The sequence below is a fragment of the Streptomyces caeruleatus genome (genome assembly GCF_001514235.1).
GTDB lineage: Bacteria > Actinomycetota > Actinomycetes > Streptomycetales > Streptomycetaceae > Streptomyces > Streptomyces caeruleatus.
Map to the genome: position 1 here is coordinate 56,889 of NZ_KQ948935.1, position 54,418 is coordinate 111,306.

The window sequence follows — 54,418 nt, forward strand, 5'->3', positions numbered from 1 at the left end:
GATCGCCATCCAGGAGGCACGCCACACCAGCAGCCGCGCGGCGTCGATCTGGGTCCGCATCTCGGCCAGCTGGAAGGCCACGCCCTGGTTGTCGATGATGGGCCGCCCGAACTGCTCACGGGTCATCGCGTAGTCGAGGGCGACCTCGTACGCGGCACGGGCCGTACCGACGGCCATCGCGCCGACCGCCGGCCGTGAGGCCTCGAACGTGGCCATCGCCGCGTTCTTCACCCGCTCGCCGCCCGCCGCCTTGGCCCGCTCACGCGCCCGCGCGAGGCGCTCGTCCAGCTTCGCCTTGCCACCCAGCAGGCAGGAGCCGGGCACCCGCACGTTGTCCAGGATGACCTCGGCGGTGTGCGAGGCGCGGATGCCGTGCTTCTTGAACTTCTGCCCCTGGGCGAGGCCCGGCGTGTTCGGCGGGATGATGAAGGAGGCGTGCCCCTTGGAGCCGAGGTCGGGGTCGACGACCGCGACGACCACGTGGACGTTGGCGATACCGCCGTTGGTCGCCCAGGTCTTCGTACCGTTGATCACCCACTCGTCCTTGGCCTCGTCGTACACGGCACGCGTCCGCATCGAGGCCACGTCGGACCCGGCGTCGGGCTCGGAGGAGCAGAACGCGGCGAGCTTGACATCGTTGGCGTCGCCGTACATCTGGGGGACCCAGGTGCCGATCTGCTCCTCGGTGCCGTTGGCGAGGACGCCGACGGCGGCGAGGCCGGTGCCGACGATCGACAGGGCGATGCCGGCGTCGCCCCAGAACAGTTCCTCCATGGCCATCGGTATGCCGAGACCGGTCTGGTCGAAGTACTGCTGGGCGTAGAAGTCGAGCGAGTAGATGCCGACCTTCGCGGCCTCCTGGATGACCGGCCAGGGAGTCTCCTCACGCTCGTCCCATTCGGCGGCCGCGGGGCGGATCACATCGGCCGCGAAGCCGTGCAGCCAGTCCCGGACCTCCTTCTGTTCGTCGTTGAGCTCCATGGTGAACTCGGCCATGTCCCCTCCAGCGGCGGTACGTGCGTGTTACTAGCGGTAACCCTAGTTTGTTACCGGCTAGTAGGTAAAGTCAACTCCCGATGACCCATCGACAGCCCATTCGATGGATGGAGCATGTTGAGTGTTAGTTTGCGCAGGCGTCATCGATTGAGCACGGGTGGGGAGAAGGAATGGACACCACGCAGCGGACCGATCAGCAACGATCCGCCGACCGCCGTCGGCGTGAGCTGCTGGAGGCCGCCGACCGGGTGGTGCTGCGCGACGGCCCACAGGCCTCGATGAACGCCATCGCCGCGGAGGCTGGTATCACGAAGCCGATTCTGTACCGGCACTTCGGGGACAAGAGCGGGCTTTACGCGGCGTTGGCCAAGCGGCACACGGATGCGCTGCTGGATTCACTGCGGGCCGCGCTGGACGCTCCCGCGGACCGGCGTGAGCGGGTCGAGGCCACGTTGGACACCTACCTCGCGGCGATCGAGGCCCGGCCTCAGGTGTACCGGTTTCTGATGCATCCGACCGAGGGCGGTCACACGGCGGATCAGGGGTTCGACATCGGCAAGCACTCGATGCCGTTGCTCCGCACGATGGGTGAGGAACTGGCCACCGTGATCGAGGAGCGGTTGGATCTCGGGCCGGGGAGTCAGCAGCTTGCCCGGGTGTGGGGGCACGGGATAGTCGGGATGATGCATGCGGCCGGGGACTGGTGGCTCGGGGAACGGCCTTGTTCGCGGGCGGAGTTGGTGCGGAGTCTGGCCGACCTGTTGTGGGGTCGGTTGGCTGCCGCGGGCGACAAAATGGGAGGGCCGGGGTTCTGATGGTTGTTCGCCGAGTGCGGGTGGGTGGGGGCTGGTCGCGCAGTTCCCCGCGCCCCTAGGTTGGCAGGACCGACCTGCGCCAGGAGGCTCGGGTCACCTGTCGCATGAGACGGCGATGACGCCAGCCACTCACCCGGTCCGCGTACACCCTTCCCTCCAAGTGGTCGCACTCGTGCTGGAGGCAGCGTGCGAAGAAGCCGGTGCCGTGGATGGTCACCGGCTCGCCCGTCACCGTGAAACCCTCCACCACCGCGTGGTCGTACCGCTCCGTCCCCGCCTCCAGGCCCGGCAGGGACAGGCACCCCTCCGGCCCCCGGATCACCACCCCGTCCGTCTCCACCAGCCGGGGGTTCACCACATGGCCGAGGTGTCGTACGTCCTCGTCGTCGGGGCAGTCGTAGACGAACACGCGCAGCGACTCCCCCACCTGGTTCGCGGCGAGGCCCACGCCCTGGGCCGCGTACATCGTCGCGAACAAGTCCTCCACCAGCGTCGCCAGTTCGGGGCCGAAGTCGGTGACCTGCTGGCAGGGTGCGTGCAGCACCGGGTCGCCGAGCAGGGTGAGGGGACGGACGCGCCCGTGCGCGCCCGGAATGGAGGCGTTCCGCATGGCCGCAAGGGTACGGCGATTCGGGAGTGCGAATGGATCTCGATAGGCTGACCACCACCACGTTGCCGTAGGGCTTCAGGCGCGGCGCGTACGCAAGGAGGATCGAGAACTGATGGCAGGCAACTCGGACCCGCTCACGCCGCGGGCCAAGCTCGCCGTGACCGCGGGCAAGGCGGTCGCGGCGGCATCTCGCGCCGCGGGGCGCGGCAGCGGTTCGGTGATCGGCGGCCGGGTGGCGCTCAAGCTCGACCCCGACCTCCTCGCCAGGCTCGCGCAGAACCTGGACGTGGTCCTCGTCTCCGCGACCAACGGCAAGACCACCACGACCCGGCTCATCGCGGAGGCCCTGCGGGCCGCCGGACCGGTCGTGTCCAACGCGCTCGGCGCCAACATGCCGGCCGGCATCACCTCGGCGCTCGCCGGCAGGTCGGAGGCGCGCTACGGCGTCATCGAGGTCGACGAGAAGTACCTCGCCGGCGTCGCGCGGGACACCGACCCCAAGTGCATCGCGCTGCTCAACCTCTCCCGCGACCAGCTGGACCGCGCCGCCGAGACGCGGATGCTGGCCGAGAACTGGCGCGAGGGCCTCGCGGGGTCGAAGGCCGTGGTCGTGGCCAACGCCGACGACCCGCTGGTCGTGTGGGCGGCGTCCTCGTCGCCGAACGTGATCTGGGTCGCCGCCGGGCAGATGTGGAAGGACGACGCCTGGTCCTGCCCGTCCTGCGGCGGTGTGATGCAGCGTCCGGGCGACGACTGGTTCTGCGGTGAGTGCGGCTTCCGCCGGCCCACGCCGAGCTGGGCGCTCTCCGGCGACCACGTGCTCGACCCGCACGGGTCCGCCTGGCCGATCCATCTCCAGCTGCCCGGGCGCGCCAACAAGGCCAACGCCGCGTCGTCGGCCGCCGTCGCCGCCGTGTTCGGGGTGCCGCCGCAGGTCGCGCTGGAGCGGATGTACCAGGTGCAGGCCGTCGCGGGACGCTATGACGTCGTGCAGTTCGAGGGGCGGGATCTGCGGCTGCTGCTCGCCAAGAACCCGGCCGGCTGGCTGGAGACGTTCTCCCTGATCGACCCGCCGCCGACCCCGGTGATCCTCTCCGTGAACGCGCGCGGCGCCGACGGCACCGACACCTCCTGGCTGTGGGACGTCGACTACACGCGGCTGACCGGGCACCCGATCTGTGTCATCGGCGACCGCAAGCTCGACCTCGCGGTGCGTCTGGAGGTCGCGAACCAGCAGTTCCAGGTGTGCGAGAACCTCGACCAGGCGGTGCAGCTGTGCCCGCCGGGCCGGATCGAGGTCATCGCCAACTACACCGCGTTCCAGGACCTGCGCCGCCGCGTCGGCAACTGAGCCAAGAGACTTCAGGGGACTTAAGTGAGCGACAACCAACTGCGGGTCGTCTGGATCTACCCGGACCTGCTCAGCACCTACGGCGACCAGGGCAACGTCCTCGTCGTGGAGCGCCGCGCGCGGCAGCGCGGCCTCGACGTGGCCCGACTCGACGTGCGCAGCGACCAGCCGATCCCGACCTCCGGCGACATCTATCTGATCGGCGGCGGCGAGGACCGTCCGCAGCGGCTCGCGGCCGAGCGGCTGCGCCGGGACGGCGGTCTGCACCGGGCCGTCGAGAACGGCGCGATCGTGTTCTCGGTGTGCGCGGGCTACCAGATCCTCGGCCACGAGTTCATCAACGACCTCGGTCAGCGCGAGCCCGGCCTCGGGCTGATCGACGTGGTGTCCGTCCGTGGTGAGGGCGAGCGGTGCGTCGGTGACGTCCTCGGGGACATCGACCCGCGGCTCGGCCTGCCTCCGCTGACCGGCTTCGAGAACCACCAGGGCGTCACCCACCTCGGCCCGACCGCCCGCCCCTTCGCCCAGGTCCGCTTCGGCAACGGCAACGGAACCGGGGACGGCACGGAGGGCGCGTACAACGACACCGTCTTCGGTACGTACATGCACGGCCCGGTGCTGGCCCGCAACCCGCTGATCGCGGACCACCTGCTGAAGCTGGCGCTCGACGTGAACGCGCTGCCGCCGACCGACGACCGCTGGTACGAGGCGCTGCGGGGCGAGCGGATCGCGGCCGCGCAGCAGCCCGCTTGAGCGCTGTCGCGCAGCCCGTCTGACGGCCCGTCCGCACAGGTGAGCGGGGTCGTCCAGCAGGCGGACGCACGCTTCGGCCCCGCCCCCTGATGCCGCTAGGGTGGCGGGGATTCGAGCCGGACAACGTGGTCCGGTCCCGGCCCACGTTGAGAAGGTATTGCGGGCTATGCGCATTGGTGTCCTCACGTCCGGCGGCGACTGCCCCGGCCTGAACGCCGTCATCCGGTCCGTCGTGCACCGCGCCGTCGTCGACCACGGCGACGAGGTCATCGGCTTCCGGGACGGTTGGAAGGGCCTCCTGGAGTGCGACTACCTCAAGCTCGACCTCGACGCGGTGGGTGGCATCCTCGCCCGCGGCGGCACGATCCTCGGTTCCTCCCGGGTCCAGCCCTCCCATCTGCGGGACGGGGTGGAACGGGCCAAGGGCCATGTCGCGGAGCTCGGCCTCGACGCGATCATCCCGATCGGCGGCGAGGGCACGCTCAAGGCGGCCCGGCTCATGTCCGACAGCGGCCTGCCCGTCGTGGGTGTGCCGAAGACCATCGACAACGACATCGCGGTCACCGACGTCACCTTCGGCTTCGACACGGCCGTGGGTGTGGCCACCGAGGCCCTGGACCGGCTCAAGACCACCGCCGAGTCCCACCAGCGGGTCCTCGTCGTCGAGGTCATGGGCCGCCACACCGGCTGGATCGCACTGCACTCCGGCATGGCGGCCGGCGCGCACGCCATCGTCGTACCGGAACGCCCCTTCGACATCGAGGAGTTGGCCCGTCGGGTCGGCGAGCGGTTCGACGCCGGGAAGCGCTTCGCGATCGTCGTGGCGGCCGAGGGCGCCAAGCCGATGCCGGGCTCCATGGAGTTCGACGAGGGCGGCAAGGACATCTACGGCCACGAGCGCTTCGCCGGGATCGCCCGCCAGCTGTCGATCGAGCTGGAGCAGCGGCTCGGCAAGGAGGCGCGGCCGGTCATCCTGGGCCATGTGCAGCGGGGCGGTACGCCGACCGCGTACGACCGGGTGCTGGCGACGCGTTTCGGCTGGCATGCGGTGGAGGCCGTGCACCGGGGCGAGTTCGGTCATATGACGGCGCTGCGGGGGACGGACATCGTGATGGTGCCGCTCGCGGAGGCCGTGGAGACGTTGAAGACGGTCCCGGCGGACCGGTACGAAGAGGCTGAGTGCGTGCTCTGAGACTCGCCGCAGGGCCGCAGGTTGTCAGCAGTCTGCGGGTGGTTCGTGGCTTGTCGCGCCCACTCGGCGGAGCCGCACATCGATACAGCCCCGCGCCCCTGGGCGATGCAGCTGCCCCCGGTCGAGAGCTCGGCCGGGGGCAGTTCTAGTCTGTGTGCGGACAGACTTGCACAACCCCCACGAATCAGGAGCCGCCGGAATGGATCACAGCGGGCACGGCATGACCATGGATCTGCCGCCGTTCACGCTGGGGCGGGGTCTTCAGTGGTCGGCCGACCCGTTCTTCCTCGTCGCCTGCCTGGTGGCGCTCGCGCTGTACGGCTGGGGGGTCGTGCGGCTGCGGCGGCGTGGGGACGCGTGGTCCGTGGGGCGGACGGCCTCGTATGTCGTCGGGGTGCTGACCGTGATGCTCGTCATGTGCACCGGGCTGAACGACTACGGCATGGTCATGTTCAGCGTGCACATGGTGCAGCACATGGTGATCAGCATGCTGTCGCCGATCCTGATCCTGCTCGGAGCCCCGGTCACCCTGGCACTGCGGGCGCTGCCGCCGGCGGGACGCGGGCGCAAGGGGCCGCGGGAGCTGCTGCTGGCCCTGCTGCACAGCCGGTACATGCGGATCATCACGCATCCGGCGTTCACGATCCCGCTGTTCATCGCCAGCCTGTACGCGCTGTACTTCACGCCGCTCTTCGACTTCCTGATGGGCTCCAAGACGGGGCACATCGCGATGATGGTGCACTTCCTCGCGGTGGGTGTGGTGTTCTTCTGGCCGATCATCGGCGTGGACCCGGGCCCGCACCGGCCGGGATATCTGATGCGGATGCTGGAGCTGTTCGCGGGGATGCCGTTCCACGCGTTCTTCGGGATCGCGTTGATGATGGCGTCGGAGCCGATGGTCGAGACGTTCAAGAACCCGCCCGGCTCGCTCGGCATCGAGGCGCTCTCCGACCAGAACGCGGCCGGCGGTATCGCCTGGGCGTTCAGTGAGATTCCGTCCGTGCTGGTGCTGATCGCCCTGCTGTTCCAGTGGTACGGCTCGGAGCAGCGGCAGGCCCGTCGCAAGGACCGGGCCGCCGACCGGGACGGCGACAAGGAACTTGAGGCGTACAACGCCTATTTGGCCTCATTGAACGCACGCGGAAACTGAGGAAACCGAAAGGCTTCGCCTTTCAGTAGCATGAAGCGCGTCGGGGGAACCGCACCGGGGGGAGCGGTAATGGCGCTTCGTGTTTTGGTACGCAAGTTTTCCGTCCTGTGGGTCTGCGTACTCGTGTTGAGCGGGTGTGACCGGGACGCGCCTTTGTTCGTCGTGAAGGCGGTGGCCGCGGGAGTTCCGTCGCTCGCGCCCTTCTTCGACGAGAGCCAGGGGCTGGGGCACGACGCGCAGGTCCGGGTGCGGGCGGCGCACGGCGGACTTCAGCAGGGCGACACTCCGGGGCTGTACGGGGGTTCGAAGCAGCCGACGATCTGTGATGTGCGGCGGCTGGAGGAGTTCCTCACGGATCCCGTCCATGACCGGAAGGCGCGGGCGTGGGCGGCCGCGCTCTCCATCACCACCGCCGAGATTCCGGATTTCCTCCGTCGGCTCACACCCGTTCTCCTGCGTCACGACACTGTCGTCAAGAACCACGACTACAAAAAGGGAAAGGCTGTCCCCTTCGACGCACTGCTGCAGACGGGAATCGCGATTCTCGTCGACGAGCAGGGCCTGCCCGCCGTGAAATGCTCCTGCGGAAATCCACTGCGGCCCTTCGAAGGTGACACGACCCGGATCAAGGTCGATTTCGACGACCGCAACGAGGAGTGGAAAGGCTACGAGAAGACCTCCGTGGTGGCCGTGCGGCCGGCGTCACGCGAGGTGGAGCAGCTGGCCCTCGTCGACGTCGACGAACCCGACCGGGGCATCAACCGGCCCGTCGGCACGACCGGCGCGGACGACACCGCCTTCGACACGCGCGAGCGGCGCGCGGTGCCGAGCCTGGCCGGGGAGACGTTCGGGCAGGCGAGCCGTCGGCTGGCCGAGGAGGGGCTGGCGGTCGGCTTCGCCGGCGGGGGGCTGCCGCCGGACGACGCCCGGGTCACGGCGTCGGACCCGTCGGCGGGGACCGAGCTGCGGTTCGGGGCGTACGTGACGTTGAGCGTGGCCGGGGGGACCTCCGGCGGCTCGTCCGAGAAGCCGACGTCGACGACGGCGTCCACTCCCCCGGGAGCGGGGCCAGGGCCGGGGTCGTCGGGGTCGACGCGGGGTCCATCGGCCTCGACCCCGCCGCCGTCCACTCCGCCGCCGTCCACTCCGTCGCCGTCCACTCCGTCGGCATCTGCCCCATCGGCATCTGCTCCATCGGCATCTGCTCCATCGGCATCTGCTCCATCGGCATCCTCGCCGTCGACGAACTCTCCGCCCGCCTCGTCGGCCCCGCCGTCGCCGTCGCCCTCCGGACCCACCAGTTCCGGGTCCGCCCGGCCCGGCCCCACGAGCGGACCGCCGTCCTCGCGCCCACCGTCGTCGGCCTCGCCCTCCTCCGCCCCGCCGACGAAGAACCCCACGTCCGGTTCCGCGCCCCCGAGCAGCGACCCGGTGACCAGCGCCCCGGTGACCAGCGCGCCCGCCACGAGTGCCCCCGTCACCGGCGCCCCCTCCACCGTCGAACCCCCGCGAGCACGACCGCCTAGCAACCACGGAGCACCACGCAGCGCACCCGCAGACCCGGGGAGTCACCGGATGCCTTCAGGATCACCGACGTCGGGAGTGGGCCGGGTCGTCGCCGGCCGCTATCTGCTGCTGAACCGGCTCGGCAGCGGGGGGATGGGCCATGTCTGGCTGGCCCACGACCAGAGACTCGCCTGCGAGGTCGCGCTGAAGGAGATCGTGTTCCGGGACCCGGCCGAGGCCGACGAGCGTGAGGCCAGGGTGGCCCGGGCCCGCGCGGAAGCCCGGCACGCGGCGGGGCTGCGCGGGCACCCGCACGTGGTGACCGTGCATGACGTGCTGGAGCACGAGGGGCTGCCGTGGATCGTCATGGAGTACGTGGCCGGCGCCGTCGACCTGCGGGACCTCATCGACCGGCACGGTCCGCCCGCGCCCGCGGAGTGCGCCCGCATCGGACTCGCCGTACTCGACGCGCTGACCGCCGGGCACGAGCGGGGCGTCATGCACCGGGACGTGAAACCGGCGAACATCCTGCTCGCGCCGGACCGCTCCGGGGCGCCGCACGGGCGTGTGCTGCTCGCCGACTACGGCATCTCGGTGCAGCCGGACGCCGGGGAGACGCGGTACACGCTGGCGTCGGCGCTCGTGGGTACGGCGGGCTATCTGGCGCCGGAACGGGTCACGGGCGGGGCGCCCACGCCGGCCACGGACCTGTTCTCGCTGGGCTGCACGCTGTATCACGCGGTCGAGGGGCGGGGTCCCTTCGACCGCGAGTCGCATCTCGCCCAGGTGACCGCGGTGGTCATGGAGGAGCCCCGGCCGGCCGCGCGGGCCGGAGCGCTGGGACCCGTCGTACGCGCCCTGCTGGAGAAGGATCCGGCACGGCGGATGTCCGCGGCGGAGGCGGAGGCGGCGCTGTCGCGGATCGTCATGCCCGAGGCCGACGCGTACGCGCGCACCCGGACGGACCTCGGTTCGCAACCGCACTGGGGCGGGGCGCCGCCCGGGACGCCCATCACCCCGATGACCCCCATCACGCCCATGACGCCCATGACGCCCGAGTCACCACCGCCCTCCGAGCCCGTCTCCGGGCAGCGCCGGACCCGTCCCCGCATCCTCCACGCGGTGCTCGCCGGCCTCCTCGGGCTGGCCCTGGCGGGGGCCGGTGCCTGGTACGCCGTGGACCGGGAGTCGGACCCGGGCGGGTCGGGGCGGCCGTACGGCGACGCCGTCGGGCTCGGGGATCCGCTGAAGGCCGGTGACTGTGTGCTGGCCGACTGGCCCGGCACGAGCGCCTTCCGGGGCACGCCCCGGCTCCGTCTGGATCCCAGTTGCCGGGAGCAGGCACCCGACGGGCAGGTGATGGCGTTCGTCGCCGCCGCGTCAGCCGCCGAGGCACGCCGGGAAGGGCCTGCGGCGTGCGAGGAGCGGACGGAGGCGATCCGCGAGCGGCTCGCGGATGTGCGCGGATACGCCGTCGTACCGTCCGAGGCGGGGTTCGAGGCGGCCGGGGGGCGTACCGCCTGTCTGGTGCTGGGCGCGCACGGGCCGGTGTTCGGGCCGCTGGGCGAGCACCGGAAGGCGGGGTCGGCGTTCGCCGACACGGCGACCATGCAGCGGCGGGACTGTCTGGACGTGCGCTCGCGCCGGGACGCCCGCCTGGTGTCCTGCGCGGATCCGCACGACGAGCAGGTGCTGGGATTCACCCGACTGGGCGCCGACGCCACGCTGACCGAGGCGCGCACCGAATCGGACACGGCGTGTGCCCGTGAGGTGCCGCCGCGCGACTACGGGTTCGACCCTTCCGTGTACACGGCGGGCTCCTGGACGAGCGAGGGGTCCTGGAAGAACGGGACTCATTTCGTCGTGTGCACCGTCAGGAAGCAGAACGGGGGCACCATGGAGGGGGACGAACCATGAGGAGGGTGTCGCGATGCCCGGTTCTAGCGGTTCTGGCGGTTCTGGCGGTTCTACCGAGAGTTCTACCAAGGCGATGGGGGTGGTCACCGTCGGAGGTCTCGTCGTGGTGACGGCCTACACGGTGGCGCTCGGGAGCAATGGCTGGCTGTGGTTCGGGTGGGTGGTGCTGGGGCTGATCACGCTGGGGCTGGTCGTCAGCCGCAGCACCTGAGCCGCGGACCCCGGCGCCGGGGCCGTCTCTCACTCCCTGTTGAGCCGCCCCGCGGAGTGCACGCCCGGCTGGTACTTCGGCAGCCGGGCGGTGATCTTCATGCCCGCTCCCGGGGCGGTCTCGATGACGAGGCCGTAGGCGTCGCCGTACACCTGCCGGAGCCGGTCGTCGACGTTGGACAGTCCGATGCCGCCCGACGGGCTGACCTCGCCCGCCAGGATGCGGCGCAGCAGGGCGGGGTCCATGCCGGCGCCGTCGTCCTCGATGACGACCAGGGCCTCGGCGCCCGCGTCCTGGGCGGTGATGCTGATGTGGCTCTTTCCTGCCAGGGCCGTCTTGCCCTCCAGGCCGTGTTTGACGGCGTTCTCGACGAGCGGCTGGAGGCAGAGGAAGGGCAGGGCGACCGGCAGTACCTCCGGGGCGATCTGCAGGGTGACGGAGAGGCGGTCGCCGAAGCGTGCCCGCACGAGCGCCAAGTAGTGGTCGATGGCGTGGAGTTCGTCGGCGAGGGTGGTGAAGTCGCCGTGCCTGCGGAAGGAGTAGCGGGTGAAGTCGGCGAACTCCAGGAGCAGTTCGCGGGCGCGCTCGGGGTCGGTGCGGACGAAGCTCGCGATCACCGCGAGCGAGTTGAAGATGAAGTGCGGGGAGATCTGGGCGCGCAGTGCCTTGATCTCGGCCTCGATGAGACGGGTGCGGGACTGGTCGAGGTCGGCCAGTTCCAACTGGACGGAGACCCAGCGGGCGACCTCGCCGGCCGCCCGCACCAGCACGGCGGACTCGCGGGGCGCGCAGGCGACGAGGGTGCCGTGGACGCGGTCGTCGACGGTGAGCGGGGCGACCACGGCCCAGCGCACGGGGCAGTCGGGGGTGTCGCAGGTCAGCGGGAAGGCCTCGCCGCGGCCCGACTCCAGGGGGCCGGCGAGGAGTTCCATGATCTCCGTACGGTGATGTCCGCCGACCCCGTCCCAGACCAGCACGTGCTGCTGGTCGGTGAGGCACAGCGCGTCCGTGCCGAGCAGTGAGCGGAGTCGGCGGGCCGACTTGCGGGCGGTTTCCTCGGTGAGGCCGGCTCGCAGCGGGGGCGCCGCGAGGGAGGCGGTGTGGAGGGTCTCGAAGGTGGCGTGCTCGACGGGGGTGCCGAGGCCGCCGGAGTTCTCGGGACGGGCGGTGCGCCGGCCGAGCCAGAAGCCGGCGGCGAGCAGCGGGAGGATCGCCACGCACAGGCCCGCGATGAATCCGCTCATGCCTTGACCTCCGCGCGCAGTTCCTCCGGCAGATGGAACCGCGCCAGAATCGCCGCCGTCCCCGCCGGGACCCGGCCCGGGGTGGCCAGCGACACCAGGATCATGGTGAGGAAGCCCAGCGGCACCGACCAGAGCGCGGGCCAGGCGAGCAGCGCGTGCAGCGCTCCGGAGCCCGGGAAGCCGGCCATCGTCGCCGCGACGGCGAGCAGCGCCGAGCCGCCGCCCACCAGCATCCCGGCGGCCGCGCCGGGCGGGGTCAGGCGCCGCCACCAGATGCCGAGGACGAGCAGCGGGCAGAAGGACGACGCCGACACGGCGAAGGCGAGGCCCACCGCGTCGGCGACGGGGAGTCCGCCGACCAGGGCGCTCGCGGCGAGCGGGACGGCCATGGCGAGGACCGTGCCGAGCCGGAAGTGCCGTACGCCCCGGGAGGGCAGGACGTCCTGGGTGAGGACGCCCGCGACGGCCATGGTCAGGCCCGAGGCCGTGGACAGGAACGCGGCGAAGGCGCCGCCCGCGACCAGCGCGCCGAGCAGGTCGCCGCCGAGGCCGCCGATCATCCGCTCGGGCAGCAGCAGCACGGCGGCGTCCGCGTCTCCGGCGAGGCTGAGTTCGGGGGCGTAGAGACGGCCGAGGGCGCCGTAGACCGGGGGCAGCAGGTAGAAGGCGCCGATCAGGCCGAGGACGGCGACGGTGGTGCGGCGGGCGGCGACGCCGTGCGGGCTGGTGTAGAAGCGGACGACGACGTGCGGCAGGCCCATGGTGCCGAAGAAGGTGGCGAGGATCAGTCCGTACGTGGCGTACAGCGGGCGTTCGCCGCGGTTCTCGGCCTGTGAGGGCGAGAGGCTGCCGCTGCTGCCGCGGTCGGGTTCGGGGACGGGGGCGCCCTGGTCGAAGGTGAGGCGGGTGCCGGCCTCGATGTGGTGGGTGCCGACCGGCAGCCGGACCTTCTGCTGCTCGTGGGTGCGGCCGTCGACCGTGCCGGTGACGGTGACCGTCAGGGGGCGGTCGAGTTTCAGGTCGAGGGTGTCGTCGACGCGGACGGCGCTCCGTTCGCGGAACGTCGCCGGTTCGTCGAAGGCGTGGCGGGGGGCGCCGTCGCCCTGCCAGGCGAGGATCAGGAAGAGGGCGGGGACGAGCAGTGCGGTGAGTTTGAGCCAGTACTGGAAGGCCTGGACGAAGGTGATGCTGCGCATGCCGCCGGCGGCGACGATGGCGACCACGACGACCGCGACGATCACTCCGCCGAGCCAGTCGGGTGCGTTCGTCAGCACGGTCAACGTCAGCCCGGCGCCCTGGAGTTGGGGCAGCAGGTACAGCCAGCCGGTGCCGACGACGAAGGCGCCCGCGAGTCGCCGTACCGCCTGGGAGGAGAGGCGGGCCTCGGCGAAGTCGGGGAGGGTGTAGGCGCCGGAGCGGCGCAGCGGGGCGGCGACGAACAGGAGCAGGACCAGGTATCCGGCGGTGTAGCCGACCGGGTACCAGAGCATGTCCGGGCCCTGGACGAGGACCAGGCCCGCGATGCCGAGGAAGGAGGCGGCGGAGAGGTACTCACCGCTGATCGCGGCGGCGTTGAGGCGGGGGCCGACGGTGCGGGAGGCGACGTAGAAGTCGGAGGTGGTGCGGGAGATACGCAGGCCGAAGGCGCCGACGAGGACGGTCGCGAGGACGACGAGGGCGACGGCGGGGACGGCGTAGCTGGAGTTCACGTCCGCATCGGTTCTTTCGGGCTCGGTCGGTCTCTTGGGCTCAGCGGTCTTCGACGAGCCGTACGAAGTCCCGTTCGTTGCGCTCGGCCCGGCGCACGAACCAGCGGGCCAGCAAAACCAGCGGGGCGTAGAGGCCGAAGCCGAGGATCGCCCAGACCAGGGGCCGGGCGTCCGGCATCGCCGCGAAGAGCAGGGGCAGCGGGCCGACGAGGAGGCCGAGGACGGCGAACACGGCGAGGGCGGTGCGCAGTTGGGTGCGCATGAGGGAGCGGACGTAGGTGTGGCCGAGGGTGGTCTGTTCGTCGATCTCGGTGCGGGGGCGGTAGTAGCCAAAGACGCGGCGGGTCTGCCGGGGCGGGCCGGTGACGACGACGCGGCGGTCGGCGGGGTTCTGGGGCATCGTCACGACCTCCGCATGAGCAGGTCCCGCAGCTCGCGGGCGTGGCGCCGGCTGACCTGGAGTTCCTCGGGGCCGACCATGACGCTGACGGAGCCCGCGTCCAGGCGGAGTTCGCCGATGTGGCGCAGGGCGACGAGGTGGCGGCGGTGGATGCGGACGAAGCCGCGGGAGCGCCAGCGCTCCTCCAGGGTCGACAGGGGGATGCGGACGAGGTGGCTGCCCTTGTCGGTGTGCAGGCGGGCGTAGTCGCCTTGGGCCTCGACGTGGGTGATGTCGTCGACGGCGACGAAGCGGGTCACGCCGCCGAGTTCCACGGGTATGTGGTCGGGGTCGGGTTCGCTCACGGGTATGCGGGGCGTGGCGTCGCGCCGGGCGGCGTCGCGCAGTTCGACGGCGCGCCGGACCGCCTCGGCGAGCCGTTCCTTGCGGACGGGTTTGAGGACGTAGTCAACGGCCTTGAGGTCGAAGGCCTGGACGGCGAAGTCCTCGTGGGCGGTGACGAACACGACCAGCGGCGGTGTGGCGAACCCGGTCAGCAGCCGGGCCAGGTCCAGTCCGTCGAGGCCGGGCATGTTGATGTCGAGGAAGACGACGTCGATCGCCTCCGGCCCGCCCGGCCCCGACTCCAGGGCGCGGTTGATGCGGCGCAGCGCCTCGGTAGCGTCGCCGGCGCCCTCCGCGCTGCCGATGCGGGGGTCGGCGTTCAGGAGGTAGAGGAGTTCCTCCAGCGAGGGGCGTTCGTCGTCGACAGCCAGGGCGCGCAGCATGAACCCGGAGTGTAGGAGTAATTCGCACGCTTGGACATGTGCTCAGGGTGTGGGTTCGCGCAGGGTATCGGGCCGCTTACAGTGCCCTCATGAACAGCGGCGCGGCGTCCTTCGACGAACTCGACCGGAAGATCATCACCGCCCTGATGGCGAACGCCAGGTCGAGCTTCGCCGAGATCGGCATGAGCGTGGGACTGTCCGCGACGGCGGTGAAGCGGCGCGTGGACCGGCTGCGCGACACGGGCGTGATCACCGGGTTCACGGCCACGGTCAAGCCGTCGGCGCTGGGCTGGCGTACGGAGGCGTACGTCGAGGTGTACTGCGAGGGCGCGGCGCCGCCGCGGCGGCTGGCGGAGGTGGTCCGCAACCATCCGGAGATCACCGCGGCGATGACGGTGACCGGGGGCGCGGACGCGCTGCTGCATGTGCGGGCGCGGGACGTGGAGCACTTCGAGGAGGTGCTGGAGCGCATCCGGGTCGAGCCGTTCATCAGGAAGACGATCAGCGTGATGGTGCTGTCCCATCTGATCCCGGAGAGTCCGGAGGCGGGCGCCAGTCAGCCGGTCCCGACGGCCGCCGAGAGTGACGCAGCAGACATGCGCTGAACCGGCCGAAGACGCAGCATTCCTGCGTGGACACGCAATTCTTGTTTCTTGTCGCTCGTCAGTCCGCTTTCTTACCTTGGTGTCAATCCTCATCAACACCGTAGGAAGCGGAGGAACCCCTCTGTGCCCGAAACCCGTGTGCCGCGCCGGCGGCGCTTCCTGGTCTGCGAACCCAGACACTTCGCCGTGCAGTACGCGATCAACCCCTGGATGCGGCCCGACGTCCGGGTGGACGTCGATCTGGCCCAGCAGCAGTGGCAGTCGCTGATCAGCGCCTACCGCACCCACGGCCATACGGTCGACACCCTGGAGCCGGTCACCGGTCTCCCCGACATGGTCTTCGCCGCGAACTCGGCGGTCGTCGTCGGCGGCCGCGTCTTCGGCTCCCTCTTCCACGCACCGGAGCGGCGTCCCGAGTCCACGCACTACGAGACGTGGTTCAAGACGGCGGGCTTCGACGTGTACCGGCCCGAGTCCGTCTGTGAGGGCGAGGGCGACCTGGTGTGGACGGGCCGGTACGTCCTCGCCGGCACCGGGTTCCGCACCACCCGGGAGGCGCACCGCGAGGTGCAGGAGTTCTTCGGCCACCCGGTGATCAGCCTGACGCTGGTGGATCCGTTCTTCTACCACCTGGACACGGCGCTGTTCGTGCTGGACGACGACAACATCGTCTACTACCCGGAGGCGTTCTCGCCGGGCAGCCGCGAGGTGCTCGCACGGCTGTACCCGGACGCGGTGCTCGCCACCCGCGACGACGCGACCGCCTTCGGTCTGAACTCCGTGTCCGACGGCCGCCATGTCTTCATCGCGCCGCAGGCCGAGGCGCTCGCCGCGCGCCTCGACGAGCGCGGCTATGTCCCCGTCCCCGTCGACCTGTCGGAGTTCCGCAAGGCCGGCGGTGGCATCAAGTGCTGCACCCAGGAGATCCGCTCATGACCGCGCCCGCGCAGACCCGTACGACCCGTTCGTCCGCCGATCTGATCCGCGCCGAGGAGCCGGTCCTGGCGCACAACTACCATCCACTGCCCGTGGTCGTCGCCCGCGCCGAGGGCACCTGGGTGGAGGACGTGGAGGGCCGCCGCTACCTCGACATGCTGGCCGGCTACTCGGCGCTGAACTTCGGCCATCGCCACCCCGCGCTGATCGAGGCGGCGCACGCGCAACTGGACCGCCTGACCCTCACCTCCCGGGCGTTCCACAACGACCGGCTCGCCGAGTTCGCCGAGCGGCTGGCGGCGCTGACCGGCCTGGACATGGTGCTGCCGATGAACACGGGCGCCGAGGCGGTCGAGAGCGGCATCAAGGTGGCCCGCAAATGGGCGTACGACGTGAAGGGCGTCCCGGCCGACCGGGCGACGATCGTGGTCGCGGCGGAGAACTTCCACGGCCGTACGACCACGATCGTGTCGTTCTCCACGGACGAGACGGCACGGCAGGGCTTCGGCCCCTTCACGCCGGGCTTCCGGATCGTGCCGTACAACGACCTGGCGGCGCTGGAGGCGGCGGTCGACGAGACGACGGCGGCGGTGCTGCTGGAGCCGATCCAGGGCGAGGCCGGGGTCCTGATCCCCGACGAGGGCTATCTGGCCGGCGTCCGTGAGCTGACCCGCCGCAAGGGCTGCCTGTTCATCGCGGACGAGATCCAGTCGGGCCTCGGCCGCACGGGCCGCACGCTCGCCGTCGAGCACGAGTCGGTCGTGCCGGACATGCTCCTGCTCGGCAAGGCGCTGGGCGGCGGCATCGTGCCGGTGTCGGCGGTGGTCGGCGGCCGTGACGTGCTCGGGGTGCTGCGGCCGGGCGAGCACGGTTCGACGTTCGGCGGCAACCCGCTCGCCGCCGCGGTCGGCACGGCCGTGGTCGAGCTCCTGGAGACGGGCGAGTTCCAGCGCCGCGCCGCCGAACTGGGCGTGGTCCTGCGCGGCGGCCTGTCGGCCCTGCTCGGCCGGGGCGTGGTCGGCTTTCGCGCGCGGGGCCTGTGGGCGGGCGTCGACATCGACCCGGCGGTCGGCACGGGCCGCGAGATCGGCGAGCGCCTGATGCGCGAGGGCGTCCTGGTCAAGGACACCCACGGCTCCACCATCCGCCTGGCACCGCCCCTGACGATCACGGCGGAGGAGCTGACGGGGGCTCTGGGAGCGCTGGAGAAGGTGTTGGCGTAGCGGTCTGCGTCGGCAGCCCGGCTCCGGAAGGACGGGGCCGGGCTGCCGACGTCCCTGCGACCCGGTCGGCGCCCACGTCCTTGCCCGGCGTGACCGCCCTCCCCCACTCCCGGCCCCCGCTAAGAGGCAGCGGCGACCGGAAGGGTGAAGATGGGGACAAGAGGTGGTAGACCGCTCTCAGCGACAGAGAGGTCGGCCGTGGGCACACACGAGGAGCGGGGCGTTGCCGGGCAGGGGTTCGACGTGGCGGACGCCGCGCCTGTGCTGCTCGACGCGCGGGGTCTGGTGACGGCGTGGACCAGGAACGCACAGCGGCTGCTGGCGTACGCGGCACCCGAGGCGGTCGGGAAGAGCGTCGGCGAGCTGCTGAGCGCCGAGGACGCGGGGCGGGTGCCGGAGCTGATCGAGCGGTGCCGCAGGGACGGCGGCTGGGCGGGTCTGCTGACGGCCGTGCACCGGGACGGCCCCCCGGTCCGGCTCATGGTGCGGATCACCTCGGCCCTCGACACCCAGGGCCCGGCACGCTGGCTCGTGCTGCTGTCGGAGCTCGCGGACGCGCCCGGCTGGGACATGAGCCGCGCCACCCTGGAGCAGATGGTCACCCGCTCCCCCGTCGGCATAGCGATCGTCGACACGGACCTGCGCTACGTGTGGTCGAACGCGGCCCTCGCCCAGTACGGCGGCGGCCCCCCGACCAACCGGCTCGGACTGCGGCTGGCTGACGTCCAGCCCGGTCTGGACGCCGAGTCCATCGAGGCGCAGATGCGCCAGGTGCTGACGACGGGCGAACCGATCGTCGGCTACGAGCACGTGGGCCACGCGCGCTCCGCCCCGCTGCGCGAGACCGCCCACATGATGTCGTTCACCCGGATCGACGACGGTGACGGCCACCCCACCGGCGTGTACTACACGGTGGAGGACATCACCGACCGCCATCGCGCCCGGCAGCGGCTGGCCCTGCTCGACCGGGCCGGCGAGCGCATCGGCCGTACGCTCGACATCACGCGCACCGCCCAGGAGCTGGCCGACGTGGCCGTACCGGGACTCGCCGACCTGGTCACCGTGGATCTGCTGGAGTCGGTGCTGCGGGGTGGCGAGCCGGCGGCCGGGCCGCTGGGCGACACGGCTTCGGTGCCGCTGCGCCGCGCGGGGCAGCGTTCGGTCACCCGGAGCGCGCCGGAGGCCGTCGTCCCCATCGGCGAGGTGGTCACGTATCCGGCGGGGTCACCGCCGATCCGCTGCCTCAGGACGGCGCAGTCCTGGCGCAAGGAGCGGCTGGACCCGCTGGGCGAGGCCTGGGCCGAGCACGCGCGCGGCGGGCGGACCGCCATCTTCCTCGAACTGGGCCTGCACAGCGTGATGATCGTGCCGATCCGCGCGCGGGGCGTCACCCTCGGTCTCACCACGTTCTTCCGGCGCCACCGCCAGGAGCCGTTCGAGGAGGACGACCTGAACCTCGCCGAGGACCTCGTCTCACGGGCCGCGGTCTGTGTCGACAACGCCCGGCGCTACACCCGCGAACGCGACGCCGCCCTAGTCCTCCAGCGCAGCCTGCTGCCGCATCGGCTGCCCGAGCAGGAGGCACTGGAGGTGTCCGCCTGCTACCGGCCCGCCGACGAGCTGACCGGCCTCGGCGGGGACTGGTACGACGTGATCCCGCTGTCCGGCGCCCGGGTCGCCCTGGTGGTGGGCGAGGTGCCCGGGCACGGGATCGACGCCGCCGCGGCGATGGGGCGGCTGCGGACGGCCGTACGGACCCTCGCGCTGCTTGACCTGCCGCCCGAGGAGGTGCTGGCCCATCTGGACGACCTGGTGGCGCGCTCGGCCCGGGAGGAGGGCGTGCAGCCGGACGCGGAGGCGGCCGCCGTCGCCCAGTCCGTGGGGTCGGGGTGCGTGTACGTGGTCTACGACCCGGTCGACGGGCAGTGCACCATGGCGGCCGCGGGCCATCCCGCGCCGGCCGTCGTGCTGCCCGACGGTGACGTCACCTTCGTCGATCTGCCGCAGGGCGCGTCGCTCGGCGTGGGCGGCCCCCCGTACGAGTCGGTCGAGCTGGCCCTGGCGGCGGGCAGCACGCTCGCCCTGCACACCGACGGTCTGCTGGCGCACGGCGACGACTGGGCGGTGGACGCCGACCGGGACCGGCTGCGGCGGGCGCTGGAGCGGCACGCGGTCTCGCTCGACCTGCACTGCCGGACCGTCGTCGACGCCCTCACCCCGGCCCGCCCGCACGACGACGTGGCCCTGCTGATGGCACGCACCCGGCTCCTGGGCACCGAGCAGGTCGCCGACTGGGACCTGCCGTCCGACCCGGCCTCGGTCGCCGACGCCCGCAAGACGGCCGCCCGGATGCTGAGCGAGTGGGGTCTCGAGGAGCTGGCCTTCACGACGGAACTGGTCGTCAGCGAGCTGGTCACCAACGCGATCCGGTACGCCACCGGCCCCATCCGGCTGCGGCTGATCAGGGAGCGGGCGCTGGTCTGCGAGGTCTTCGACGGCGGCGCCACCGCCCCGCATCTTCGGCATCCGCGCACCACCGACGAGGGCGGGCGCGGACTGCTGCTGGTCTCCCAGGTCACCCAGCGGTGGGGCACGCGTTTCGTCCCCGAGGGGAAGATCATCTGGGCCGAGCAGTCACTGACGGATCCGTCGCCCTGACCTGCCGGATCGGAGCAGATGTAGTAGATCGGTACATACGTCGTACAGCGCGGGAAACTGGTCGGATCCCGGTGGTGAGGCGGGAGCGGGAGCCATGGACGAGAAGGCGATCGACTTCGAGGCGGTGTTCCAGAGCCTGCCCGGGATGGTGGCGCTGCTGACCCCGGAGCTGGTCTACGTCGACGCGAACGAGGACTTCCAGCGCCTGTCCGGCCGCAGCCGCGCCGAGCTGGTGGGCCGGTACATCTTCGACGTCTTTCCCGACAACCCCAACGACCCCGCCGCCACCGGAATGCGCGACGTCCGGGCGTCGATGCTGCGCGTGGTGGCCACCGGCGAGCGCGACACGATGGCGCTCCAGCGCTACGACGTGGAGGATCCCGAGCGCCCGGGCCACTGGGAGGAGCGCTACTGGAGCCCGATCAACGCGCCGGTCCTCGGCCCCGACGGACGGGTGGCGTTCGTCCTGCACCGGGTCGAGGAGGTCACCGAGCTCATCCGCCTGCGGGGCGGTGCGGGCGGTGACAGCCGGGCGCGGGTGCTGGAGGCCGAGCTGTACACCCGTGCCCGCGAGCTCCAGGTGCTCAACGACCGGCTGCGGCAGGCGCACGCCCGGGAGCGCGAGGTCGCCCTCGCCCTCCAGGAGGCGATGCTGCCCGCCCGCAGGCAGGTGCACAACCACCGGGCCGCCGTGCGCTATCGGCCCGCGGTCGGCGCGCTGAACGTGTGCGGCGACTGGTACGACCTGATCGACCTGGTGGGCGGCAACCGCATCGGCGTCTCCGTGGGCGACGTGGTCGGGCACGGCCTGGAAGCGGCCGGCGTGATGGGCCAGCTGCGCAGCGCGCTCAGCGCCACCTCCCGCGTCGCCGACGGCCCGGCGCACGCGCTGGACGTGCTGGGGCGGTACGCCCATGTGGTCGACGGCGCCGAGTCGGCCACCGTGGTCACGACGTTCATCGACTTCGACACCCGCACGATCGCCTACAGCAGCGCGGGCCACCCACCTCCCGTCCTCGTCCGTTCCGACGGCGGCGTGGAGTTCCTCGACAAGGCCACCGACACCCCGCTGGACGCGCGTCCCGACCCGATCCCGAGACCGCAGGCCGTCACCACGTACACCCACGGCTCCACGCTCGCCCTCTACACCGACGGCCTGATCGAACGCCGCCGTGAGGACATCGACACGGGACTGAGCCGTCTCGCCGACTCCCTGGTCCGCCATCGCGCGTCCGATCCCGAGACCCTCGCCGACGCCGTCCTGCTGGAGCTGCTGCCTCCGGGAGGGGCGACGGACGACACGGCCCTGATCATCGTGCGGCTGTGACGGGCTGTGACGAGCTGTGGCGAACGAGCAGACGCGAGGACTCACCGCAAGGGCGACCGCCCTGCCACCGGGCAATCACGATCACGCCAAACCGCACCACCGGGTTGCCGCGCACCGACCCCGGACACCAGGCTGGTCCGGCGGCCCCTCCCCGCCCGCAAACCGCCCCGCCCACCGACCTCCTGACATCCAGTCAGGAATCGCCACGGGCGGCACGAGTCCGACCCGACCCGGTTCCGGCCTGTCCTGCCTGCGCCTACACTGGCAGCCCCACGGCACGCTGGTTGACCTGCCAGAACGCGGCGGCTGGAGCTGAACCCGCCGGAGTGAGGAGCGACCCCCTTGTTCTACTACGTACTGAAATACGTGTTGTTGGGACCTCTGCTGAGACTGTTCTTCCGGCCCCGAATAGAAGGCCTTGAGCACGTACCGGCGACGGGCGCCGCCATCGTCGCCGGCAACCACCTGTCGTTCTCCGACCACTTCCTGATGCCGGCGATGCTCAAGCGGCGCATCACCTTCCTCGCGAAGAAGGAGTACTTCACCGGCCCCGGCATCAAGGGCCGCCTGACCGCGGCCTTCTTCCGCAGCGCCGGCCAGATCCCCGTCGACCGCACGGGCAAGGAGGCGGGCCAGGCCGCGATCCGTGAGGGCCTCGGCGTGCTGAGCAAGGACGAGCTCCTCGGCATCTACCCGGAGGGCACCCGCTCGCACGACGGCCGCCTCTACAAGGGCAAGGTCGGCGTCGCGGTGATGGCCCTCAAGGCCCAGGTCCCGGTCATCCCCTGCGCCATGATCGGCACCTTCGAGGCCCAGCCGCCGGGCAAGGTCATCCCCAACATCCACCCGGTCACCATCCGCTTCGGCAAGCCCCTCGACTTCTCCCGCTACGCCGGCATGGAGAACGAGAAGGCGATCCTGCGCGCCGTCACCGACGAGATCATGTACGCCATCCTGTCCCTGTCCGAGCAGGAGTACGTCGACCAGTACGCGGCCGTCGCCAAGGCCGAGGAGGCGGCGGCCAAAGTGGAGAAGGAACGCAAGTTCCCGCGGTTGCCGATCAGTTGACGGAGTCGAGCAGCTCCAGCGCCTCGTCGAGCAGTCGGCGCAGCCGCAGTGCGTCCGGTGCGACCGCGCTCACCAGTGCGGCGGGCCCGGCGAGGGGCATCACCGCGGCGTGCTCGCCCAGCACCCGGGCCGTCACCGGAGTCTCGTCGAACTCGGGCCGCACGACGAGGAGTTGCCCCACGGCGCGATGCCCACCGAGCCCCGCGGGCCCGTCCCAGCCGCCCGGCGCGCCGGGACCGCAGGCGAGCTCCTGATCGAGCACGACACGATCGGCCACCCGAACGCTGAGGCGGCTGGTGAGCCGCCCCGGCTCCTCGCCCACCCGCCCGAGCACCTGCTCCTCGCGCAGCACGAGCCGCCCGCCCGCACCGACGTCCACGCGTGTCGTGACGTACAGGTCACTGCCCCGGGCGGAGATCAACTGCTCGGGCAGCCAGTGCAGTTCGGCCCCGTCGGCCACCGACAGCCGTACGTCGTACCTCGCCTCTCCCTTGCTCTGGCCCGGCAGGGCGATCGTGGCCGCCGCCGACCCGACGCGCAGTCGGGCGCCGGGCTCCACGTCGGCCTCCACGGTGAAGTGGTCGCCGCCGAGGGGCCCGCTCATCGCGCCGACGACCACGACCCGGGCCTCGGCGCCGCTCGCCCTGGTCCGTCTGAGCGCGAGCGGTCCGTCGCTGTCGAGCACGGGCAGCGCGGTGCCGCCCCGCCCGTCGTCCCGGGCGACGATCCGCGCGACGGCCCGTACCCCGGCGGTCACGGTCATGCCCTCCATGCCGTGAGCTGCGCCCGCACCCAGTCGGCGACATCCCGCACGCCGGGCTCGCTCCGGAGCGACTGGAAGACGACCGGCAGTTCGGCCCGCTGCGCCTTGGCGTCGGCCGCCATCCGGGCCAGGTCGGAACCGACGTACGGCGCGAGGTCCGTCTTGTTCACGACGAGAAGATCCGCGGTCGTCACCCCCGGCCCGCCCTTGCGGGGAATGTCGTCCCCACCGGCCACGTCGATCACGAAGATCTGCGCGTCCACCAGCCCCTTGGAAAAGGTGGCGGTGAGATTGTCCCCGCCCGACTCGACCAGGATGAGATCGAGAGGACCGACCTCGTCCTCCAGGTCCTCGACGGCCTCGAGGTTCGCGGAGATGTCGTCCCTGATCGCGGTGTGCGGACAGGCCCCCGTCTCCACAGCCGTGATCCTCTCGGGCGGCAACACGGCCTCCCGCAGCAGGAACTCGGCGTCCTCCCGCGTGTAGATGTCATTCGTCACGACAGCCAGGGACAACTCCTCCCGCAGCGCCCGGCACAACGCGGCGACGGTAGCCGTCTTACCGGACCCGACGGGCCCACCCAGGCCGATGCGCAGCGCCCGGCGGCTCCCGTCGGGCCGATGCGCGTCGGCGCTGACGGCGGAGGGGCCGTTGTGGGTGTGAGCGTGGTCAAGATGCATAGAAGCGCCTCCAGTTGCTTCTTTCAGCCCGTCCGGCGTTTGAGGACGAGGCCGAAGGCCGATGGGGGTCCAGGGGGCGAAGCCCCTTGGCGGGGTCGAAGGGGCGGAGCCCCTTCAGGGATGGGACGGGTAGGGGCGGCGGGGGCGAAACACCCCTAGGACGCGAACAGCCGTACCGCCCAAGCCGCATGCACCTCCGCCCCGATCTCCAACAGCGGAGCGGCCCCCGCAGGCAACTCCTCCACCCCACCCCCGACAACCCGCCGCCCCGCCTCAACCGCCCGATCCACCACAAGGTCCACCGTCGGCGCCAACCGCGCCAACACCCCCGTGGCATCGAACGGATCAAGACTCAGCAACCGCACCGTCGCACTCGCCGGCCCACTCACACTCTCGTAAGCCGCGCAGTAGGCAGCCTCGACAGCCCCCAACCCCGCCGCCCGGGCAGCGACCCCCAACACCACCGGCTGATGGGCCCCCTTCGGAAACCGCCGCGCCAGCTCGTCCAGCTCCCCGGACGGCCACGTCGCCCGAGCGGCCCGCATCAACTGCCGCCCCAGCTTCCGCGCGGCCACCCGCAACGCGGGCGACGCCGTCCGGGCATCGGCCGCCGCGTCCAGCGCCACCGCGTCCACCCCGACCGCGGCCGCCGCGGCCAGCGAGGCCGCGACCAGCCCAGCCGTGTGCAACCGCCCCCGGCAGAACTCCTCCAGGCTCGCGGCACCGGTGATCCGCCCCGCCTTGACGGCCTCCTCCGCCCCGCCGGAGTGCGCGTGCCCCCCGGCGGGAAAGCGGCCGTCGGCGAGGACCAGAAGTGCTGCCCGCGACATCAGAACCCAGCCACCGAACTCATCTCAACGCCCCTCAGAACAGGAAGTACCGCTGCGCCATGGGCAGTTCGGCGGCAGGCGCGGCCTCCACCAGCTCCCCGTCGACGTGCACAGCGAAGCTGTCGGGGTCGACCCGCACCTCGGGCCGCGCGTCGTTCTGCCGCATGTCGGCCTTGGTGACCCCACGCGTCGACTCGATGGCCACGAACCGCTTCCCGAGCTGCAGCCGCTCAGGAAGCCCGTCCTCGATGGCGAGCGGCGCCACGAAGTTGAACGAGTTGGCGGCGGGCGCCCGCCCGATCGCCCCGTACATCGGCCGAGGCAGGACCGGCTGCGGCGTCGGGATCGAGGCGTTGGCGTCGCCCATCTGCGCGTACGCGATCTGTCCGCCCTTGATGACGAGCTGCGGCTTCACGCCGAAGAACGCCGGCTCCCACAGCACGAGGTCGGCGAGCTTGCCGGTCTCCACGGAGCCGATCTCGCGGGCCAGGCCCTGCGCGAGCGCGGGGTTGATCGTGTACTTGGCCACGTACCGCCGCACCCGCTGGTTGTCGGCCCGCCCGTCCCCGGGCAGCGCACCGCGTCGCCGCTTCATCACGTGCGCGGTCTGCCAGGTCCGCATGACGACCTCGCCCACCCGGCCCATGGCCTGCGCGTCGGACGAGATGATCGAGATCGCGCCCAGGTCGTGCAGGACGTCCTCCGCGCCGATCGTCGACGGCCGGATCCGCGACTCGGCGAAGGCGAGGTCCTCGGGCACCGCCGAGTTGAGGTGGTGGCACACCATCAGCATGTCGAGGTGTTCCTCGGCGGTGTTGACGGTGAACGGCCGGGTCGGGTTCGTCGAGCTGGGCAGCACGTGCGACTCGGAGACGACGGTCATGATGTCGGGCGCGTGCCCGCCGCCCGCGCCCTCGGTGTGGTACGCGTGGATGCCGCGTCCGGCGATGGCCGCCAGCGTGTCGCCGACGAAGCCCGCCTCGTTCAGGGTGTCCGTGTGGATGGCGACCTGGATGCCGGTCCGGTCGGCGACGGTCAGCGAGGCGTCGATGACGGCCGGGGTGGAGCCCCAGTCCTCGTGCAGCTTGAGGCCGAGCGCACCGCCGCGGATCTGGGACAGCATCGCCTCGTGGGAGACGGTGTTGCCCTTGCCGAGGAAGCCGATGTTGAGCGGGTACTGCTCCATCGCCTCCAGCATCCGGGCCAGGTGCCACGGGCCGGGCGTGACGGTGGTCGCCTTGGAGCCCTCGGCCGGTCCGGTGCCGCCGCCGACGAGGGTGGTGATGCCGGAGGACAGCGCCTCGTCGGCGATCTGCGGGCAGATGAAGTGGACGTGCGCGTCTATGGCGCCGGCCGTCAGGATCCGCCCGTTGCCGGCGATGATCTCGGTCTCCGGGCCGATGACGAGGTCGGGGTGGACCCCGTCCATGGTGTCGGGGTTGCCGGCCTTGCCGATGCCGGTGATCCGGCCGTCGCGGATGCCGACGTCGGCCTTGACGATGCCCCAGTGGTCGATGATCACGACGCCGGTGATCACCGTGTCGGGGGTGCCGTCGGCGCGCGTGGCCCGGGACTGGCCCATGGACTCGCGGATGACCTTGCCGCCGCCGAACACGGCCTCGTCGCCGGCGAGTCCGGGACCGCCGCTGCGGTCCTCCTCGATCTCGACCAGCAGATCGGTGTCGGCGAGCCGGATGCGGTCACCGGTCGTCGGCCCGAACAGGTCGGCGTACGCGGCGCGGGAGATCTCAGGCATCGAGGGCACCTCCGGTCTCGCCGCGCAGTCCCGGCACCACACGGGCGCCGGTCAGCGGGACGAGTTCGACGTCGACGGGGATCCCGGGCTCGAAGCGCACGGCGGTGCCGGCGGCGACGTTGAGCCGCTTGCCGCGGGCCGCCGCGCGGTCGAACTCCAGGCCGGGGTTGGCCTCGGCGAAGTGGTAGTGGGAGCCGACCTGGACGGGCCGGTCGGCGGCGTTGAGGACGGTCAGCCGGGTGACGTCACGGCCCTCGTTGTAGGCAATCGGGCCGTCGGCGAAGAGGATCTCTCCGGGGATCATCGAGGCCTCCTTCAGACGATCGGGTCGTGGACGGTGACGAGCTTGGTGCCGTCCGGGAACGTCGCCTCGACCTGGACGTCGTGGATCATCTCGGGGATGCCCTCCATGACGTCGTCCCTGGTGAGCAGCTTGCGTCCGGAGGACATGAGCTCGGCGACCGTACGGCCGTCCCGGGCGCCCTCAAGGATGTGCGACGTGATGAGGGCGACCGCCTCGGGGTGGTTCAGCCTCAGCCCACGTGCGCGGCGCTTCTCGGCCACGTCGGCCGCCACGTGGATGAGCAGCCTCTCTTGCTCGTGCGGGGTCAGTTGCACGTCCCACCTCACAGTCCTCGCTCCGGACCGTGCGGGGTCCGGTTGCCGCGGCCACGGGGCAAACTGCCTGGTGGCGTGGATGGGCAGGCTAGTTGGACCGCGTTTCGGGCACGTTAACCCAGCTGTGACCTCTCAGGCGTGTCCGGCATGCTCATCAGGGCCCGCAGTCCGTCCTGGAGGACCTCCACCGGCGCCGCCCCGAACAGGGCCTGCTGGGCGATGAACCCCTGCACCGCAGCGATCATGGTGCGTGCCGCATGGTCCGCCGAGGCGTCCGACCGCATCATCCCGGCCTCCTGGTACGCCTCGACGGCCAGTACCCATCTCTCGCGCAGTTCGGTGTAGACGTCCGCCAGAACGGCCGCCAGCTCGTCGCTGCGCACGGTCTCCGCCCAGACCTGGAGCATCAGGCGCGGGAACAGCGGTTCACCGTCGCCGTTCAGGGACGGCCAGACGCGCAGGGTCCGCCCCAGGACCAGGCCGACCAGGATGTCCGGCGGTGGCGGGGGGCTCTGCCGGGTGACGTCGGCGAAGGCGGCGCGGATCTCGCCGAGCACCTCTTTGACGATCGCGGCGATCAGCTCGTCCTTGCCGGTGAAGTAGCGGTAGACCGCTCCGGCCGAGAGGTCGACCTCCTTGAGCACGTCCTGCATGGACGTGGCGTGGAAGCCGTTGCGGGCGAAGAGCCGGGCGGCGCCGTCGAGGATCTGGCGGCGGCGGGCGTCGAGGTGCTCCTGGGATACGCGTGCCATGCCCAAAACGTAAAACGAACATTCCTTCTTGACAAGCGAGGACCGCCGGGAGCACGGTGGAACTCGGAAAAACGAACGATCCTTCTTTTTAATCGGACCCGTTTTCAGATCGGACCCGGGAGACCCCATGTCCACCCTTTCCGCTACGCCGCCCAGGCCTGCCGCCTCTCATCGGCACCTGGTCGCGGTCGTCGTCCTCGTCCCCGTCCTCGCCGCGCTCGCCCTGTGGGCCTTCGCCTGGCCCGCCGCCCGCACCGCTCCCCGCGACCTGCCTCTCGCCGTGGCCGGGCCGACCGCCGCCACGGCCCAGGTGGAGCGGCAACTCACCCGACACGAGGGCGCGTTCGAGATCCACCGCTACGCCGACGAGGCCGCCGCCCGGGAGGCCGTCGAGGACCGGACCGTCTACGGCGCGGTCGTCGTCACCCCGCAGGGCCCGAAGCTGCTGACCGCGTCGGCCGCGAGCCCGGCCGTCGCCCAGCTGCTCCAGCAGGCGGTGGCGCAGCAGGCCGCCACCCAGGGCACGGAGGTCAGGACGGTCGACGTCGTGCCCGCGGCCGCGTCGGACCCGCGCGGTGCCGCCCTCACCGCGAGCGTCCTGCCGCTGGCCCTGGCCGGCATGGCGGCCGGCGCGGCGGTGACCCTGCTCGGGCTGCGGGGCATCCGCGCCGCGAGCGCGCTGGTCGGTGCCGCCGCCCTGATCGGCGTGATCGCGACCGCGCTCGCGCACAGCTGGCTGGGCGTGCTCGCCGGCGACTGGTGGGCGGAGGCCGGGGTGTTCGCCCTGACGACGCTGGCCGTGAGCGCCGCCGTCGCCGGTCTGGCCGCCCTCGTCGGGCCCGCCGGGGTCGGGATCATGGCCGCGGTCGTGATGCTGGTCGGCAACCCCTTCTCCGGAGCCGCCTCGGCGCCGCAGATGCTGCCCCAGCCGGTCGGCGTGGTCGGCCAGTGGCTGCCGCCCGGCGTGGGCACGACCCTGCTGCGCTCGGTGTCCTTCTTCGACGGCGCGGCGGCGACCGGTCCGGCCCTGACGCTGCTCTGGTGGGCCGCGCTCGGCCTGGGCGCCGTACTGCTGGGCAGCGCCCTCAGGAAGGCGCATACGACGCACACCGCGCCCGCGCCCGAGCGGGAGCCGTCCACCGTCGGCTGACCCACCGGCACACCGAAGCGACCGTGCACCCCCGCTGTAGCGGACGGGGGTGCACGGTTCTCTGCTTCACGGAGGCCCGAACCGCGGGCGCTACGAGGGGGTCGCCCCCCGGTGCTCGGCGGCGATACCGAAGCGATGCCGTTCGCGGGGAGCGGAAGCGACCTCGCGGACGCCGGAGACCGCGCTGATCACCTGCTCCTCGGCGAGTTCCGCCGGCTCCCCGAGCTTCTCCAGTCGCTCCAGGTCAGCGGCGGAGACAAGGGCGACGAGGGGCTTTCCGTGCCGCGTCACGACGACGCGTTCACCGCCGTACACCACGCGATTGATCAGATCGGCGAGCTCAGCCCTGGCTTGCGTCACCGGAATCTCGTAGGACATGCTCCCCACATTACGTCATGTACGTCCTGTACATTTTTTACAGGCACCTCGCCAAGGGAGCGTGAGCCATGACCCGACCGACCGCCCGCCATGTACTGCCCGAGTTCACGGAGCGCACGAGTAACGGCACCAGGACGCAGGACCCCTACTCGAAGCTGCTGGAGGAGCGGATCGTCTTCCTCGGCACGCAGATCGACGACATCTCGGCGAACGACGTGATGGCACAGTTCATGTACCTGGAGCACAGGGACCCCGACCGGGGCATCTCGCTGTACATCAATTCGCCGGGCGGATCCTTCAGCGCCATGACGGCGATCTACGACACCATGCGGTACGTCACCTGTGACGTGGAGACGATCTGCCTGGGCCAGGCCGGCTCGGCCGCCGCGGTGCTGTTGTCCGCCGGCACACCGGGCAAGCGGTTCGCCCTGCCGGGCGCCCGGGTGGCGATCCGTCAGCCGGGGCTGCCCGAGCCGGTCGAGGGCCAGGCCAGCGATCTGGCCATCCAGGCCGACGAACTGACGCGCATTCGGACCCGCCTTGAGGACATGCTCGCCCTGCACACCGGACGCGGCCGCGAGCAGGTGAGCGAGGACATCGAGCGGGACAAGCTCCTGAACGCGCGGGAGGCGCTGGAGTACGGGCTGGTGGACGCGATCATCCCCAGCCGCAAGACCACCCTCGCGCCGCCCACGGGGCGGTGATCGGCCGGTGCTTCCACCCGAGCTGCCGCCGCTGCCCGCGCTGACCCGCGCGGAGGGCGAGTTGATCGACCGTTACCTCGACGTCGTGGACCTGCTCGGCCGGATCAACCCGGGCCGGCACGGCGACACCTACAGCGGACTGCGCGCCGCCCAGGCGCTCGTGAGCAGGGCGACCGAGCTCCGGGACGCGCTGGCGCTGATGCATCAGCGGGGCGAGACGGAGCTGCACGCTCTCACGCTGGCGCGTGCGTTGCGCGTGCTGGACGGAGAGCGCCGCACGGCTCGTGTCACGGTGCCGCCGCGCTCCGACAGTTGACGAGGTGTACAGACCGGTTCCGGACGACTCGGCCCACTGACGAGGCGTCCGGAACGGAGCTGAAACGCACCAAACGACGTACCGCCTTTCGGCGTAGCCACGCATCCATTTGCGCGCCCGTCAAGGTTGCACAACGGGCATGACCGCGAGGCGGAATCATGTGTTCCGTCCCTGGTCCGGGGCTCGTTGGGCACCTGGACACCGCTTCGAACACAGGGGTGTCCACCCGAACGGGTGAGTGGTGAGTAACGCCACAAATCCCCGGTTCCGTTGGGATTTTCGTTCAACCGTGCGTCAAGATCCCTGTCTGACGACAAGCCCCCGCCACAGCGGCGGGGCGGTCCGGGCGGACGCCGAGTCCTGCCGCCGCCCGGATGACCGGTCGACAGGAGTGGATCGGCAGGAGTGGAGGACCCGAGCAAGACGGGTTGCCGGAGCGGACGTTCGTTCGATCCGAGCAGCCCTTGGGGTGAAGCCGCAGCAACGCGGCCGGGCAACTTCGCCAGCCCGAATCCGACAGGTCATCCTTCACAGGCGGCTGACGAAGGGTTGCGCATGACTGCGCTCAATCGTGTCCCGTCGCTCATGGCCCGGGCCGGAACGGCCTCGGCTCTCACCATCGCCGCCGTGGGCGGCTCGATAGTGGCACCGGGCTTCGCCCCCGAGGCCGAAGCGGCCACGCCGGCGACGAAGGCACTCCAGGTCGCGGCCTCCAAGAAGGGCTCCCCGTACAAGTGGGGCGCCACCGGGCCGAGCCGGTTCGACTGCTCCGGGCTGACGCTGTACTCGTTCAAGAAGGCGGGCAAGAAGCTGCCCCGTACGGCGGCCCAGCAGTACAACAAGACCCGTCACATCTCCGCCCAGAACCGCAAGGCCGGAGACCTGGTGTTCTTCCATTCGGGGTCGTACGTCTACCACGTCGGCATCTACGCCGGGAAGGGAAAGATCTGGCACTCCCCGAAGAGCGGGGACGTGGTGAAGCTGCAGAAGATCTGGACCAGGAGCGTCTGGTACGGCCGGGTCAAGTGACCCACCCGGGGGCGGTGACGGCGACCTGATACGCCGTCACCGCCCTCGGGGCCCTCAGAGGGCCAGCAACGGCCCGGCGAGCAGTGCCCCGCCGAAGGCCGTCAGCGCGGCGCCGGTGACGGTCGTGACGGCCCGGGCGGCCCGCGGGCGGCGCAGCCATCTGCCGAGCCGGTCCACGAGCAGGGCGACCACCTGGAACCACACCAGGGCCATCGCGAGCACGATCAGCGCGAGCAGCAGGGTCCGGGGCAGCGCCGGAGCGCCCGCGGGCACGAACTGGGGCAGCACGCTGAGGAAGGTCAGGGACGCCTTCGGGTTCAGGGCGTTGGTCACGAAGCCCTGCCGCAGGGGTCGCCCGGTGGAGTCCTCGCGCTCCTCCATGACGTCGACGCGCCGTTGCCGCAGCGTCTGGACGCCGAGATACAGCACATAGACGCCGCCGACCACTTGGAGCGCGCGGAACAGCGCCGGCATGGCGGCCAGCACCGCGGCGACCCCCACCACCGCGAGCGTCACATGCACCAGCAGTCCGGCCCCGATCCCGAGCGCGCAGGCGATGCCGGCCCGATGGGAGACGAGGGCGTTGCGTACGACGACGGTGAAGTCGGCCCCGGGCATGGCGACCAGGCCGGCGGAGACCCCGGTGAAGGCGATGAGCTGAGCGTCCATGCCTGCCAGCCTGCCGCGTGGAAGCCTTCAGCAGGTATTTCAAATATCCTGGGAGGTCCTAAAGCATCACTTAACCCCGGGGGCTGTCATGTACGACCCGACCCGTCTCGCCGCCCTGGTGGCGGTCGCCGAGGCGGGTTCGATCACCCGGGCCGCCGAGCGGCTCGGCTACACCACGCCCGCGCTGTCGCAGCAGCTGGCCAAGCTGGAGCGCGAGGCGGGCACCGCCCTTCTGGTACGGCATCACCGCGGGGCCCGGCTGACGGGTGCGGGCGAGCTGCTGGTGGTCCGGGCGCGGCGGGTGCTCGACGAGCTGGAGCGGGCGCGGCACGAACTGGCCCGGCTGACCGGCCTGACCGGCGGCACGCTCCGGCTCGGCACCTTCCAGACCGCGGGCATCCATCTGCTGCCACCGGCTCTCAGCGCCTTTCGCCGGGCCCATCCGGACGTGGAGCTGACGGTCGCCGACTACGAGCCCTCGGCGGGGGTGACCGCGGTGGCGGCCGGCGAGATCGACCTGGCGCTGACCCACGCCTACGAGCCGGGCGAGCCGATCCCGCTGCCCGCCTCGGTCGGCGTCGAGCCGATCCTCGTCGAGGAACTCGTGCTGGTGTCTGCTCCGGGCCACGTCCTCACCAGCGGCGCCGCACGGCTACCGCTGGCCGACCTCGCCGGCCAGCCACTGATCAGCATGGCGCCGGACGCCCCCGCCCGGCGAGGTGTGGAGGCGGCCCTGACCAGAGCCGGGGCCACACCGTCCGTGCTGGTCCCGACGCCGGGGTACCTACTGGTGTGCGCCCTGGCCAGCGCGGGGCTCGGGGTGGCGGTGGTACCGGAGATGGTGGCGCGCACGTCGGTCACTCCGGTGGGGGTGCGGGCGCTTCAGGGCGGGCAGCTGCGCCGTACGATCTCGGTCGCCTATCGCGACGATGAGGCGGCACCCGCCGCGGACGCCTTCCGAGCGGTGTTGCGGGGCACTTTCAACCGAGCCCGACAGTCCCCACCCTAAGGGGCGCGGGGAACTGCGCGACCAGCCACAACGGACCAGCAGACAACACCCACCCCCTCACGGCTCAGGCGCCGCAGGCACCGGCACGGCCCACGGCAGTTCGATGGATACCGTCTTCCCACCCTCCCGCGTCGGTCGCACTCTGAGCTTGCCGCCGCACTCCGCGGTCAGCCAGCGGATGATGACCATGCCGCGGCCGTTGTCCTGCTGGACGGCGGCCGGCAGCCGCTTGGGGAAGCGTGGATGGCTGTCGGTGACGCCGATGCGCAGGTGTTCGTCACAGTCGAGCGCGAGGTCCACCGTGAAGGTGGGTGACTGGCCGAGGGTGTGCTGTACGGCGTTGGTGGTGAGTTCGGAGACGATCAGACGGATGGTGTCGGCCACCTCCGTGTCCGGTGGCAGTCCCCACTCGGCGAGAGTGGTGACCACGTAGGCCCGGGCCGCGGAGACCGAGGCGGGATCGCTCGGCAGAGTGACGGATGCTTCCAGATGATCTGCCATGGCGACGTCGTCCCTTTCCCACGGGACCGCAGTCCGACATGGAGCGGAGGGTTCGAGTACGGTCCCGGACTGGTGCTTCGTCGCCAGAGTGCCATTACCGCGCCCGTCAGGAGTGGCGATCCACCAAGATGTGCATATATCTGTCGCTCGAAGCGGTGAACTCTGCGACGGCAGAGCGTATTTGGGCGGCTCGGTTGGAGTAAGGAGTTGCCCATGCAGCACGGTCCCGCGGTGCGCCGCCGAAAACTGGGCGCGGAACTGCGTGCGTTGCGCACCGGGGCGGGGCTCACCAGTGGTGAGGCGGCCCGGCTGGTGGGCTGGCACCAGTCCAAGGTGAGCCGGATCGAGACCGGCGCCAGCGGGGTGAAACCGGCCGATGTGCGGTTACTGCTCGACGCCTACGGCGTACAGGACGCCAGGCTACGGGAGTTGCTGCTGGTGCTGGCAGGCTCCGACGAGGGGGGCGGCCGTCATCACTGGTGGCACGCGTACCGCGGAGTGCTGCCGCCGACGTACCGCGACTTCATCAGCCTGGAGTCCCAGGCGAGCGCGATGCGCACGCTGGAGACCTCCGTGGTGCCCGGGCTGTTGCAGACGCCTGAGTACGCGCGTGCGGTGACCCGGGCCGCGGTGGGCGGACTCGCCGACGAGAGCGCCGACGCCGACGAACGTCTGGAGGCGCTGGTCGCGGTCCGTCTGGCCAGGCAGGACGTGCTGCGCGCGGAACCGCCGCTGGAGCTGAGCGCGGTGCTCGACGAGGCGGTGCTGCGCCGGGAGATCGGTGGGCCGCAGGTCATGGCGCGGCAGTTGAGGCGGCTGGTGGAGGCGGCGCGGTTGCCCCAAGTCCGGTTGCAGGTGCTGCCGTTCGCGGCCGGCGAGCATGTCGGCATCACCGGGCCTTTCGTTATCTTCTCATTTTCGCGCACTTCTGATCTGGATGTGGTTGTTCTCGACCACTTGACGAGTAGCCTCTATCTCGAACGGAAAGAAGACCTCCAGGCCTACACGGAGGCCTTCAACACCCTTCGGATCCACGCCCTTTCGCCCGAGGAATCGTTGGATTACATCGCCGCGCTGGCTGGCGGCGCGTAAGGAGGCACCATGACCGCAACGCCTCGGAAGGTCACTTCAAGTACCGATCTGCCCGGTGCGCGATGGCTGCGCAGCAGCTACAGCACCGGGGCGAACAACTGCGTCGAGACGGCACGGCAGCACTCCGGCCCGTGGACCGGGCTGCTCGCCGTGCGCGACTCCAAGGACCCGGCCGGACCCGCGCTGCTCTTCTCCCCCGAGAGCTGGACGGGCTTCACGACCGCGTTCCAGTCCTGACCGCACCGATCAACTCCGACCGATTCTGATCGATTCCACTCTGATCAGGTCCGACTGATGCGACGGCAGGGCCGTGTCACGCCGACTCATGGTCGTGTCTCGCCGATCACCCGTACAGCGCGTTCGATCTGCCCCTCGGAGAGGTCCGCGCGGGCGGTCAGCCTCAGCCGTGAGATGCCGTCGGGAACGGAGGGAGGACGGAAGCAGCCCACGGCGAGGCCCGCCGCACGGCACTCGGCCGCCCAGAGCACGGCCTCTTCGGGGGACGGCGCCCGCACGGAGACGACCGCGGCGTCCGGACGTACGGCTTCCAGACCCGCGGCCGTCAGGCGGGTGTGCAGTTCGCTCGCCACCGTGCGGGCCCGCGCCGCGCGCTCCGGCTCGCGGCGCAGCAACCTCAGTGCCGCCAGGGCCGCCCCCGCGGCGGCGGGGGCCAGGCCCGTGTCGAAGATGAACGTCCGGGCCGCGTTGACCAGGTGGTCGGTGACCCGGGCGGGGCCGAGCACGGCACCGCCCTGGCTGCCGAACGACTTGGACAGCGTGACCGTGACGACGACGTCGTCGGCGCCCGCGAGCCCCGTGGCGTGCGGGGCGCCGCGGCCGCCGTCGCCCAGCACGCCGAGCCCGTGGGCGTCGTCCACGACCAGCCCGGCGCCGTGTTCCCGGCACGCCTCGGCGAACCGGGCCAGCGGGGCGGCGTCGCCGTCGACCGAGAAGACGGTGTCGGACACGACGACGGCGGGCCCGTCGTGCGTCTGGAGCGCCTTGCGCACGGCGTCCGGGTCGGAGTGCGCCACGACCTGTGTCGTGCCGCGCGCCAGTCGGCAGCCGTCGATCAGCGAGGCGTGGTTGCCCGCGTCCGAGACGATCAGCGAGCCGTGCGGCGCCAGCGCGGTGACCGCGGCGAGGTTGGCCGCGTAGCCGGAGGAGAAGACCAGGGCCGCCTCGAAGCCGCAGAAGTCGGCCAGCTCGCGCTCCAGCTCGGCGTGCAGCTCCGTGGTGCCCGTGACGAGCCGGGAGCCGGTGGCGCCGCCGCCCCACGTCCGCGCGGCCCGCGCCGCGCCCTCGGTGACCTCCGGGTGGCGGGCCAGACCCAGGTAGTCGTTGCTCGCGAGATCGAGGAGCGGCGACTCGGCGGGGCGCGGGCGCAGGGTCCGTACGAGTCCGGCGCGGCGGCGCAGCTCCGCCTGCTCGTCGATCCAGCCGAACGCCATGGCTCCTCCGGGCTTTTGTAGGCAGTGCACAGACACTAGTCGCACGGCCGACGGCCCACGGTGTGGCAATACCCACACATCGAAGTGACAGGGTTGTCCGAAGTCTCCTTGGCTCGGAGGCCCTCCGTGCGTAAGGATCAGCTCCCATGGACCTGCTGAACACGCTGGTGGACAAGGGGCTTCGGCGCGAGCTGCCGACCCGCGAGGAAGCCTTGGCCGTCCTCGCCACTTCCGACGACGACCTGCTCGATGTGGTGGCCGCGGCCGGGAAGGTGCGCCGGCAGTGGTTCGGCCGACGGGTGAAACTCAACTATCTCGTCAACCTGAAGTCCGGGCTGTGCCCCGAGGACTGCTCCTACTGTTCCCAGCGCCTCGGCTCGACCACCGGCATCCTGAAGTACACCTGGCTCAAGCCCGAGGATGCCTCCCAGGCCGCGGCCGCCGGTTTGGCGGGAGGCGCCAAGCGGGTCTGTCTGGTGGCGTCCGGGCGCGGCCCGACCGACCGCGACGTGGACCGCGTCTCGAAGACCATCAAGGCGATCAAGGACGAGAACGAGGGCGTCGAGGTGTGCGCCTGTCTCGGACTCCTCTCCGACGGCCAGGCGGAGCGGCTGCGCGAGGCCGGCGCGGACGCCTACAACCACAACCTCAACACCTCCGAGGCCACCTACGGCGAGATCACGAGCACGCACACCTACGCCGACCGCGTCGACACCGTGACCAAGGCGCACGCGGCCGGCCTGTCCGCCTGCTCGGGCCTGATCGCGGGCATGGGCGAGAGCGACGAGGACCTGGTCGACGTCGTCTACTCGCTGCGCGAGCTGGACCCGGACTCGGTGCCGGTCAACTTCCTGATCCCGGTCGAGGGCACCCCGCTGGCCAAGGAGTGGAACCTCACCCCGCAGCGCTGCCTGCGCATCCTGGCGATGGTCCGTTTCGTCTGCCCCGACGTCGAGGTGCGCATCGCGGGTGGCCGCGAGGTCCATCTGCGCACGATGCAGCCCCTCGCCCTGCACCTGGCCAACTCGATCTTCCTCGGCGACTACCTGACCACCGAGGGTCAGGCGGGCAAGGCCGACCTGGAGATGATCGCGGACGCCGGGTTCGAGGTGGAGGGCGCCGACCAGGTGACCCTGCCGGAGCACCGGGCGACGGCCGGCGGCGGCTGCGGCTCGCACGCGAGCGCGGGCTGCGGGTCCCAGGAGAGCGCCGGGTGCGGCGGGCACGACGACGCCGGATGCGGTGGGCACGAGGGGGGCGGCGTCTGCGGTACGGCAGCCGCGACGCCGGCCGTCACCGAGCCGCGCACGGACCTGGTCGCCGTACGCCGCCGGGGCGCCGGCACGGACCTCGCGCCCAATGCCTGACGCGCGCACCGTGCCCCGCCTGACCGTTCCCGAGCTGCTGGAACTCGACCGGCGGCACGTGTGGCATCCGTACGGCCCCATGCCCGGCCGCGCCGAACCGCTCGTCGTGGAGTCGGCGAGCGGGGTGCGGCTGAAGATGGCCGACGGTTCGGGTGAGCTGGTCGACGGCATGTCGTCCTGGTGGTCGGCGATCCACGGCTACAACCACCCGGTGCTCAACAAGGCGGCGCACGAGCAGCTGGCTCGGATGAGCCACGTCATGTTCGGCGGGCTCACGCACGAGCCCGCCGTACGGCTGGCGAAGCTCCTTGTCGACATGTCGCCCGACGGTCTGGAGCATGTCTTCCTCGCGGACTCCGGGTCGGTGTCGGTCGAGGTCGCCATCAAGATGTGCCTGCAGTACTGGCGTTCTCTGGGCCGCCCCGGCAAGCAGCGGCTGCTGACCTGGCGCGGCGGCTACCACGGCGACACCTGGCAGCCGATGTCGGTGTGCGATCCCGAGGGCGGGATGCACGAGCTGTGGACCGGTGTGCTCCAGCGCCAGGTGTTCGCGGATCCGCCGCCGGTGGAGTACGAGGAGTCGTACGCCGAGCGGCTGCGGTCGCTGATCGAGCGGCACGCCGACGAACTGGCGGCCGTGATCGTCGAGCCGGTCGTGCAGGGCGCGGGCGGCATGCGGTTCCACTCCCCCGCGTATCTGCGGGTGCTGCGGGAAGCGTGCGACGCCCACGACGTCCTGCTCGTTTTCGACGAGATCGCGACCGGGTTCGGGCGTACGGGCGCGCTGTTCGCGGCGGAGCACGCGGCGGTGACGCCGGATGTGATGTGCGTGGGCAAGGCGCTGACCGGCGGATACCTGACGATGGCGGCCACGCTGTGCACCTCGCGCGTGGCCGGCGGGATCTCGCGGGGCGAGGTGCCGGTGCTGGCGCACGGCCCGACCTTCATGGGCAATCCGCTGGCGGCCGCGGTGGCCTGCGCCTCGATCGAGCTGCTGCTCGGGCAGGACTGGGCGGCCGAGGTGAAGCGGATCGAGGCGGGCCTGCGGGAAGGACTGGCCCCCGCGGCGAACCTTCCGGGCGTGAAGGATGTCCGTGTCCTCGGCGCCATCGGTGTCGTCCAACTCGACCACGCGGTGGACATGCGGGCGGCGACGGCGGCCGCCGTGCGGGAGGGCGTGTGGCTGCGGCCGTTCCGCGACCTCGTCTACACGATGCCGCCGTACGTCACGGGCGACGCGGACGTCGCACGGATCGCCCGCGCGGTGTGCGCGGCCGCTCGGGAGGGCTGACATGCCGGTACTGGTGATCACGGGCACGGGCACGGAGGTCGGCAAGACGGTCACGACCGCCGCGGTCGCGGCGGCCGCGGTGGCCGCGGGCCGTTCGGTGGCGGTGCTGAAGGCCGCGCAGACGGGCGTCGCGCCGGACGAGCGCGGGGACGCGGCGGAGGTCGCGCGGCTGGCCGGCGCCGTGACGACCGCGGAAGTCGCCCGCTACCCCGAGCCCTTGGCCCCGGCGACGGCCGCGCGCCGGGCCGGTCTCCCACCGGTACGTCCGCACCAGATCGCCGAGGCCGCCGCCGAACTGGCCACCGAGCACGACCTGGTGCTGGTGGAAGGGGCCGGCGGGCTGCTGGTCCGCTTCGACGACGCGGGCAGCACCCTGGCCGACGCGGCCGAGCTGATGGCGGCGCCGGTCCTGGTGGTGGCGTCGGCCGGCCTGGGCACCCTGAACACGACGGAGCTGTCGGCCCGCGAACTGCGCCGCCGGCACCTGGACCTGCTCGGCGTCGTGATCGGCAGCTGGCCCGAGACACCGGATCTGGCGTCGCGCTGCAACGTCGCGGACCTGCCGGACGTGGCGGCGGCGCCGCTGCTGGGCGCGGTCCCGGCGGGTGCGGGGGCGCTGGCACCCGCCGACTTCCGTGCCGGGGCGCCCGGTTGGCTGGCCCCGCGGCTGTTCGGGACGTGGGACGCGGACGGGTTCCGGGTGCGGGAAGCGCCCTGACCTCGCCGGGTTCGCCCGCGCCTGCGCCTGCGCCGAACGAACTAGAGCGGCTCCCCTTTTCCGCCGTCGGCGACGATCCGCACCAGTTCGATGCGGGAGCGGATCCCGAGGCGGGTGAAGATGCCTCGCAGGTGGTGGTCGATGGTGCGGGGGCTGAGGGCGAGGCGGGCGGCGATCTCGCGGTTGGTGGCGCCCTCGGCGGCCATCCGGGCGACCAGGAGTTGCTGGGCGGTGAGGCGGGTCGAGGGGTGGTCCGCGGGGTCGGCGGGCTGCGCGGCGGGTGCGCCGAGGGCGCGCAGTTCGGTGCGGGCCTGGGCGGCGCAGTGCGGGGCGCCGAAGGAGTCGAACGCCTCCAGGGCGCTGTGCAGCCGGTCGCGTGCCTCCGTACGGCTGCGCAGTCGGCGCAGGGCGCTGCCGAACAGCAGCTCCGTGCGGGCGCGTTCGAAGTCACGAGTGCCGTGTGAGTGCAGGCCGAGGGCCGTGCGGTAGTGGTCCACGGCTTCCGCGCCGGGGGCGAGCAGGGCGCGGCAGCGGGCGCTGAGGGCGAGGTCGTCGGGACTGCGCACGGTGCTCGCCCAGCGGTCGTAGTCGGCGTGCGCGACCCGCGCGACCCGGGTGTCACCGGTGCGGACGGCGGCCTCGACGTAGTGCGGGGTGGCGAGATGGCGGATGGCCCGGTGGCCGTGTCCGGGGCCGAATCCGGCCAGGGCGCGCAGTCGGGCCGCCGCGGCGGCGAAGCGGCCACTGCTGAGGTCGAGGAAGGCGAGCGCCCACTGGGCGAGCGCGGCGGGCAGACCGAGGCCGTGGGCGAGGGCGTACGACCGTGCCGTCGCGGCGCGTTCGCGGCAGAGGTCCCCGTCTCCGGTCAGCGCCGCGAACATCGCGAGGGCTGCCTGGAGATGACAGGCCCCGTTGTCCTGACCGGTGGCGTGGGCCTGCCAGAGCCCGTCCACGGCGGCGGCCTCGCCGGCCCGCGGGCGTCCCGTCCAGAAGTCGGCGTACGCCCGGAACTCCATCGCCTGCGCCACGGCCACCGGAGTGCCCCGTGCCCGCGCGGAGGCAGCGGCGCGCACGGTCGCGGTGGCCGCGCGGGTGTGGTCGCCGAGGAGCAGGGCGGCGATCCCGGCGTGGATCAGGACGGTCGGCTCACCGTCAGGACCGCACTGCCCGGCCGCCGACCGCAGCAGGTCACGCGCGTCCGCGTAGCGCCCGTCGAACGCGGCCACGAGCCCGCCGAGCGTCCCGGGCGGCACGACGCCGAGGCGGTCGGCGACCTGCGCGGCCTCATGCAGGCGGCGTAGGTCTCCGGTGTAGACGGCGGCTTCGGTGGCGCGGGCGAGGAGGTGGTCGGCGCGGGCGGAGGAAGGTGTGTGGAGGGCAACGGTGTCCGCGGCGAGGGGAGTTGAGGCGGGGAGAGCGGCGAGAGGGGCTTTGGCCGGAGGCCGGGAGCCCGTGTCGGCAGCGGCTTCTGCCGACAGGGAACGGCGCACGTCGTCGGCGGCGGCACCCGTCGACCGGAAGCCTCCTCCCCGCGCACCCACCCGTACCACCCCCGTCAGCAGCGCGTCGAACGCCTCAGACGCGTTCCCCGCCCGGAGGGCGAGCACCCCCGTCAAGGCATCGTCGGTGGCGGTGGCGGCGAGTCGACGGGCTCGGTCGCCGTCGCCCGACTGCCAGGCGTACGTGGCGGCGAGGGCGACCAGGCGGGTCTGTTCGGGCGGGTCGGGGCACAGTGCGGCGGCGCGCTCGGCCAGGGCGCGGGCCAAGGGGAGCCGCCCCGCGGTGGCCGCCTTGTGCGCGGCGGCGCCGAGTTCCGCCGCGAGCCGGGCGCTGGGCCCGAGTGCCGCCGCGCCCCGGTGCCAGGAACGCCACGGTGTCCCGCCCGCGCCGCCCAGCACGCGGGCCAGCAGGCGGTGGACGTCGCGGCGGTCGGCCGGGGAGCCGGTCTCGTAGGCCGCGATCCGCGTCCACGCGTCCCGGAACACGACCCCGCCCGCGCCCGCGTGCGCGACCCCGGCCGCCTCGGCGGCGTCCAGGGAGCGGGTGTCGAGGCGGGCGGCCATGACGGCGCGCAGGAAGGCGTCCGTGGCGACCGGGTACTGATCGGCCGCGGCGAGCAGCAGCAACAGCCGCGTGTCGTCCGGCAACGCCCGGATCTCCGCCCGGCGTTCGCGCAGCAGCAGCGGGGCCAGTTCGGCGGTTTCCGACGGGAGCGGGTCGAGGCCCGTCGACTGGCGGTCGGTCAGGAGCGGGACCGACTCGACTGCGGCGCGCGGATCGCCGTGCACCGCACGCAGCAGCCGGACTCGGACGCCTTCGGGGAGCGTCGCGGCCAGTTGTCGCCAGGCCGACGTGAGCCGCGGTGGCGAAGTGCGGTCAAGAGGCGGGGGGTTCACCGGAGTCACCACACAAATGACGTTACTGGCGAGTTAATTGAACCGTAAAGACCGGCGATTTCGCCGATGCGGCGCGCGTAGACCCGGCTCGACACTCCTGGCAACCCCACACGTTTCAGGAGGCATCATGCAGCGCCGCACGCGTCGCATGGCCACGGCCCTCACGGCCCTGGCCTCATCGCTCCTTCTGTCACTCACCCTCTCCCCCACACCCGCGCACGCCGCGACCCACGACCCCGTCGTCTTCGTGCACGGTCTGAGCAGCTCGGCGAGCAGCTGGGACGACTGGGCCGGATACTTCGAGGCCGACGGATACTCCTCCGCCGAGCTGGACGCCTGGTCGTACGACTGGGCCCAGTCGAACGCCACCACCGCCCAGCAGCTCGCGACCGAGATCAGAAACGTGCTGGCCAGGACCGGCGCCTCGAAGGTCGACCTGGTCGTCCACTCCATGGGCGCGCTCAGCGCCCGCTACTACCTCAAGAACCTGGGCGGGACGTCGTACGTCGACGACTTCGTCTCCACGGCGGGCGTGAACCACGGCACGTCCACCGCCTCGTGGTGCGCGTGGCTGTACACGTCCTGCGCGGAGATGAACACCGGCAGCTCGTTCCTGTCCGCCCTGAACTCGGGCGACGAGACCCCGGGCGGTGTGTCGTACGCCAGCTACTGGTCGAACTGCGACGACGCGCTCACCCCTGACACCACCGCCGTCCTGAGCGGCGCCACGAACGTCGAGGTCGGCTGTGTCTCGCACACCGACATGAACAACGACCAGGGCGTGTACGAGCAGGTCCGGGACTTCATCGGCTGATCTCGGCCCGGCCGGAAACGACGGCCACCGCGGCGGCGGGGGTGCGTCGGCCCCGTACGGGGGACAATCAGGGTGAGCCCCGTCCCACCCGGGAGGTCCCCATGGCCGTACGGTCCGCCGGCTCCGGCAAGGTGTCACGGGGTACCGTGCACCACCCGCTGTTCGCCCGTTTCTACGCCCGGATGAGTGTCAGCGCCGAGACGCGGATGGGCATGGGCGACATCCGCGACCGGCTGCTGGCCGGACTGTCGGGCCGGGTGATCGAGATCGGCGCGGGCAACGGCCTGAACTTCACCCACTACCCGAGCGCGGTGTCGGAAGTCGTCGCCATCGAACCGGAGCCTGTGCTGCGGCAGTTGGCGGTGGAGTCCGCGCTCCGGGCCGAGGTTCCGGTGGATGTCGTACCGGGCGCGGCGGAGGCGCTTCCGGTCAAGAGCGAGGCCTTCGACGCGGTGGTGCTCTCGCTGGTGCTGTGCAGCGTGCGGGACGTGCCGCGGGCGCTCGGCGAGGTACGGCGGGTACTGCGGCCCGGCGGTGTGGTGCGGTTCTTCGAGCACGGCCGGGGCGGCGGACGCGCGATGCTCCTCACCCAGCGCGCGCTGGACCGGACGGTGTGGCCGCTGGTGAGCGGCGGCTGTCATGTCTCCCGCGATCCGGTCGCGGCGCTGCGCGGGGCGGGCTTCGAACTCGGTCCGTGCCGGCAGGTGATGATGCCGGAGAACGGGCCGGTGCTCCCGTCGTCGTACTGCGTGCTGGGCACGGCGTGGCGGCCGGCGGAGGAGCAGGCCGGCTGACCACGGACCCCGCCTCGCGGAGCCTGTCTCACAGGATCCGCGTCACAGACTCCACTGGCGCAGTTCGCGCGCGATGTCCTCGACCGAGGCCTCACCGCTCTTGACCAGGCGTGCCAGATCGCGCACCTGCTCGGGCGAGGTGACGACCTTGAGGCCGCTGGCGACCAGGTAGGCGTAGGCGACGGCGGAGGCGAACAGCGCGTTGGAGCGCTCCAGGGCCGGGACGTGGATGAGGAGTTGGAGCAGGGCCGCGGCGCGGGCCTGCGGGCTGTCGTAGACCGGGGTGTCGAATATCTCCGCCCGGTGGCGGGCGACGGCGGCGACGAGGGCTCCCCAGTCGGTGACCTGCGGGTCCCCCGGAGTCCTCTTCTCGGCGAGCATGAGCAGCCAGGCGAGGTCGATGTTCAGATTGCTCAACGGATCAGCGACGACCTTCGTGCTCCGCGCCGAACTCCTCGGCGAAGACGGACTCGTACTGCTTCATGAAGTCGGCGGCGGCGTCCACGAACGTGTGCCCGACCTCTCCGGTGTCCTTTCTGACCAGCTCCTCGATGTAGCGGTTGACGCTCATTCCGCGGGCCAGGGCACGTTCGCGTGCCGCGCGGGCGGTTCCCTCGTCCACTCTCACGTTCAGCTGGGTCTTCGCCATACCTCAAAGCTAGCGCTCGGACGCTAGCAGCGGCAAGGAGTCACCCCGGCGGCGGAGCGTGCCCCTTACATCGATATCAGGGGCCCGACCTGGGGCGGAGACCGACCGGGACCTTGGGTGGATACCGGGTGTGCGGTGGATCACATTACGCTCGGCGGTGACGGTGAGTCGTTCCGTCCCTGAGGAGGCGGTCTTGTCCACACCAGCTGCCCAGTACGCCCCGGGCCCCGCGTCGGCCGACGGGGTCGCGGCCCGCGCCCGCGGCCTGACCAAGGCGTACGGCTCGGGCGAGACGACGGTGCTCGCCCTCGACTCCGTGGACGTGGACATCGCGCGTGGCCGCTTCACGGCGGTCATGGGGCCGTCGGGGTCCGGGAAGTCCACGTTGATGCACTGTCTGGCCGGGCTCGACAACGTCTCGGCGGGGCAGGTGTGGCTCGGCGGGACCGAGATCACCGGCCTGAAGGAGCGCGAGCTGACCCGGCTGCGGCGGGACCGGATCGGGTTCATGTTCCAGTCGTTCAACCTCATCCCGACCCTGAACGCGGCCGAGAACATCACGCTGCCCATGGACATCGCGGGCACGAAGCCCGACGAGAAGTGGCTGGACCAGGTCATCGACACGCTGGGACTGCGGAACCGCCTCAAGCACCGGCCGTCCCAGCTGTCCGGCGGCCAGCAGCAGCGCGTCGCCTGCGCCCGCGCGCTCGCCTCCCGCCCTGAGCTGATCTTCGCGGACGAACCCACCGGCAACCTGGACTCCCGGGCCGGCCTCGAGGTGCTCGGCTTCCTGCGGGAGGCCGTCGACCAGCTGGGGCAGACCGTCGTCATGGTCACCCATGACCCGGGCGCCGCCGCCCACTCCGACCTGGTGCTCTTCCTGGGCGACGGGCGGATCGTGGACGAGATGGAGCGGCCGACCGCGGAGGCCGTACTGGAGCGGATGAAGCGGTTCGACGGGATCCGCGGCCAGGACGGGCTCCGCGACCGGTCCGCCGGCGGCGGGCCCACGGCATCCGAGGAGCGCTGACCCCGTGCTCAAGGCGACGCTCAGGAGCTTCCTCGCCCACAAGGGACGGCTGCTGCTCTCCGCCCTGGCGGTGCTCCTCTCCGTGGCGTTCGTCGCGGGCAGCCTGATCTTCTCGGACACCGTCAGCCGTACCTTCGACCGGCTCTTCGCCTCGACCGCGGCCGACGTCACCGTCACACCGAAGGAGACCCTCGACGAGACCCTGCCCTCGGGGCGGACGCTGACCCTGCCGGCCTCGCTCGCCGAGCGCCTGGCCCGGGTCGACGGGGTCGCCGCGGCGCGCGCCGAAGTCGACGTGCGGGGCCTCACCGTCGCCGACGAGGACCGCGAGTCGGTGGGCCCGACCACGGGCGCTCCGACCATCGGCACCGCCTGGAACCCGACCGAGCGCAGCCCCGTGGAGCTCACCTCCGGGCACGCCCCGAAGGGCGGCGGGCAGGTGCTGATCGACGCGGACACCGCCGACAGCAAGGACGTCGGCATCGGCGACCGGCTCACGGTCATCGGGCAGGAGGGCTCCTTCCCGGTCGAGGTCGTCGGCATCGTCACCTTCACCACCACCAACCCCGGTGCCGCGCTGGTCTTCTTCGACATCGAGGCGGCGCGGACGAAGCTGCTGGGCGACCCGAAGGCGGCCACCTCCATCTCGCTCGACGCCGCCGACGGCGTCAGCGACGCGGAGCTCAAACGGCGCGTGGCCGACGCGCTCGGCTCCGACGCCGGTGCCGACACCGGCACGTACGAGTTGCGCACGGCCGACGAGCAGGCCGAGTCGGACGTCGAACAGCTCGGCGGATTCCTCGACATCATCAAATATGTGATGCTCGGCTTCGCCGGTATCGCCGTCCTCGTCGGCGTTTTCCTGATCGTCAACACCTTCTCGATGCTGATCGCCCAGCGCACCCGCGAGCTGGGCCTGTTGCGGGCCCTCGGCGCGGACCGGCGTCAGGTGCGGCGCTCGGTCCTGACCGAGGCGCTGCTGCTCGGTCTGGTCGGCTCGACGCTGGGCCTCGCGGCCGGTATCGGGCTGGCCGTCGGACTCATCAGGCTGATGGGCCTGATGGGCATGAACATCAGGGCGACCGAGATGGTCATCGGCTGGGGGACACCGGTGACCGCGTACGTCGTGGGCCTGGGCGTCACCTTCGTCGCCGCGTACCTGCCGGCCCGGCGTGCGGCGGGGGTCTCGCCGATGGCGGCACTGTCGGACGCCGAGATCGCCGACATCGGACGGCCGCTGCGGCTGCGCGCGGTCGTCGGCTCGGTGGTCGGGGCTGCGGGTGCGGCGGCGCTCGTGGGCTGTGCCGTGTCGTCGAGGACGTCGACGGCCGCGTCCCTGCTGGGGCTCGGCGTCATCCTGACCCTGATCGCGACCGTGATCGCCGGCCCCTTGCTCGTACGGCCCGTGATCCGCGTCCTCGGCGGAGCGTTCCCCGCGCTGTTCGGCTCGGTCGGCCGGATGAGCCAGCGCAACGCCCTGCGCAATCCGCGCCGTACCGGGGCCACGGCCGCCGCCCTGATGGTGGGCCTGGCGCTGGTCGGCGGGATGTCGGTGGCCAGCGCCTCGATGACCAAGTCGTTCGACGAGCAGATCGACAAGACGCTGGGCGCCGACTTCGTCGTACAGAACAGCAACTTCGTGCCCTTCCCTCAGGAGATCACCGACCGGATCCGCGACACCGAGGGCGTAGGCCTCGTCGTACGCTCGCAGTTCACGACGATCGCCGTGCGCCTCCCGGACGGCGACCGAGTCAAGACGACCGCCGCGGCCTACGAGCCCGAGCTCGACGAGGTCGCCAACATCACGTACGCGCAGGGCGACAGCGCGGCCGCGCTCGCGGACGGGCACCTCGCCATGGACCAGGACTTCGCCCAGGACCACGGCGTACGTGTCGGCAGCACCGTCCCCGTCGAGTTCCAGGGCGACCGGCGGGCCGAGCTGACGGTGGGCGCCCTCACCGACCAGGAGTCCGCCGACGGGTTCGGCAGCCAGGGCGGCATCTACTTCGGCCTGGGCACGCTGGAGAAGTACGCGCCGGGCGGGCAGGACGCGGCCGTGTACGTCAACGCCGCCTCCGGCACCGGCGCCGACGACCTGAGGGCCGGCCTGGAGAAGGCCCTCGACCCGTATCCGCAGGTGCAGGTCCGGGACATCGCCGACTACAAGGAGCTGGTCCACAACCAGATCGCCGTGCTGCTCTACCTCGTCTACGCCCTGCTCGGCCTCGCGATCATCATCGCGGTGCTCGGCGTGGTCAACACCCTCGCCCTGTCGGTGGTCGAGCGCACCCGGGAGATCGGGCTGCTCAGGGCGATCGGGCTGGCCCGGCGGCAGCTGCGTCGGATGATCCGGCTGGAGTCGGTGGTGATCGCCGTGTTCGGCGCGGTGCTGGGACTCGCGCTCGGTCTGGTGTGGGGCGTGTGCACCCAGCAGGTGCTGGCGCTGCAGGGCATGACGGCGCTGGCGATCCCCTGGGGCACGCTCGTGGCGGTGGTGATCGGCTCGGCCGTGGTGGGCGTCGTGGCGGCACTGCTGCCCGCGTTGCGTGCATCGCGCATGAATGTGCTGGCGGCCATCGCGCACGAGTGATGGAATCGCGGCAGGTACTCAAGTCCCTTGAGGGTGAGGAGAGTTCGTGTCGCAACCGCAGAGCCCGCGTCCGTTCCGCTTCGGCGTCAACCTGATGACCTCCGCCCCCGCCGAGGAGTGGCGGGCCAAGTGCCGGCGAGCCGAGGAACTCGGCTACGACGTGATCCTGGTCCCCGACCATCTCGGCATGCCCGCGCCGTTCCCGGCCCTGGTCGCGGCGGCCGAGGCGACCGAGCGGCCACGGCTGGGCACGTTCGTGCTCAACGCCGGTTTCTGGAACCCGGCGTTGCTCGCCCGCGAGGTCGCGACCACCGACGCCCTCACGGGCGGGCGACTGGAACTGGGCCTCGGCACCGGCTATGTGAAGGCCGAGCACGACACGGCGGGTCTGCCGTGGCTGTCCCCGGGCGAGCGGGTGGACCATCTGCTGCGCACGATCGAGGAGGTGTACCGGCTGCTCGCCGCCGAGGACCTCCCCCGCTCTCCAACGCGCTCGAGCGGGGGGACCCCCATGCCGCAGCCGGTGCGGCAGCCCCGGGTGCCGCTGCTCGTCGGCGGCAACGGCGACCGCGTGCTGCGCCTCACCGCCGAGCACGCCGACATCGCGGCCTTCACCGGCGCGCGTTCGGTGCGGGGCAGCTCGACGGGGAAGCTGGAGGTCATGCTCGCCGGGGAGCTGGAGGAACGGGTCGCGCTGTACCGGGAGCTGGCCGCGGCGGCGGGCCGCGAGAAGGCGGAGCCGACGGAGCTGAACCTGCTCATCCAGTTCGTGATCGACACCGACGACCGCGAGGCCGCCGTACAGCCCCTGATGGAACGGGTCCCGCATCTCACTGCGGACCAGGTCCTGGAGCTGCCCATCGGCCTGATCGGCACCGTGGAGGAGATGACCGCGCAAGTGCTGGCGCAGCGCGAGCGGTACGGGTTCACCTATCTGACCGTCCTCGAACCGAACATGGAGGCGTTCGCGCCGGTAATGGCGCGGCTGCGCGGCGAGTAGCCGTCCGGATGCTGGAATTCCGGGTGCCGTCCGGTCCCCCGTGATGTGATCACGGCATGACTGATCTGCGGATACGGGCCGCTTCGGCCGACGACCTGGACGCCGTGCTGGCCTTCTGGAAGACGGCCGCCGAGGGCACGAGCATCAGCGACGACCGGGACGGCGTGGAGCGGCTGGTCGCCCGCGACCCCGAGGCGCTGATCCTGGCCGAGCTGGACGGGGAACTGGTCGGCACGGTGATCGCGGGCTTCGACGGCTGGCGCTGCCATCTGTACCGGCTCGCGGTGCACCCGGAGCGCCGGCGGCGGGGCATCGGCTCGGCGCTGCTCTCCGCCGCCGAGGAGAGGTTCGTACGGCTCGGTGGGCGCCGTGGCGACGCGATGGTGCTCCAGCGCAACGAGACCGCGCACCATGCCTGGCGCGCTGCCGGGTACGCGCCCGAGGACAAGTGGCGCCGGTGGGTGAAGCATCTGACCGACTGAGCCGAGCGCGACGGCCAGGACGAGGCACTTTGCCCATCCTTTACTATTGGGGGACCACTTCGGTCCTCCCGTGAAAGGTGTGAGCGTCCGCCCATGGACGAGCCTCCCAGTACCCGACATCGCGCGATCCTCCCCACCCTGTCCGACCATGGGACGGAGGTGACCCGATGACCGAAGTGATCCTCCTGCTGGTGGCGATCCTGCTGTCGCTCGCCTGCGGTGCCTTCGTCGCGGCCGAGTTCTCGCTGACCACGGTCGAGCGCAGCGAGCTGGAAAGGGCCGTCGAGCGCGGCGAGCGAGGCGCTTCCGGCGCCCTGAAGGCCGTACGGAACCTGACCTTCCAGCTCTCCGGCGCCCAGCTCGGCATCACGGTGACCAACCTGGTCGTCGGCATGCTCTCCGAACCGTCCATCGCCAAGCTGATCGCGGGCCCGCTGGAGTCGCTCGGCGTCTCCAGCTCGGCGTCCGGCTCGATCGCGCTCGTGATCGGTACGGCACTGTCGACGATCGTCCTGATGGTCGTCGGCGAGCTGGTGCCGAAGAACTGGGCGATCTCCTCGCCCCTGACCGTGGCGAAAACGGTCGGCAACGCCCAGCGCTGGTTCAGCGCGATCTTCCGCCCTTTCATCACCCACCTCAACAACACGGCGAACCGCATAGTGCGCCGCTTCGGTGTGGAGCCCACCGAGGAGCTGGCCGCCGCGCGCGGCCCCCAGGAGCTGGCCGCCCTTGCCCGGCACTCGGCCCGCGAGGGCGCCCTGGAGGCGGACACCGCCGAGCTCTTCGTACGGACCCTGAACCTGGCCGACCTGACCGCGGAGAACGTCATGACCCCGCGCGTCCAGGTCATCGCCCTGGAGGCGCAGGCGACCTGCGAGGACGTGGCGAACGTGACGCGGGCGACCGGGTTGTCCCGGTTCCCCGTCTACCGCGGCAGCCTCGACTCGGTCGTGGGCACCGCGCACATCAAGGACATCCTGGCGGTGCCCGCCGAACGCCGGCCCCGCGTCTGTGTCGCCGAGCTGATGCGCGAGCCGCTGCTCGTCCCCGAGACGCTCACCGTCGACCGGCTCCTCGACCGGCTGTCCGGCAAGCGCACCATGGCCGTGGTCATCGACGAGTACGGCGGTACGGCAGGCGTGGCGACGCTGGAGGACATCGTCGAGGAGGTCGTCGGCGAGGTGCGGGACGAGCACGACCCGCACGAGACGCCCGACCTCGCCCACGCGGGCAGTGACGCGGAGGGGCGGGAGCTGTACTCGGCGGACGGATCGGCGCGGGTGGACCAGCTCGCGCGGGTGGGCCTTCGGGCGCCGGAAGGACCGTTCGAGACGTTGGCCGGTCTCGTCGCGGCGGAGCTGGGCCGTATCCCCGCCGTCGGTGACCGCGTCGAGGTGGCCGGCTGGCGGCTCGACGTGGTGGACGCCACGGGCCGCCGGGCGGCCCGAGTGCTGCTGCACGCGCCGTTCGACGACGCGACGCAGAGCGAGACGCACGAGAAGTACGAGAGGAACCAGAGGAACCAGAGGAACGAGAAGAAGGAGGGCGGGCGATGACCGCCGTACAGCTGTTCATCGGCTTTCTGACGCTGGTCGTCAACGCCTTCTTCGTCGGCGCCGAGTTCGCGCTGATCTCGGTGCGGCGCTCGCAGATCGAACCGTACGCGGACCAGGGCGACCGGCGCGCCAAGAGCGTGCTGTGGGGTCTGCAGCACGTGTCCGCGCTGATGGCGGCCGCGCAGCTCGGCATCACGCTGTGCACGCTGGTCCTCGGTGTGGTCGCGGAGCCCGCGATCGAGCATCTGCTGGAGCCGGTGTTCCACGCGGTGGGCGTGCCGGAGGGCGCCGGGCACGTGGTCTCCTTCGTGATCGCGCTGACGCTGGCCACCTATCTGCACATGCTGCTCGGCGAGATGGTGCCGAAGAACATCGCGCTGGCCGAGCCGGTGCGCAGCGCGCTCATGCTCGGTCCGCCGCTGGTCACGCTGTCCCGTGCGCTGCGACCGGTCATCTTCACGATCAACGCCTTCGCCAACACGCTGCTGAAGCTCATGCGCGTCGAGGTCAAGGACGAGGTCACGGCGACCTTCTCGGACGCCGAGCTGGCCCGGCTGGTGCGTGACTCCGGCGAGGCCGGTCTCATCGACGAGCGGGCACGCGAGCGGCTGCACGACGCCCTGGAACTGGGCCGCCGCCCGGTGCGCGACGTGGTCCTGCCGCTGGAACGCGTCGTCTACGCGCGCGTGGGCGTCACACCGGAGGAGCTGGAGGCACTGTCGGCCGAGTCGGGCTTCTCCCGCTTCCCGGTCGTGGACGAGGGCCGCCGGATCGTCGGCTACCTGCATGTGAAGGACGCGCTCGACGCCCCAGCGCGGAACGTGCCCTTCCAGGTGCGGGACATGCGCCCCATCGCCCGGATCCGGGAGAGCACCCCGCTCGACGACGTCCTCACGGCCATGCGCGGCAGCCGCACCCACCTGGCGGCCGCGGTGGGCGGCGACGGCCGGCTGGCGGGACTGGTGACCATGGAGGACGTGCTGCGGGAGTTGTTCGGGCAGCGCGCCTGAGGGGCCGGCCGGGGTGGCCGCCGGGGCTCGATATCCGGCGCAGCCCCCGGCCGACCGACCGATGGGTATGGTCCTCGGGCTACCATTTCTGTCGCCATGCAGACGAACCCCACACACAGCAGCCTGGTCGCGGTCGGCGACTCCTTCACCGAGGGCATGTCGGACCTGCTCCCGGACGGTTCCTACCGGGGGTGGGCCGACCTCCTCGCCGGGCGGATGGCCGCCCGGACACCCGGATTCCGGTACGCCAACCTCGCGGTGCGAGGAAAACTGATCGGGCAGATCGTCGAGGAGCAGGTCGACGTGGCGGCCGCGATGGGCGCCGACGTGATCACTCTGGTCGGCGGGCTCAACGACACACTGCGGCCCAAGTGCGACATGGGACGGGTGCGCGGCCTCCTGGAGGAGGCCGTGGAGAAACTTGCCCCGTCGTGCCGGCAGCTGGTGCTGATGCGCAGCCCGGGACGGCAGGGGCCGGTCCTCGAGCGGTTCCGGCCGCGTATGGAGGAGCTGTTCGCCTGCGTCGACGAGCTGGCCGAGCGGCACGGCGCGATCGTCGTCGACCTGTACGGGGCGCCCTCGCTCGGCGACCCCCGGCTGTGGGACGTGGACCGGCTGCATCTGACGGCCGAGGGGCACCGCCGGGTCGCGGAGGCGGTGTGGCAGACGCTCGGCTACGACCCCGAGGACACCGAGTGGCGTACGCCGATACCGGCCACGCTGCCGCCCGGGTGGGTCGCACGGCGGGTCGCGGACGCCCGGTTCGCCCGGCAGTACCTGCTGCCGTGGATCGGGCGGCGGCTGACCGGCCGGTCCTCCGGTGACGGCCTGCCGGCCAAGCGGCCGGAGCTGCTGCCGTACGAGGGTCCGGCGGCGTAGCGCCGGCCGGGTCCGCGCGTCCGGCCAGCACGAGGGTGCCGGACCGTCCGGACAGCATGAGGGTGCCGGACCGTCCGCCCGGCACCCTGAGCCTTCCTACCGACGGGACGCGGCCCGGCTGCGCCGGTACAGGACGGTTCCCGCGACCAGCAGCGCTCCACTGGCGGCGATGCCTCCGACGACGTTCCCTACCTCGACGCCGGTCTCGGGCATCTGCGGGTGCTCCTTCTCCGGGGGCGTCGGCTTGTGCTCGTGGGGCGGCGGGGTGGGCTCGCCGGGCGAGTCCTCGCCGTAGCCGTACCCGTAGCCGTCCTCCTGCGACTCCTCGGCGCCGTAGCCGCGGGGCTCCTCCTCGCCGTAGCCGTAGCCGCCCGACTTCTCGTCGCCGTAGCCGTGGTCCTTCGGCTCGTCTTCGCCGTAGCCGTACCCGTAGCCGCCCGACTTCTCGTCGTCCCGGCCGTATCCGCTCGACTTCTCGTCGTCCCGGCCGTATCCGCTCGACTTCTCGTCGTCCCGGCCGTATCCGCTCGACTCTTCCGCGCCGTAACCGTGGTCCTTCGGTTTGTCGGTGCCGTAACCGTGGTCTCTCGGCTTGTCGGTGCCGTATCCCTGCTCGGCAGGCTTCTCCGCGCCATAACCGTGATCGCTCGGCTTGTCGGTGCCATAGCTCTGGCTGCTCGGCTCTTCGGCTCCGTAGCCGGAGTTTCCATATCCGGGGGTGCTGTTTTCAGAACTCGGCCGGGACTCCTCCGTGTGGCTGAACTTTTCGTTCAGCGCACCGAATTTGTCGTGCATCTCGCCGATTCTCTCGTGCATCCTGCCGAATTTGTCATGCATGTTGGCGAGTTTGTCGTCCAGCTCGTCCAGCCCGTCAGAGCCCCATGGATCCGTACGGCCCGACAGTGCGGAGGCGGAGTTCACCACGGTCCCCTGCACGCGTGGGGCCGAGGACGCGCATGTGCCGTACAGAGAAAGGGCGCTCGTCGTGGCGGCGGCCACAATCAATCCCCTGGTCAGGGCCTGTCGCATTCTCGTTTTCTCTCTCTCGGGCGGAATGGGGGAGCCGACGGTCGGTCATGGACGCCGATGTCGTCGATTGCCGGGATTCGCGAGGTCGTCGCAGGAGCCGTGATGCCGCACGTTCACAATCGCCACGACGTGCAGACTATGAACGAGAGAGGGAGGTCCCAGGAAGCGAGGACGCGACGACTGCCAGGGAATTCACCCGATCGCCCGCCGACATCGGCGTCCACGGGCCAAATCACGTCGAGACCGGCGTCCGTCCCGCGGCGCTCTCGCGGTCCGGCGGACGGGTTGCACGTGGAGCGTCTCTGACCTGGGGCGCTCAGCGCTGGACAGCCGGCCGGGGCCCGCCGGGCGACGGGTAAACTCCGGACACGTGACTTCTGCGCCCGCCAAGCCCCGCATCCCGAACGTCCTCGCCGGACGCTACGCCTCCACCGAGCTCGCCACGCTCTGGTCCCCCGAGCAGAAGGTGAAGCTGGAGCGGCAGCTCTGGCTCGCCGTGCTGCGGGCCCAGAAGGACCTGGGCATCGAGGTGCCGGACGAGGCGCTCGCCGACTACGAGCGTGTCCTGGACACCGTCGACCTGGCCTCGATCGCCGAGCGCGAGAAGGTCACGCGGCACGACGTGAAGGCGCGGATCGAGGAGTTCAACGACCTCGCCGGGCACGAGCACGTGCACA

The 54,418-nt window shown here is 71.6% G+C and carries 54 protein-coding genes, 1 pseudogene and 1 riboswitch (2 of these 56 only partly in view); of the genes and pseudogenes, 34 read left to right on the forward strand and 21 right to left on the reverse strand.

What is annotated here, in order from left to right; all coding sequences use genetic code 11:
* Nucleotides 1–996, reverse strand: partial view of an acyl-CoA dehydrogenase family protein gene (locus AQJ67_RS31995; protein ID WP_062722836.1) — the 5' portion only. The gene continues 234 nt to the left of window position 1, outside the view; the window shows 996 of its 1,230 coding nt (coding positions 1–996); the start codon lies at nucleotides 994–996; the stop codon falls past the left edge of the window.
* A gap of 170 nt (nucleotides 997–1,166) precedes the next feature.
* Between AQJ67_RS31995 and AQJ67_RS32000 the strand changes: the two genes are divergently transcribed.
* On the forward strand, nucleotides 1,167–1,811 hold the full coding sequence (locus AQJ67_RS32000; protein WP_062722837.1) for a TetR/AcrR family transcriptional regulator: 645 nt from the start codon (nucleotides 1,167–1,169) through the stop codon (nucleotides 1,809–1,811).
* Between the two features lie 55 nt (nucleotides 1,812–1,866).
* Here AQJ67_RS32000 and def read toward each other — a convergent pair whose 3' ends face one another.
* Entirely contained in the window at nucleotides 1,867–2,421 is a 555-nt protein-coding gene (gene def / locus AQJ67_RS32005) for a peptide deformylase (protein ID WP_062722838.1), read from the reverse strand.
* Between the two features lie 112 nt (nucleotides 2,422–2,533).
* On the opposite strand from def, the gene AQJ67_RS32010 reads away from it, so the two are divergent.
* From AQJ67_RS32010 to AQJ67_RS32040, 7 genes and pseudogenes are all read left to right on the forward strand, one after another.
* Nucleotides 2,534–3,772, forward strand: a complete 1,239-nt coding sequence (locus AQJ67_RS32010; protein ID WP_062722839.1) for a MurT ligase domain-containing protein — start codon at nucleotides 2,534–2,536, stop codon at nucleotides 3,770–3,772.
* 24 nt (nucleotides 3,773–3,796) lie between these two features.
* Nucleotides 3,797–4,525: a type 1 glutamine amidotransferase gene (locus tag AQJ67_RS32015; RefSeq protein ID WP_062722840.1), complete on the forward strand. Its 729-nt coding sequence runs from the start codon at nucleotides 3,797–3,799 to the stop codon at nucleotides 4,523–4,525.
* Between the two features lie 166 nt (nucleotides 4,526–4,691).
* On the forward strand, nucleotides 4,692–5,717 hold the full coding sequence (locus AQJ67_RS32020) for a 6-phosphofructokinase (protein ID WP_062722841.1): 1,026 nt from the start codon (nucleotides 4,692–4,694) through the stop codon (nucleotides 5,715–5,717).
* 199 nt (nucleotides 5,718–5,916) lie between these two features.
* Nucleotides 5,917–6,867: a cytochrome c oxidase assembly protein gene (locus AQJ67_RS32025; RefSeq protein WP_062722842.1), complete on the forward strand. Its 951-nt coding sequence runs from the start codon at nucleotides 5,917–5,919 to the stop codon at nucleotides 6,865–6,867.
* Between the two features lie 69 nt (nucleotides 6,868–6,936).
* Nucleotides 6,937–7,806, forward strand: a pseudogene (locus AQJ67_RS50485) (DUF6777 domain-containing protein); the annotation flags it as partial.
* A gap of 636 nt (nucleotides 7,807–8,442) precedes the next feature.
* On the forward strand, nucleotides 8,443–10,290 hold the full coding sequence (locus AQJ67_RS32035; RefSeq protein WP_062722844.1) for a serine/threonine-protein kinase: 1,848 nt from the start codon (nucleotides 8,443–8,445) through the stop codon (nucleotides 10,288–10,290).
* Between the two features lie 13 nt (nucleotides 10,291–10,303).
* Nucleotides 10,304–10,501, forward strand: a complete 198-nt coding sequence (locus AQJ67_RS32040; RefSeq protein WP_062722845.1) for a hypothetical protein — start codon at nucleotides 10,304–10,306, stop codon at nucleotides 10,499–10,501.
* A gap of 29 nt (nucleotides 10,502–10,530) precedes the next feature.
* Here the strand turns inward: AQJ67_RS32040 and AQJ67_RS32045 are convergent, their stop codons facing one another.
* The 4 genes from AQJ67_RS32045 to AQJ67_RS32060 are packed head-to-tail and all read right to left on the reverse strand — an operon-like array spanning nucleotide 10,531 to nucleotide 14,621.
* Entirely contained in the window at nucleotides 10,531–11,745 is a 1,215-nt protein-coding gene (locus AQJ67_RS32045) for a sensor histidine kinase (RefSeq protein WP_062722846.1), read from the reverse strand.
* On the reverse strand, nucleotides 11,742–13,454 hold the full coding sequence (locus AQJ67_RS32050; protein WP_062722847.1) for a sodium/solute symporter: 1,713 nt from the start codon (nucleotides 13,452–13,454) through the stop codon (nucleotides 11,742–11,744). Before AQJ67_RS32050 ends, AQJ67_RS32045 begins: the two co-directional genes overlap by 4 nt.
* Before the next feature lie 40 nt (nucleotides 13,455–13,494).
* Nucleotides 13,495–13,854, reverse strand: coding sequence for a hypothetical protein (locus AQJ67_RS32055; RefSeq protein WP_062722848.1), 360 nt, complete (start codon nucleotides 13,852–13,854; stop codon nucleotides 13,495–13,497).
* 2 nt (nucleotides 13,855–13,856) lie between these two features.
* The gene (locus AQJ67_RS32060; RefSeq protein WP_062722849.1) at nucleotides 13,857–14,621 is read right to left on the reverse strand and encodes a LytR/AlgR family response regulator transcription factor; all 765 of its coding nucleotides are present in this window, start codon (nucleotides 14,619–14,621) and stop codon (nucleotides 13,857–13,859) included.
* A gap of 89 nt (nucleotides 14,622–14,710) precedes the next feature.
* On the opposite strand from AQJ67_RS32060, the gene AQJ67_RS32065 reads away from it, so the two are divergent.
* The 6 genes from AQJ67_RS32065 (at nucleotide 14,711) to AQJ67_RS32090 (ending at nucleotide 22,438) form a co-directional block, all read left to right on the forward strand.
* Nucleotides 14,711–15,226 carry an Lrp/AsnC family transcriptional regulator gene (locus tag AQJ67_RS32065; RefSeq protein ID WP_062722850.1) on the forward strand — a complete coding sequence of 172 codons (516 nt, stop codon included), beginning with the start codon at nucleotides 14,711–14,713 and terminating at the stop codon, nucleotides 15,224–15,226.
* A 123-nt stretch (nucleotides 15,227–15,349) separates the two neighbouring features.
* A complete protein-coding gene (gene ddaH, locus AQJ67_RS32070) occupies nucleotides 15,350–16,162 on the forward strand; it encodes a dimethylargininase (protein ID WP_062722851.1) in 813 nt (270 codons plus the stop codon).
* On the forward strand, nucleotides 16,159–17,385 hold the full coding sequence (rocD, locus tag AQJ67_RS32075) for an ornithine--oxo-acid transaminase (RefSeq protein WP_062722852.1): 1,227 nt from the start codon (nucleotides 16,159–16,161) through the stop codon (nucleotides 17,383–17,385). The genes ddaH and rocD overlap by 4 nt, the downstream gene beginning before the upstream one ends.
* A gap of 198 nt (nucleotides 17,386–17,583) precedes the next feature.
* Nucleotides 17,584–20,043, forward strand: coding sequence for a SpoIIE family protein phosphatase (locus AQJ67_RS32080; protein WP_062722853.1), 2,460 nt, complete (start codon nucleotides 17,584–17,586; stop codon nucleotides 20,041–20,043).
* A gap of 94 nt (nucleotides 20,044–20,137) precedes the next feature.
* Nucleotides 20,138–21,370: a PP2C family protein-serine/threonine phosphatase gene (locus AQJ67_RS32085; protein WP_062722854.1), complete on the forward strand. Its 1,233-nt coding sequence runs from the start codon at nucleotides 20,138–20,140 to the stop codon at nucleotides 21,368–21,370.
* Nucleotides 21,371–21,712: 342 nt separating this feature from the next.
* Nucleotides 21,713–22,438: a lysophospholipid acyltransferase family protein gene (locus tag AQJ67_RS32090; protein WP_062722855.1), complete on the forward strand. Its 726-nt coding sequence runs from the start codon at nucleotides 21,713–21,715 to the stop codon at nucleotides 22,436–22,438.
* Here the strand turns inward: AQJ67_RS32090 and AQJ67_RS32095 are convergent.
* From AQJ67_RS32095 to AQJ67_RS32125, 7 genes are all read right to left on the reverse strand, one after another.
* Complete coding sequence (locus AQJ67_RS32095) at nucleotides 22,431–23,210, reverse strand: urease accessory protein UreD (RefSeq protein ID WP_062722856.1); 780 nt, start codon at nucleotides 23,208–23,210, stop codon at nucleotides 22,431–22,433. The two genes, AQJ67_RS32090 and AQJ67_RS32095, sit on opposite strands and share 8 nt — an antisense overlap.
* Entirely contained in the window at nucleotides 23,198–23,881 is a 684-nt protein-coding gene (gene ureG / locus AQJ67_RS32100; RefSeq protein ID WP_062722857.1) for an urease accessory protein UreG, read from the reverse strand. The genes AQJ67_RS32095 and ureG overlap by 13 nt, the downstream gene beginning before the upstream one ends.
* A gap of 155 nt (nucleotides 23,882–24,036) precedes the next feature.
* Nucleotides 24,037–24,711 (reverse strand): urease accessory protein UreF, encoded by a 675-nt coding sequence (locus AQJ67_RS32105; protein ID WP_062722858.1) that lies wholly within the window; start codon nucleotides 24,709–24,711, stop codon nucleotides 24,037–24,039.
* A 34-nt stretch (nucleotides 24,712–24,745) separates the two neighbouring features.
* Nucleotides 24,746–26,467, reverse strand: coding sequence for an urease subunit alpha (locus tag AQJ67_RS32110; RefSeq protein ID WP_062722859.1), 1,722 nt, complete (start codon nucleotides 26,465–26,467; stop codon nucleotides 24,746–24,748).
* A complete protein-coding gene (locus AQJ67_RS32115; RefSeq protein ID WP_062722860.1) occupies nucleotides 26,460–26,771 on the reverse strand; it encodes an urease subunit beta in 312 nt (103 codons plus the stop codon). Before AQJ67_RS32115 ends, AQJ67_RS32110 begins: the two co-directional genes overlap by 8 nt.
* Nucleotides 26,772–26,782: 11 nt before the next feature.
* Nucleotides 26,783–27,085 carry an urease subunit gamma gene (locus AQJ67_RS32120; protein WP_028808600.1) on the reverse strand — a complete coding sequence of 101 codons (303 nt, stop codon included), beginning with the start codon at nucleotides 27,083–27,085 and terminating at the stop codon, nucleotides 26,783–26,785.
* Between the two features lie 113 nt (nucleotides 27,086–27,198).
* Entirely contained in the window at nucleotides 27,199–27,837 is a 639-nt protein-coding gene (locus AQJ67_RS32125) for a TetR/AcrR family transcriptional regulator (RefSeq protein WP_062722861.1), read from the reverse strand.
* Nucleotides 27,838–27,964: 127 nt separating this feature from the next.
* On the opposite strand from AQJ67_RS32125, the gene AQJ67_RS32130 reads away from it, so the two are divergent.
* On the forward strand, nucleotides 27,965–28,987 hold the full coding sequence (locus tag AQJ67_RS32130) for an ABC transporter permease (RefSeq protein WP_062722862.1): 1,023 nt from the start codon (nucleotides 27,965–27,967) through the stop codon (nucleotides 28,985–28,987).
* Between the two features lie 90 nt (nucleotides 28,988–29,077).
* Here the strand turns inward: AQJ67_RS32130 and AQJ67_RS32135 are convergent, their stop codons facing one another.
* Nucleotides 29,078–29,365, reverse strand: a complete 288-nt coding sequence (locus AQJ67_RS32135) for a type II toxin-antitoxin system Phd/YefM family antitoxin (RefSeq protein WP_062722863.1) — start codon at nucleotides 29,363–29,365, stop codon at nucleotides 29,078–29,080.
* A 68-nt stretch (nucleotides 29,366–29,433) separates the two neighbouring features.
* On the opposite strand from AQJ67_RS32135, the gene AQJ67_RS32140 reads away from it, so the two are divergent.
* The 3 genes from AQJ67_RS32140 to AQJ67_RS32150 all read left to right on the forward strand — a co-directional run bounded on the left by AQJ67_RS32140 (nucleotide 29,434) and on the right by AQJ67_RS32150 (nucleotide 31,414).
* A complete protein-coding gene (locus AQJ67_RS32140) occupies nucleotides 29,434–30,069 on the forward strand; it encodes an ATP-dependent Clp protease proteolytic subunit (protein WP_062722864.1) in 636 nt (211 codons plus the stop codon).
* A 7-nt stretch (nucleotides 30,070–30,076) separates the two neighbouring features.
* On the forward strand, nucleotides 30,077–30,385 hold the full coding sequence (locus AQJ67_RS32145) for a hypothetical protein (protein ID WP_062722865.1): 309 nt from the start codon (nucleotides 30,077–30,079) through the stop codon (nucleotides 30,383–30,385).
* 357 nt (nucleotides 30,386–30,742) lie between these two features.
* A riboswitch (cyclic di-AMP (ydaO/yuaA leader) is annotated at nucleotides 30,743–30,937 on the forward strand.
* Between the two features lie 3 nt (nucleotides 30,938–30,940).
* The gene (locus AQJ67_RS32150) at nucleotides 30,941–31,414 is read left to right on the forward strand and encodes a C40 family peptidase (protein ID WP_062722866.1); all 474 of its coding nucleotides are present in this window, start codon (nucleotides 30,941–30,943) and stop codon (nucleotides 31,412–31,414) included.
* A gap of 54 nt (nucleotides 31,415–31,468) precedes the next feature.
* Here AQJ67_RS32150 and AQJ67_RS32155 read toward each other — a convergent pair whose 3' ends face one another.
* A complete protein-coding gene (locus tag AQJ67_RS32155) occupies nucleotides 31,469–32,083 on the reverse strand; it encodes a LysE family translocator (protein WP_062722867.1) in 615 nt (204 codons plus the stop codon).
* A gap of 88 nt (nucleotides 32,084–32,171) precedes the next feature.
* Between AQJ67_RS32155 and AQJ67_RS32160 the strand changes: the two genes are divergently transcribed.
* Nucleotides 32,172–33,092 carry a LysR family transcriptional regulator gene (locus AQJ67_RS32160; RefSeq protein WP_062722868.1) on the forward strand — a complete coding sequence of 307 codons (921 nt, stop codon included), beginning with the start codon at nucleotides 32,172–32,174 and terminating at the stop codon, nucleotides 33,090–33,092.
* Between the two features lie 57 nt (nucleotides 33,093–33,149).
* Here AQJ67_RS32160 and AQJ67_RS32165 read toward each other — a convergent pair whose 3' ends face one another.
* A complete protein-coding gene (locus AQJ67_RS32165) occupies nucleotides 33,150–33,593 on the reverse strand; it encodes an ATP-binding protein (RefSeq protein ID WP_062722869.1) in 444 nt (147 codons plus the stop codon).
* Nucleotides 33,594–33,806: 213 nt separating this feature from the next.
* On the opposite strand from AQJ67_RS32165, the gene AQJ67_RS32170 reads away from it, so the two are divergent.
* On the forward strand, nucleotides 33,807–34,685 hold the full coding sequence (locus tag AQJ67_RS32170; RefSeq protein WP_062722870.1) for a helix-turn-helix domain-containing protein: 879 nt from the start codon (nucleotides 33,807–33,809) through the stop codon (nucleotides 34,683–34,685).
* 9 nt (nucleotides 34,686–34,694) lie between these two features.
* Complete coding sequence (locus tag AQJ67_RS32175; RefSeq protein WP_062722871.1) at nucleotides 34,695–34,922, forward strand: DUF397 domain-containing protein; 228 nt, start codon at nucleotides 34,695–34,697, stop codon at nucleotides 34,920–34,922.
* Nucleotides 34,923–35,008: 86 nt separating this feature from the next.
* On the opposite strand, the gene AQJ67_RS32180 is transcribed toward AQJ67_RS32175, so the two are convergent.
* Nucleotides 35,009–36,136 (reverse strand): 8-amino-7-oxononanoate synthase, encoded by a 1,128-nt coding sequence (locus AQJ67_RS32180; RefSeq protein WP_062722872.1) that lies wholly within the window; start codon nucleotides 36,134–36,136, stop codon nucleotides 35,009–35,011.
* Between the two features lie 146 nt (nucleotides 36,137–36,282).
* Here AQJ67_RS32180 and bioB point away from each other — a divergent pair, with 146 nt between their 5' ends.
* The 3 genes from bioB to bioD are packed head-to-tail and all read left to right on the forward strand — an operon-like array spanning nucleotide 36,283 to nucleotide 39,512.
* On the forward strand, nucleotides 36,283–37,503 hold the full coding sequence (gene bioB, locus AQJ67_RS32185) for a biotin synthase BioB (RefSeq protein WP_062722873.1): 1,221 nt from the start codon (nucleotides 36,283–36,285) through the stop codon (nucleotides 37,501–37,503).
* A complete protein-coding gene (locus AQJ67_RS32190) occupies nucleotides 37,496–38,794 on the forward strand; it encodes an adenosylmethionine--8-amino-7-oxononanoate transaminase (RefSeq protein WP_107123041.1) in 1,299 nt (432 codons plus the stop codon). The genes bioB and AQJ67_RS32190 overlap by 8 nt, the downstream gene beginning before the upstream one ends.
* A gap of 1 nt (nucleotide 38,795) precedes the next feature.
* Entirely contained in the window at nucleotides 38,796–39,512 is a 717-nt protein-coding gene (gene bioD / locus AQJ67_RS32195) for a dethiobiotin synthase (RefSeq protein ID WP_062722874.1), read from the forward strand.
* A gap of 41 nt (nucleotides 39,513–39,553) precedes the next feature.
* Here bioD and AQJ67_RS32200 read toward each other — a convergent pair whose 3' ends face one another.
* The gene (locus AQJ67_RS32200; protein ID WP_063807384.1) at nucleotides 39,554–41,920 is read right to left on the reverse strand and encodes a helix-turn-helix transcriptional regulator; all 2,367 of its coding nucleotides are present in this window, start codon (nucleotides 41,918–41,920) and stop codon (nucleotides 39,554–39,556) included.
* 115 nt (nucleotides 41,921–42,035) lie between these two features.
* On the opposite strand from AQJ67_RS32200, the gene AQJ67_RS32205 reads away from it, so the two are divergent.
* On the forward strand, nucleotides 42,036–42,722 hold the full coding sequence (locus AQJ67_RS32205; RefSeq protein WP_062722875.1) for an esterase/lipase family protein: 687 nt from the start codon (nucleotides 42,036–42,038) through the stop codon (nucleotides 42,720–42,722).
* A gap of 101 nt (nucleotides 42,723–42,823) precedes the next feature.
* Nucleotides 42,824–43,516: a class I SAM-dependent methyltransferase gene (locus tag AQJ67_RS32210; RefSeq protein WP_062722876.1), complete on the forward strand. Its 693-nt coding sequence runs from the start codon at nucleotides 42,824–42,826 to the stop codon at nucleotides 43,514–43,516.
* A 42-nt stretch (nucleotides 43,517–43,558) separates the two neighbouring features.
* Here AQJ67_RS32210 and AQJ67_RS32215 read toward each other — a convergent pair whose 3' ends face one another.
* Complete coding sequence (locus AQJ67_RS32215) at nucleotides 43,559–43,933, reverse strand: hypothetical protein (RefSeq protein WP_062722877.1); 375 nt, start codon at nucleotides 43,931–43,933, stop codon at nucleotides 43,559–43,561.
* A 4-nt stretch (nucleotides 43,934–43,937) separates the two neighbouring features.
* A complete protein-coding gene (locus AQJ67_RS32220; RefSeq protein ID WP_030053911.1) occupies nucleotides 43,938–44,165 on the reverse strand; it encodes a hypothetical protein in 228 nt (75 codons plus the stop codon).
* Nucleotides 44,166–44,358: 193 nt separating this feature from the next.
* Between AQJ67_RS32220 and AQJ67_RS32225 the strand changes: the two genes are divergently transcribed.
* The 7 genes from AQJ67_RS32225 to AQJ67_RS32255 all read left to right on the forward strand — a co-directional run bounded on the left by AQJ67_RS32225 (nucleotide 44,359) and on the right by AQJ67_RS32255 (nucleotide 52,712).
* Entirely contained in the window at nucleotides 44,359–45,195 is an 837-nt protein-coding gene (locus AQJ67_RS32225) for an ABC transporter ATP-binding protein (RefSeq protein ID WP_062722878.1), read from the forward strand.
* 4 nt (nucleotides 45,196–45,199) lie between these two features.
* Nucleotides 45,200–47,785: an ABC transporter permease gene (locus AQJ67_RS32230; RefSeq protein ID WP_062722879.1), complete on the forward strand. Its 2,586-nt coding sequence runs from the start codon at nucleotides 45,200–45,202 to the stop codon at nucleotides 47,783–47,785.
* Between the two features lie 94 nt (nucleotides 47,786–47,879).
* Complete coding sequence (locus AQJ67_RS32235; RefSeq protein ID WP_062723021.1) at nucleotides 47,880–48,785, forward strand: LLM class F420-dependent oxidoreductase; 906 nt, start codon at nucleotides 47,880–47,882, stop codon at nucleotides 48,783–48,785.
* A 56-nt stretch (nucleotides 48,786–48,841) separates the two neighbouring features.
* Nucleotides 48,842–49,267: a GNAT family N-acetyltransferase gene (locus AQJ67_RS32240; RefSeq protein WP_062722880.1), complete on the forward strand. Its 426-nt coding sequence runs from the start codon at nucleotides 48,842–48,844 to the stop codon at nucleotides 49,265–49,267.
* Nucleotides 49,268–49,434: 167 nt separating this feature from the next.
* On the forward strand, nucleotides 49,435–50,823 hold the full coding sequence (locus tag AQJ67_RS32245; RefSeq protein WP_062722881.1) for a hemolysin family protein: 1,389 nt from the start codon (nucleotides 49,435–49,437) through the stop codon (nucleotides 50,821–50,823).
* Nucleotides 50,820–51,833: a hemolysin family protein gene (locus AQJ67_RS32250; RefSeq protein ID WP_062722882.1), complete on the forward strand. Its 1,014-nt coding sequence runs from the start codon at nucleotides 50,820–50,822 to the stop codon at nucleotides 51,831–51,833. Before AQJ67_RS32245 ends, AQJ67_RS32250 begins: the two co-directional genes overlap by 4 nt.
* 96 nt (nucleotides 51,834–51,929) lie before the next feature.
* The gene (locus tag AQJ67_RS32255; RefSeq protein WP_062722883.1) at nucleotides 51,930–52,712 is read left to right on the forward strand and encodes an SGNH/GDSL hydrolase family protein; all 783 of its coding nucleotides are present in this window, start codon (nucleotides 51,930–51,932) and stop codon (nucleotides 52,710–52,712) included.
* 96 nt (nucleotides 52,713–52,808) lie between these two features.
* On the opposite strand, the gene AQJ67_RS47875 is transcribed toward AQJ67_RS32255, so the two are convergent.
* Entirely contained in the window at nucleotides 52,809–53,633 is an 825-nt protein-coding gene (locus AQJ67_RS47875) for a hypothetical protein (RefSeq protein ID WP_208615080.1), read from the reverse strand.
* 478 nt (nucleotides 53,634–54,111) lie between these two features.
* Here AQJ67_RS47875 and purB point away from each other — a divergent pair, with 478 nt between their 5' ends.
* Nucleotides 54,112–54,418, forward strand: partial view of an adenylosuccinate lyase gene (purB, locus tag AQJ67_RS32265; protein ID WP_062722885.1) — the 5' portion only. The gene runs 1,136 nt beyond the window's last position; 307 of the gene's 1,443 nt are visible here — the first part of the coding sequence; the start codon lies at nucleotides 54,112–54,114; the stop codon falls past the right edge of the window.

What these genes read in the sequence shown, in the direction of transcription:
- AQJ67_RS32000 (WP_062722837.1), top strand. Translation starts at nt 1,167, where the DNA reads ATGGACACCACGCAGCGGACCGATCAGCAACGATCCGCCGACCGCCGT.
- def (WP_062722838.1), bottom strand. Translation starts at nt 2,421, where the DNA reads ATGCGGAACGCCTCCATTCCGGGCGCGCACGGGCGCGTCCGTCCCCTC.
- AQJ67_RS32010 (WP_062722839.1), top strand. Translation starts at nt 2,534, where the DNA reads ATGGCAGGCAACTCGGACCCGCTCACGCCGCGGGCCAAGCTCGCCGTG.
- AQJ67_RS32020 (WP_062722841.1), top strand. Translation starts at nt 4,692, where the DNA reads ATGCGCATTGGTGTCCTCACGTCCGGCGGCGACTGCCCCGGCCTGAAC.
- AQJ67_RS32025 (WP_062722842.1), top strand. Translation starts at nt 5,917, where the DNA reads ATGGATCACAGCGGGCACGGCATGACCATGGATCTGCCGCCGTTCACG.
- AQJ67_RS32035 (WP_062722844.1), top strand. Translation starts at nt 8,443, where the DNA reads ATGCCTTCAGGATCACCGACGTCGGGAGTGGGCCGGGTCGTCGCCGGC.
- AQJ67_RS32040 (WP_062722845.1), top strand. Translation starts at nt 10,304, where the DNA reads ATGCCCGGTTCTAGCGGTTCTGGCGGTTCTGGCGGTTCTACCGAGAGT.
- AQJ67_RS32045 (WP_062722846.1), bottom strand. Translation starts at nt 11,745, where the DNA reads ATGAGCGGATTCATCGCGGGCCTGTGCGTGGCGATCCTCCCGCTGCTC.
- AQJ67_RS32055 (WP_062722848.1), bottom strand. Translation starts at nt 13,854, where the DNA reads ATGCCCCAGAACCCCGCCGACCGCCGCGTCGTCGTCACCGGCCCGCCC.
- AQJ67_RS32060 (WP_062722849.1), bottom strand. Translation starts at nt 14,621, where the DNA reads ATGCTGCGCGCCCTGGCTGTCGACGACGAACGCCCCTCGCTGGAGGAA.
- AQJ67_RS32065 (WP_062722850.1), top strand. Translation starts at nt 14,711, where the DNA reads ATGAACAGCGGCGCGGCGTCCTTCGACGAACTCGACCGGAAGATCATC.
- rocD (WP_062722852.1), top strand. Translation starts at nt 16,159, where the DNA reads ATGACCGCGCCCGCGCAGACCCGTACGACCCGTTCGTCCGCCGATCTG.
- AQJ67_RS32085 (WP_062722854.1), top strand. Translation starts at nt 20,138, where the DNA reads ATGGACGAGAAGGCGATCGACTTCGAGGCGGTGTTCCAGAGCCTGCCC.
- AQJ67_RS32095 (WP_062722856.1), bottom strand. Translation starts at nt 23,210, where the DNA reads ATGGAGGGCATGACCGTGACCGCCGGGGTACGGGCCGTCGCGCGGATC.
- ureG (WP_062722857.1), bottom strand. Translation starts at nt 23,881, where the DNA reads ATGCATCTTGACCACGCTCACACCCACAACGGCCCCTCCGCCGTCAGC.
- AQJ67_RS32105 (WP_062722858.1), bottom strand. Translation starts at nt 24,711, where the DNA reads ATGTCGCGGGCAGCACTTCTGGTCCTCGCCGACGGCCGCTTTCCCGCC.
- AQJ67_RS32110 (WP_062722859.1), bottom strand. Translation starts at nt 26,467, where the DNA reads ATGCCTGAGATCTCCCGCGCCGCGTACGCCGACCTGTTCGGGCCGACG.
- AQJ67_RS32115 (WP_062722860.1), bottom strand. Translation starts at nt 26,771, where the DNA reads ATGATCCCCGGAGAGATCCTCTTCGCCGACGGCCCGATTGCCTACAAC.
- AQJ67_RS32125 (WP_062722861.1), bottom strand. Translation starts at nt 27,837, where the DNA reads ATGGCACGCGTATCCCAGGAGCACCTCGACGCCCGCCGCCGCCAGATC.
- AQJ67_RS32130 (WP_062722862.1), top strand. Translation starts at nt 27,965, where the DNA reads ATGTCCACCCTTTCCGCTACGCCGCCCAGGCCTGCCGCCTCTCATCGG.
- AQJ67_RS32135 (WP_062722863.1), bottom strand. Translation starts at nt 29,365, where the DNA reads ATGTCCTACGAGATTCCGGTGACGCAAGCCAGGGCTGAGCTCGCCGAT.
- AQJ67_RS32140 (WP_062722864.1), top strand. Translation starts at nt 29,434, where the DNA reads ATGACCCGACCGACCGCCCGCCATGTACTGCCCGAGTTCACGGAGCGC.
- AQJ67_RS32150 (WP_062722866.1), top strand. Translation starts at nt 30,941, where the DNA reads ATGACTGCGCTCAATCGTGTCCCGTCGCTCATGGCCCGGGCCGGAACG.
- AQJ67_RS32155 (WP_062722867.1), bottom strand. Translation starts at nt 32,083, where the DNA reads ATGGACGCTCAGCTCATCGCCTTCACCGGGGTCTCCGCCGGCCTGGTC.
- AQJ67_RS32160 (WP_062722868.1), top strand. Translation starts at nt 32,172, where the DNA reads ATGTACGACCCGACCCGTCTCGCCGCCCTGGTGGCGGTCGCCGAGGCG.
- AQJ67_RS32165 (WP_062722869.1), bottom strand. Translation starts at nt 33,593, where the DNA reads ATGGCAGATCATCTGGAAGCATCCGTCACTCTGCCGAGCGATCCCGCC.
- AQJ67_RS32170 (WP_062722870.1), top strand. Translation starts at nt 33,807, where the DNA reads ATGCAGCACGGTCCCGCGGTGCGCCGCCGAAAACTGGGCGCGGAACTG.
- AQJ67_RS32175 (WP_062722871.1), top strand. Translation starts at nt 34,695, where the DNA reads ATGACCGCAACGCCTCGGAAGGTCACTTCAAGTACCGATCTGCCCGGT.
- AQJ67_RS32180 (WP_062722872.1), bottom strand. Translation starts at nt 36,136, where the DNA reads ATGGCGTTCGGCTGGATCGACGAGCAGGCGGAGCTGCGCCGCCGCGCC.
- bioB (WP_062722873.1), top strand. Translation starts at nt 36,283, where the DNA reads ATGGACCTGCTGAACACGCTGGTGGACAAGGGGCTTCGGCGCGAGCTG.
- AQJ67_RS32190 (WP_107123041.1), top strand. Translation starts at nt 37,496, where the DNA reads ATGCCTGACGCGCGCACCGTGCCCCGCCTGACCGTTCCCGAGCTGCTG.
- bioD (WP_062722874.1), top strand. Translation starts at nt 38,796, where the DNA reads ATGCCGGTACTGGTGATCACGGGCACGGGCACGGAGGTCGGCAAGACG.
- AQJ67_RS32205 (WP_062722875.1), top strand. Translation starts at nt 42,036, where the DNA reads ATGCAGCGCCGCACGCGTCGCATGGCCACGGCCCTCACGGCCCTGGCC.
- AQJ67_RS32210 (WP_062722876.1), top strand. Translation starts at nt 42,824, where the DNA reads ATGGCCGTACGGTCCGCCGGCTCCGGCAAGGTGTCACGGGGTACCGTG.
- AQJ67_RS32220 (WP_030053911.1), bottom strand. Translation starts at nt 44,165, where the DNA reads ATGGCGAAGACCCAGCTGAACGTGAGAGTGGACGAGGGAACCGCCCGC.
- AQJ67_RS32235 (WP_062723021.1), top strand. Translation starts at nt 47,880, where the DNA reads ATGACCTCCGCCCCCGCCGAGGAGTGGCGGGCCAAGTGCCGGCGAGCC.
- AQJ67_RS32240 (WP_062722880.1), top strand. Translation starts at nt 48,842, where the DNA reads ATGACTGATCTGCGGATACGGGCCGCTTCGGCCGACGACCTGGACGCC.
- AQJ67_RS32245 (WP_062722881.1), top strand. Translation starts at nt 49,435, where the DNA reads ATGACCGAAGTGATCCTCCTGCTGGTGGCGATCCTGCTGTCGCTCGCC.
- AQJ67_RS32250 (WP_062722882.1), top strand. Translation starts at nt 50,820, where the DNA reads ATGACCGCCGTACAGCTGTTCATCGGCTTTCTGACGCTGGTCGTCAAC.
- AQJ67_RS32255 (WP_062722883.1), top strand. Translation starts at nt 51,930, where the DNA reads ATGCAGACGAACCCCACACACAGCAGCCTGGTCGCGGTCGGCGACTCC.